We start from the raw sequence: 57,671 nt of genomic DNA, 5'->3' as shown, positions 1-57,671 counted from the left end.
CTAACATTGATTGATGACACTTTAGATTTATGAGACATAGGTATTCTTGCTAAAAGATCGCATTTTTTAAGTACTAAATCTCTTATACCTGGCCCTTCAGCTCCTAGAACAATTGCAATTTTGCCAGCTTGCAATCCTGTAGAAGAAAGTTCACACTTACCTCTTTCATCAAGCCCTATTATCCAATAACCATTTTCCTTTAATTTTTCCATAGATCTAGATAGATTAACAACCTTAACCATTGGAGATTCTTCTACTCCACCACAAGCTATCTTAGCAACTAACCCAGTTATATTTGGAGAATTTTTCTCTTGAACGATTACAGCATCTGCTCCAAAAGCAGAAACAGAACGAATTATAGCACCTATATTATGAGGGTCTGAAACTTGATCCAAAATTAAAACCACACTTTTTTCGCCTGCTCTATTTATAAAATCTTCTAATGTAACTTTATTTAAATGCTCGCAATCTAATACAACTCCTTGATGTACGGCTCCTTCTGGCAACATATCATCAATTTCATGTTTTTTCTTTATAACAACTCTATATTTATCTACTTTTGCAAACTTAGCCAAGTTTTCTATTCCTTTAAGAGTAGCAAAAATGCGATTTATTTTTCTTTTTTCATTTTTTAAAGCACAAGATACAGCATGTATCCCATATAATAAATTTTCTTTTTTCATTAAATTTTTCCTGTTATTAAATAATATATTTTAGAGCAAAAAAGCAAACTAGTATTAGTGCGAAAAATAAAAATGTCAAAAGACCTAATCTTCTTTCTATAAAATCTTTTATTTTTCCATCCCATTTCCAAAGCAATCCTGCAATTAAGAAGAATCTAGCTCCTCTAGATAGGATTGAGGCAATTATAAATACTAATAAGTTAAGATTAACTACTCCGCTTGTAATAGTAATTACTTTATAAGGGAATGGAGTGAATCCAAAAAATGCCACAACCCAAGACCCCCAAGAGTTATATAATTCTTTAAAACTATTAAATTTATCAGTATAGTGATACAGTTCCAACAAAGGTTCAGCAACACTATCGTATAAAAAAGCTCCGATTACATAACCAAATAAAGCTCCTAACACAGAAGACAATGTACAAACAAAAGCTATCTTAACCGCTTTTGACCTATTAGAAAGAACCATTGGTATTAACAGTGCATCCGGAGGTATCGGGAAAAACGAACTCTCTATAAAAGATATAGCTGCCAGAAACCACATGGCTGATTTTCTATCTGATAGAGACATAACTTTATTGTATAATTTTCTTAACATGATTTGTAAATTAGCACTTTAATAAAAAACTTGCAATTTATTTTTTTTATAATTATAAATATATTAAAAGCAAAGGAAAGAATTATGGCAAATACATATTTAGTAAAGGTTAGATCTAGAGGTCAAAATAAAACAATAACATTGACCGCAGCCAATGTAGAGCAAGCAAAAAGAAATGCTCGTAGATATGGTATGGTTCAAGCCATAACAAGAAAACAAACTCAAAGTATTTTCGAAAGAGGAATGTCTCCATCTGAAAGATATATTTTCATTATCAGACTTTCCACAATGCTTGCCGCTAGAGTTGGTACTACTGAGGCTCTTAGGCTGATACGAGACTCTTTTACAGGAAGAATAAGCAATGCAGCTGGAATTCTTTTAGAGAAGTCTGAAATGGGTGTTAATGTAACAGATGCTATTGCAGAAGATAAAAAGAACTTTCCTGGAGCGATTGGACTTATTATTAAAGTTGGTGCTCAATCTGGACAAACTTGGGTTTCACTAAAACAAGCAGCCGAGTTTGAAAAGAAAATTAATAGCATCAAAGGTGGATCAAAAAGAGGTGTAGTTGGTGCATTTATTTCATTTTTCTTAGCAGGTATAATTCTTATCGGAAGTAATATGTACTTAAGTCCTAAAATCATGGAAATGTCCTTGATGAAATCAAATAAAGATTTAATTAATACAGACTTCATCAACACTCTTGCATGGTGGAGTGGTCTAATGATGGCAATTTTCTTAACTATTTTAGTAGCCCTATTTTTACTTAGTACTGTTGTGAAAAGAGTAGTTCCTGTTGTTGCTGATAGAATTATATTAAAAATTCCATTTTATAGAGAAATGATTCTTGCTCAAGATAACTATATTAATATGCACAGATTATCTCTTCTTGCGAAGTCAGGTGTTAGAATGGAAGAAGCAATCAAATCAACTTTAGACAACTGTAAACCAGGAGCTCTAAAAGAAGATTTCAAAGGAGCTTTAAATGCTCTTAAAAAAGGTCAAAAATGGGCAAGTGGTATGAGAATGCTACATCCAACTGATAGAGCCGCTTTAATGCTTGCCTCTGATAGAGAACAAATTGCTGAAAACCTTGAAAACATTGCTGAACAATACCAAAATCTATACATTCAAAGAGTTGCTCTATTTACACCTGTTATGCAGATTTCCGCTGCTTTAGCAATTACAATGTCTGGTATAATCTTATTTGGTGTTTCAATCTTACCGATGCTACAAGTATCCGCAAGACTATCAACAAAAGTATAAAAAATATTTAAATTTATTTAATCGTTATTTTTGATGAGTTAATTCCCATCCCTGATAAAACATTTAACATTGAATCAGCTTCTTCAATAGAAGCCATAGGTCCTATTTGCACCCTGTGATAGGTGCTACCATTTATAACAATTTCCTCAAGCTTAACATTACCCAATTGCTCTAATGCTAATTTCATTTTCTCTGCATTTTCATAAATTGAAAAAGACCCCGCCTGCACATATATATTCTTGTTAACCAATACAGGTTCAGACTTATATATATACTTATCCATATCGTTCTCTACCACTTTTATTTTCCTAACATCTTTAGGATATTTTATATTAGATATGTCTTTCCCTCTTCTTGCTAACCTTGCAATTTTTTTACTTTCTTTTCCTAGAATTTGAACTCTAACTTTTGTTGTTCCCTTATCATCAAAGCCTAACAGCTCTGCTGCTTTTTGAGACACATCAATTATCCTATTTTTAACATAAGGACCTCTATCATTAATTCTTAAAATAACTCTTCTTCCATTTTTCAGATTCGTTACTCTAACAAAACAAGGCATTGGTAAAGTTTTATGAGCTGCTGTCATTGCTCTTGTATTATAAATCTCTCCATTAGCTGTTTTTTTGCCATGGAAATCATCATCTCCGCCCCCATACCAAGAGGCAACACCAATCTTATCATATTCCCAATCTTCTTTTGGGTAATACTTAACACCATTTATTACATAAGGGTTACCCACCTTATAAACTCCCTTTGCTTCTTCTGTATTATCAAAAGGCAAAATTAGTTTAAAAACATGACCAACTAAGCGAACACCTGTACACCCGCTTAATAAGAATAAACAAACTAAAATTAAGATACTTTTTTTCATAAATACTCCGTTTGAGTACTACTATATACATAAAAAATATATTTTCAACTTTTTTATTTAACTTCTCTAATTCTATCAGATAAAAGACCAACTGAAGTTGCGAAATGATAAGACCTATTCCATTTCATAAAAACTCTAAAATTATTATAGATTAAATAAGCTTGCTCCTCAAGTCCATCTGGAGCTATAATAGATCCTTGCATATTAGATGTTGGTAATTCTAAACCATTCTTATTTCTAACACCTAAAACTTCCCATTCTTGAACCGTTTTTTTTGTACCAAGACCTAACAATTCTTTATCAAAGTTTTCAGGCAAAGTAACAGCTCTTCCCCATTTTTGATTTTTATCGAAACCAGCTCTTTTTAAATAATTAGCGGTAGATGCGAAGACATCATCTTTACTCTTCCAAATATCTTTTTTACCATCTTTATTATAATCAACAGCATAATGTATAAAGCTGGATGGCATAAATTGATTTTGCCCCATAGCTCCAGCCCAAGAGCCCTTCATATTATCTATTGAGATATGTCCATCATCTAATATTTTCAAAGCATTAAATAATTCCTTTTTAAAGAATTCTGATCTTCTTTTATCATAAGCTAATGTTGCTAAAGCTCCAATTACATAATCATTACCAAATCTTTCTCCGTAATTAGTCTCTAACCCCAACAGTGCAACTATAAACTCTTCAGGTACAGAATACTCTTCAGACACCTGCTTTAATTTTTTTCTATTTTCTAAATAAAATTTTTGACCTTGTGTTATTCTAACTGGATTAACAACTTGTTCTAAATAAACTGCCATTGTCTTTTTAACTTCCGGTTGATTTCTATCTAATGAAATTAACCTCTCTTTGAAAGAAACTTTTTCAAAAGCTTTTTGAACTGTTGATTTTGATATACCTTGAGATATAGCCTCTACCTTAACTTGCTTTAACCACTGTTCGAAATCAGGATTATCAACAACTTTAACTGAAGAGCATGCTCCTAAGAATAGCCCAACAGCTACAACAAAAACCTTACTTATTTTATTCATAAACAATCACTTTCTATGAGAAGAAATCATTAAAATCTTCTTCTGTCTCGACTTCACTTAAACTAATATCATCATTTTCGAGGTCTTTTTCAGACTTTTCTAACATCTCTTCTTCTTTATTCTCTTCAACTACTTCTGGTTTAGTTTCTAATTCTTCTTCTGATATAGATTCAGCAAATTCTTTTAGGCTTTCAGCATGATCTCCAGCGACAGCAACATTATCAGATATTAAATCAGCTGTTGCTCTTAATATAGCATTAACAACTGCTTTTCTATCCATACCATCTGGAGATAAATACTTTTTCATAGCTTGAACAAAATCACCTGACATTTCTTTTTTAGACTCATTAGCTATTATCGGAGCATCTATCTGATCTCTACCCCATATTTCGTTCAGAGCATTATTAACAACTTCATCAGATATATCTTGGTTATTCTGCTCCCATGGAAGAGTATTTGTTAAATCAATTGTAGGTTTATAAACATCTTCTTTATTAGCATCTTCTTTTATCTGCTTTACCTCTTCTTCATCAGCGAATGGAGGAGTGTCTTTGAAGTCATCTGATTTATATGAATCTAACATTTTTTGGAAATCATCAAGGTCCATATCATCTAATATGTTTTCTTCTTTTTTATTATCTAATAAGCTCATAAAATCATCATCATCAGACTTATTACTATCTCCTTCATCATCAAAGAATTTAGAGAAATAATCTAGATTTTCATCTTCATCAAGATCTTCTTTTGAGAATAAATTAGAAATCGCTACAGTTCCTGTTTCAGTTCCCTGTTTGCTCTTATCATAAGCATTCTGGAACCCCTCTTTTACAGAGGCTAAGATTTCATTCTCAGATAAACCATCAACTGCAATATCTTTAGCTGCTGACCAATTTGGGTTTCTAAATTTACTCATCAATTGTTCAGAAAACTTAAAGTTTTCTTTAAAACTTTCTGATATACCTGGTTGAACTTTCAAGAAAGTTTGCATTCTAATAGCAGGAAGCTTAGAAGGTTGAATATATGTCATTTGAACTTCAGCAACCTTACCTCCAAATACCATATGCACATGCCCCGGCCCTTGTTTTCTCAATTCACCATAACTAACAATACTTGATGATTCAACAGACAACCCTTCTTTTCTAGAAACTTTAGATTTGAAGAACCCTGTCTTAAGCTCCAATCCTTTTTGTACAACAACATCAATTTTACCAACATTCTTTTCAAAGAAATCTTTTGTTGGACCAGGATCTTCTAATTTACCAAATATTTTTAAGTTACAGTTAGCAGTAATTGATTTTGCCTCTTCTTTAACCCTCTTCTCCATAGCTGCCAAATCTTGTCCTGCAAAAACAAGAGAGAAACCAAGAGAACGGGCTTGTGCTGCCATAGCCGCCATACCTTGAGATGTATAATAACCTACCTCATCAAAAATAGTAACGAAAGGAGAATTAGCTCTTGTTACTTTATTTTCAATAATATCTTGCCAGCTACCCTCAACATCGGAACCAAGAGAAGCACCCATCATACCTTTAATAGAAGATGCCACGATTTTACCTAAGTTAGCAGCCTCATCTCCAGATTTTTCTAAAATAGGAATCATAACAACCATCATACGACGATTTAAAACCACATCGTTAATGTCTATATCTGCTAAATTTTGTTTAAAAATATACCCATATTCATCTGCTAAAGATCCTAATGATCTTGTAAATTGCATTGATAGAAATCCATGTTGTTGATAACATGTAGACAAATCATGTGGAGGATCATCTGGACCTTGTGGTTTTTCTTTACCATCATCATCAAAAGCACTGTCAACATATCCTGGTAAAGTATCAAGATAACCAAACACACCTTTTGCAATTTTCTTTGGTAAATTTTTATTTCTATAAAGAGCTACAACTTTATCAAGTGTTAGAGTTTTTCTAATTGAATCAACATCAAGCAGGAGTCCTTCATGATCTCTTTGCCAAGTAAGAGCAGGCATAATGGCTGTCATAAGAGATATAGCCCTACCTTTCCACATAGCATTATCGCCACCAGCTTCATCCATTAGACCAACTAATAAATTAGTTAGATACGAAGCAGAACCATTTGCAAATGGGTTCATAGAGTTTGACTTTCCTCCATCATCAGAGTTACCAGTCATGTAGTTTAATAAAAGAAGGTCATCTTCTCTACCAAATCTTCTAGCCAACGAGTATAATGAAGCCCATAAATCCGTATCAGCTTTACCATCGACATAAACAAAACCAGACCCCCAAGTAAGAGCATTAGTTGATAATAATTTTAACCCCTCTGTTTTACCAGAACCTGTAGTACCTAAAAACAGTATATGAGTTCTTGCATCAGAGTTAGAAATCCATAATTCTCTATTATCTTCGGCATCTTTTTTCTTTTGGTTACCTAAGAACATCATACCATCAGCTTTACTACATTCTGGGTGATGTTTCATTCCTTTACTTTGTAATGGATATTTATATTCTAGACCTATATCTAGCTTTCTATACCAGAAATAGAATAGTAAATTTATAATAAATATTAAATTAACAAAATACAGAGATGATTTTAGGAAGAACATTAAAAAGACACTAAAAACGAATATAGAACAAGCAACCTCAGGCTTAGATAAGAATTCACTTATCCTTTGCTCTGGGGTTCTCATATCGAACTTTGCCCCTTCAAATTCCAGATTGGTATCTTTTGCCATTTATATAACTTCCCTTTTACCTACCTATATTTATTACTTGCTCATAGAAAAAATATCTTCTACAGGCATAGCCACACCTTTTGCTTTATCTATATCAGAGTATACACTCATATCAGATTGTTGCATAGCAGCAGCTCTCATAGCTTGTTCTCTCATAATTGCAGAATTTTGTTCTGAAACTCTAATAAAAGATGCTGTTAAATTTAATAAAAAATAAACTGCAAATATTGCTAATAATATTTTAGCAATAAATACAGGTGTTCTAAATGTTTTATTTTTTCTTAAAGTTTTTTTAGAAATAACCTCTTGAGCATCTTTAGCATCTGCCACATTATCAAAGTCTATTGTTGCATAAATTTCATCACCATCTAATACAATTATTTGTTTTGCTTTTTGCTCTAGTTTTAAAACAGCAAAAGTATTCATATCAATGCTGATAGTAGATTTGGAGGTCGCAACTTTTATTTTACCTCCAGAAACTTTAACTTTATAATTTTTCTTAACTATTTTCATTTTCTTCTCCTTGTTCTTTTACAGGTATATTTGGATAATGCTCATCAAAGTAATCTTTTATTGATTCTATTGCTTTATCTACATTTATAGTAACCAGAGGTTTTCCTAATGATTTCTCTGCATAATAATGAGCTATAGCACCAGAACCTTCTGAGAAATATGTTCTTCTCCCTAAAGAATTTAAAGCATACCATAAATCTCTATCTACACCTTTTAACCATAAGAATTGAGCCGGAGCCAAAACACCACCTCTTTTTCTTGCCCATTCTAAAACATTCAACATAGCTGAATTTACATAGGCATTATTATTTGCAATTTTAACTGCTTCGTGTCCAACCTTAGGATCTGATAGAATTTTAGAAACTCTAGCTTTAATGTCTTTTGTCATTTCGAAGCCTTTTTCTCTTGTCCAAAGAGAACATAAGTCTCCTAAAAATGCATCTGCAGCTTCTCTTTTTCTAGCACCTTTTAAAGCAAAAGCTGCTAACAAAGCTCTTTGATATTCTGGCAACTTAGCAGAACCTCTCCACCTCTCGCCCAGCTGTTTTTGAAATTCTTTTTTAGCCTTTAACTCATCAAACTCATAGCTATCTGAATCTACACTTATATCATTATAAACAATCCAATCTTCTGGAGATAAAGCTTCCGCAAATACTTTTAGTTTTCTAGGAACAGGATCCCCCTGAGCTCTTGAGCTTTCTTTTCCTGGATCATAATCTATAAAAGGCTTGATATAAGGCCAAGCTTCTGCCTGATACCTTATCATTCCATTTAAATCCATTTTCTTTCTTAAAAGCTTTTTTGAAGGAACCATTATAACTTTATAAGCCATATATAACATAAAAGGAGTAAATACATATCTCATATAATAACCAGCCAAAAACATTGTTGGCTTAATTAAATCATTAAGATCCAAAGAGCTCTTTTCAGCACTTAATAAAGCAGTTTTAGCTCTTACTATAACATCATTATTGACAAAAACATCAATCACATAAAGCTGAGCATATGTAATCCATCTAAGCACATTCATGATATCATATTTATAAACATACCACATACCCCAACCAAAGATTGCAATCACCATGGAAGTCAATAAGATAGTAAATAATGGTCCGTGCTCTTTCTGCCCTGACAAACTAGTAATCCTCCTTATTTTTACTTGTAAGAGATTAAAGTAATAAAACTCATTTTGCAAGCATTATTTTTATTTTTAAACCTGTTTTTAACTTGCATTTATAAAAGAATACTGATATAAAAATTATAAAGACTAATATTTAAAGAGGGAAATTTTATGAAAATAATAGTAGAACAAAGTTCAATACTTAGAGTATTATCTCATATTCAAAGCATAGTTGAAAGAAAGAACACTATTCCGATTTTATCTAATGTTATGATAAAAGCAGAAAACAATAAACTTTTATTAACAGCTACAGACATGGATATAGAAATCATTGAATCTATTGATGCAGAGGTTATTGAATCAGGAGCAACAACAGTTCCAGCTCACACTCTATATGATATCGTAAGAAAATTACAAGACGGCAGTCAAGTAACTATTGAACAAAGCGATGACATAAATGTTTCAATTTCATCTGGAAAATCAAACTTTAATCTAGGATCTTTACCAAGTGATGACTTCCCTGTAATGTCAAATGAAGAAAGTGAATTTAACTTTTCTATCTCAGTTAGCGATTTCACAAAAATAATTGACAAAACAAAATTTGCTATATCTACAGAAGAAACAAGATATTATCTAAACGGTGTTTTCTTCCACGAAAAAGAAGGTAATTTAGTTGCTGTATCAACAGATGGCCATAGACTGGCTAAAGTAGAAATAGAAGCACCACAAGGTTCTGCAGGAATGCCTGGAGTTATTATTCCTAGAAAAACTATTTTAGAAATCAGAAAATTAGTTGATTCTTTTGACGGAGCTCTAAACATAAACCTATCTGAGAATAAAATTATTTTCACAATTGACTCTATCAAATTCACATCAAAATTGATAGACGGAACATTCCCTGACTATGAAAGAGTTATACCTAAAGGGAACGATAAAGTATTAACTTTAAATCCAAAAGAGTTCTCTACAACAGTTGACAGAGTATCAACAGTTGCTACAGATAAAACAAGTGCTGTTTCTCTTAAAATAAGTGAAAATCAAGTTAACATTTCTGTTAATGCTCCTGATTGCGGCTTTGCTAAAGATGAAATCGCAGCTACTTACTCTGGTGAAGAGCTAGAAATAGGCTTTAACTCTAGATATTTAATTGAAGTTGCTGCTCAAGTATCAGGAAAACAATGTGAATTCAATTTATCAGACTCTGCATCTCCTGCTTTAATTAAAGATTTAGAAGATGAAAAAGCAGTTTATGTTCTAATGCCTATGAGAACATAAATAAAAAGATTTTAACTATTCTTAGTTATACAAAAAAAGACCCTTCAAGTATCGATATATACTAAACAGGGTCTTTTTTTACAGAACAAAATCATTTAAACTCTATTCATAAAATGAATATATATCATTATATCAGATTCACTAACTTTAACATTGAATAAATTTTCAAAATAATATATCATCCTCCTTAGGAGAATTAATTCATGGATAATAAAACTATAATTTCTAAAATATCTATTAATAATTTCAGAAATTATGACAATAAAACATTTTCTTTTCAACCCGAGAAACAGTTCGTTGTAATAAGCGGGCAGAACGGAGCTGGAAAGACCAATATTTTAGAAGCCATAAGTTTATTTTCCCCTGGTAAAGGACTGCGAAAAAGTAGTAACGAAAATTTTAAAAACATTAAAAACCCTAGCTTGCCTTGGGGAATCAACATAGAGCTAAATATAGATGATAATAAGCACAATTTAGGAACAGGTATTTTATCTCCAGAATCAGCAAGAAGAATTATAAGAATTAATCAAGAAAATATAAAATCAAGAACTATGCTATCTGAATATCTATCTATAATTTGGCTAACACCTCAAATTGATAAAATATTCATAGAAAGTAAATCAACAAGAAGAAAATTCTTCGACAAAATGATGATAAATTTAAAACCAAATTTATCACATTTATTCTTTGAATATGACAGAGCAATGAAAGACAGAACAAAGATATTAAAAGAGAATTTTAATGACTCTGTATGGCTTTTAAAGCTTGAGCAAGTTATGATAGAAAAAGGAATTGAAATCGCCAAAGAAAGAATATTATTTTGCAATAACTTAAATTCTCAAATTCAAAAAGATAATATAAGCATTTTCCCTAAAGGAGATATACAAATATCTGGTCATTTTGAAAATTTATTAAAAGAACACAGTGAAGAAGTTGTATCTCAAATGTCATTTGATGAATTTTTAGCAAACAGACACAGAGATGCCATGAGAGGCGGAGCAACTATTGGAGCTCACAAATCAGATTTTTTGGTAACATACATTGATAAAAACATGCCTGCAAGCCTATGCTCTACAGGAGAACAAAAATCATTACTAATATCAACATTTTTATCTTTTGCTCATGAGATGAAAGAAACTCATGAGAAAGCCCCTATAATATTGTTAGATGAGCTAGTAGCTCATTTAGATTTAGAACGAAAAAACAGTTTATTTGAAGAATTAAAAAATTTAAGCTCACAAGTATTTATGACAGGCACTGAAGACAACCTGTTTAATGAAATAAAAGACTGCTCTCAAACTATTAAATTATAATGCATTATCAAACAAAAACCCCAGCTAAAAGCTGGGGATTGAATAATTCTATAAAAAAGAATTAAAATTTATTTTTTGTATGTTATTATTTAGAGATTACTGAAACAAACTGTTTCCCTTTTTTCTCTCTAAATGAAACATTACCCTCTACAAGAGCAAATATAGTATGATCTTTACCCATACCTACATTTTCACCTGGGTGGTATTTTGTTCCTCTTTGACGAATAATGATATTTCCTGGAATTACCGCTTCACCGCCAAATTTTTTAACACCTAGTCTTCTACCAGCGGAATCTCTACCGTTATTAGAACTACCCCCTGCTTTCTTATGTGCCATTTCGTTTCTCCTTTTTGTTTTTCTCTAATACATTATCGATTCGAGAAAACAGTTAACTTATTTCGAAAAAATAATTATTTTTTCTTAATTTCTGTGACTTTTAATACAGTAACATTTTGACGATGACCGTTTTTCACTCTAGATTTTTGTCTTCTTCTTTTTTTGAAAACTAGAATCTTTTTGTTTCTCTTTTGAGCAACAACTTCAGCTTTAACAACCGCACCTTCAACTAGTGGAGCCCCAACAACTACATCATCTCCGTCAGTAATCATTAGAACTTGGTCCAAAGAAACAGTTTTACCTTCTTCTGCTTCCAACTTCTCAGTTTCGAAAATATCTCCAACTGCGACCTTATACTGTTTGCCACCTGTTTTTACAACTGCGAACATTATATATTCCTATTCTGTTTTAGTTTTAATCATTGTATATAAATACATACAAGCGAGCTACCTTTTTACACTATTATATAAAAAAAGTCAAGTTTTATTCACAAGAACATTTATGAGCCCCTGCTGTACAACCTTTACATCTAACAAAACTTATTTTTCTTTTAATTTCTGCTTTGTTTTTTCTCATGTTTTCACAAGCTTTTTTAAGAATTTCATCGAAATCTTCGCCAGATTCTTTATTAATAGCTCCAACACTTATATTAAGTTTTAATTTATTACCATCACCTGTCTCTACATAACCTTGAGAAACAGACTCTTCTACTCTTTTCTTTAAACTTGGCAAATACTTTTCCTGCACCTTAGGAGTAACCAAAACAAATTCATCTCCCCCATCTCTAAACAGTAAATCACCTTTTCTTGAATCATCCTTCAATCTTTTAGAGATTTGTTTCAGAACCTCATCGCCCACACTATGACCATAGGTATCATTAACATATTTAAAATCATTAACATCGATATAAAATATAGACAAAGCATCTTCAGTAGATACTTTTTTAAATGCTTCAAAACTTCTCTTATTATCAAAGCCAGTCAACGAATCAGTCAAAGCTAATTTTGACATATCTAATATACTCTTTTTATTAGACAAAGCTTTGCTAACCGTTGCTTTTAATATATCTTTATTACTCAAATTATGAATAAAATCAGCTCCATATGTAAGAGCCTTGATAATCTCATTACTACTTTTAATATCTGTAAAAAAAACAGACACACCAAGTAAATCAGAGTTAGCCTTAACTTTTTTACATAATTCTAAATTCTTATTGCATGTTTTATCAAACATAATTATATCAAAATTATGTTCACTTATAAAGTCTTCTGTTGACATACCTAGCGGTTCAGTTATTACATTATAACCAAGCTCTTTTATTTGAGCTCTAAATCTTTTGCTTTTGCCGATTAATACAATATCGTTTGTCATTAACTTTCCTTATAAATTCAATTATTTGAACTTATATTACCACAAAAACACAAAAAAGTCAAATATGTTACAATATCAGAACTTTAAAGCTTACAAAGATTCTCTCCCTCGCAAACACAAGTTTTATTTCTACCTGTTCTCTTAGCTTCGTAAAGAGCCTTATCAGCATCTTCTATAACATCTTCAGCTGTTCTATAAAAATCTTTTGTTAAAGTTAGCCCTACACTTATATTTATATCTAATTTATATGGATCTGATGTAAGAGCAAAAGGCTTATCAGATATAACTTTCCTAACCCTTTCAGCAATCTCTCTTGCTTTTTTCTCATCTATGTAAGGGATTACTGCTATAAACTCATCCCCTCCATATCTAGCAATTAAATCAAAATCTCTAAACTCTCCTTTTAATCTAGAAGCAAATTCAACCAGAACTTCATCACCTATCAAATGACCATAAGTGTCATTAACACCTTTAAAATCATCAATGTCAATCATTAAAACTGCAATGCTTTGTTCTTTAGTTTTCATCTCTTCAAACATATTCTCTAAATAAGAGTATAAATATCTTCTATTAGATAAACCTGTAAGCTCATCTACAGAAACTAAAGATAGACTTTTCTTATAGTTCTTTTCCAGTTGTTGTTGATATTTATTTTTCTTTAATTGAGTATAAGTTCTAGCAAGGTACTCATGATTATTAAATGGAGAAACAATGTAGTCATTACAACCAATTTCTAAAGCTTTAATGAAGACCTTTTTATCATCTTCTTCACCAACTATTAATATAGGAGTATTTTTATTTAGCTCTTTAGATTTTATTTTAGAGCTAAGCCTTAAAGCATTTTCTCCTCCAACAGATAAGCTTATAACAAACAAATCCATTTTTTTCTGCTCACTTAATACTTCAACTTCATCTATATTTTTAGTGTATATAACCTTATACCTCTTCTCTTTTAAAGGAGATTTAAGCTGCACTAGCTCTTTATCATCACTACCAACAACCATTATATGAGAGTATTTACATTTCTTACCAAAATACATATCAAGATGATCTGGCAAAACAGTTTTATCTTGTAAAGCAGTTTCTCTAATTATCCACTGTTCAGCCATCATTTTCAATCTTAAAAGAGAGTTAAGCCTAGCAAATAAAGCAACATCATCAACAGGTTTTGTTAATATATCATCCGCACCTACTTCTAAGCCTTTAACTTTAGAATCTTTATCTTCCATAGAGGTTACCATCATCACTGGCAAATAAAATGTCTCTGGATTATTCTTAATTGTTTGACAAACCTCATATCCATTCATACCTGGCATTACTACATCTAAAAGTATTAAATCAGGTCTATTATCCTCAATTAGTTGCAAAGCTTCTTCTCCACTTGAAGCAAGTAAGACATCATAATATTCATCCTTAAGCTTCTTTTCCATAAGCTTTAAATTAACTGGAGAATCATCTACTACTAAAATTTTACCAAACATATTTATCCTTACTCTTTAGTTCATGTATTTTAAAGATTTCTTAAAGTACTCTGTCCCTGTAATTACAGTTAAACCGGTTGCAACCCACAACAAAACATTACCTGTTAGATATATAGCAGGACTCACAAAGTTTATAATCAAGAAACATGTTGCTACCATTTGAAGAGTTGTCTTCCATTTAGCTAATTTTGTAACATGAATAACTACATTTTTAGGCCCCATAAACTCTCTTAAACCAGATACGAACATCTCTCTTATCAGAATAAGAGCAACTGCTATTACATGCACTCCTTCTATTTGCCCGCTTGCGATTAAGAATATAAACAGAGAAGCTACTAATAATTTATCTGCTATAGGATCTAAGAATCTTCCTAAATCAGAAACAACATTCCATTTTCTAGCCAAATAACCGTCTAAGAAATCTGTTAAACTTGCATATATATATAAGCCTAATATTGTCCATAATGCCCATAAGCTATCTACGAAAAACAATCCCATAACAACAGGTATTACCAATATTCTAGATATTGTCAGAATATTAGGGATTTTATTTTTAAATTCCATGATTTTTCTCCTTATTTTTAACTCAAATGTAAAGTAGTTTTATATTAAAGTCAAGAATATATAATTTATAAAAATTGCTGTAAGTACATAGAGTGAGGGAACCACACAATATGAACTGTTAACCAAGCTATAGATACGGCCTTTAAAGGCCATAATATTTTAGGCCACTTAAAATATAAAAAAGCACCTATCAGAACAGCTAAAGAATCCCCAAATAATCTATTTGACCAATGCTCTACTCCATGAAACCAAAACTGAACATTTTTACCTAACGATCCCGTCTCTAAATAATGTTCTACAGCTTCCCAAAAAAAGCTAAGAGCCAATATTGGCATAATAGTATTTACATCCGAAAATTTTCTTGCCGGTTTATTAAAAAACTTTAATATCAAACATACAGTTCCCGTAAATGCGATACCTGCTAATATATGCTCAAAAGACCATATATCGAACATTGAAACTGTTTTATCGCCCCATATTTGCAAAACTTAAACCCTTCCTTTTGTATTATTTGTCTGAAAATAACAGAACTACACTATAAAGTCAATTTATTTATAAAAAATGGCTCTAAATTAATAGAGCCATAAAAAGTTATAAAGCAACAGCTTCTTCCAAAGGAATCTCTGGCACCCCAATATCTGAGTTTATTAAATTATCAGGCACACCCAATTTTTTTCCTAACCATTTTGCGACCTCAGTCATATTTATAGAAGAAAGGCCTTCCTGACCTAAAGAACTAGCAGACTGCACCCAATATAAAACATTTTTTATATCTGCTTGTGCTTGAGATTGAGCTAAAGGAGATTTATATTCTAAAAAAACAAATCTTCCATCAACTCTTAAATCTGATATCTCTCCTCTTCTTTTAAGAATGCTCATTGCTCGAAGAACTAATGGAGTAAGTAGTTCTGCTCTCAACCTGCCAAATGTTGCTCCTAAAACTTTATTCATTTCTGCGCTTCTTTCAAGTACTTCAGTAGCAGTCATATTTCTTGCACCTATAGCCCCAAGCTTATCAGTCCAAAGAGCATGTTTAATCCTGTCTCTTAAGTCATTAAGCACCAGTTGAGATACATCAAACTTACCAGGCATACTTAAAGGAGTTAACCCAGATGACCCCACCGCTTTAGGAATAATAGTACCCGGAGTTAACTTAACAGTAGCAGGATTCAGAACCCCATCATCATCAGCTTGCCATATTCCTGTAGCAGAAATTGATGCATTTTTCAAAACAAGCTCCACAACTTTGTTTGCAGTTTTTATGTCTGGAAGAGCTTTCATAACAGGAGATCTTCCATAAGTCTCACCAGGAGATTTAACCCATCTAAAGTTAATAAATGGAGAATAGTCCATAATTGTTTCTTTTAGCTCTAAATCATATTCCTTTAATACAGCTTTGTATAAAAATGCATTACCCTTAGGCATCACACCCTCTACACATGAGAATTTAATAAAAGGGTCCTCTTCGGCTAACTTCACCATTCTCTTAGGCAAATCTGCCTTTGGGAATCTCTTTTTAAGTTGATTATATGTTAATTTATATTCTCTATATGTTGTATTAAGTTTTCCATCATTACCCTCTGATAAAACCACTTGAGAAAGAGGAACCGCTGTAAATTTAAAAGCAGAAAGATCTCCTATTGGAGCCTCTTCAAATAACAAGCAAGCTGTACCAGCTATAATTAAATCTAAATAGCATTGATGAACCTCTACCACAAAGTTTGACCTATCAAAGTTAGACTGTATTATATTACTATCTCTTTCCAAAACTTTACTAACAGAGTTTTTTTCGTCAGCATTCAAAGCAGGACCACAAACTAAAGAGAACCAAGGACTTGATGGAGGAGTTAAATTAGCTAGTAAATTTGCTCCTAAATTATCTACAGCATCTGGAGCCGTAGCATCATAAAGCTTTTCTCCTGTTTTAGCCCCCGCGGACACATTATTAAAGAAGCTACCTCTTTGAGGCATTACATAATCATAACAATCTTGCCAATTATCTTCCCATTTTTCTCTTTGAGACTTTGCTCTTTCATACTTTTTTAAAAATTCTAAAACTTCCATATTATTACTCCCCTAGTAGTGTCTTTCTCTTTAACTCGCCATCATTCTTTTCCTTAAGAACTCCTTGCCAAGATGTTGTTATAGTACCTATCTTTCCTCTTTTTTCTCCAAGGTAAGATTTAACCTCCTCCTCTTTTTTCTTAGCTCCCTCATCTTTATTAGAAACTTCAGAGCTATTATTATTGTTATTAAGTTTTTGATAGTTACTTGGTATATTTGGTATATTTGAACTACTTCCTCCCATTTAACAATCTCCTTTCTTTAAATTAATTTTTATTAAATATTTATATAATTGATATGGTGTTAAAATAAACACTTTATTGATTCCTAAAATCCTTTTCACACTCTCAACACATGTATAAAAGCTTAATGGCACAACATTATTATGCTTAACCTTAAAGGTTCTAATGACTTTATCCCCTCTTTTTGCGAACCAGCCTGGTAAATCAAAACTAATTGGAGTTTTATGAACCATAATATCTGTAAAAGATGACATAGGATCATAAGTTATCCAATTATCTCCATCATTAAGTATTACAAAACAGTGCTTAAATCCTGACTTAAGAAACTTTAATATTCTTAAATCTGTATTTTTACAAAAAACAACCCAAGCATTATTTGAAGAATTATTATTAATCATCTAAGCAAAAACTCCCTTTATAATACCCTTATTAACAAGAATAGGTTCTATTTTACTCATTGCTTCTTTCCACAAAGTACAAGCTTTTTGTTCTCTGTATCTATCTTTATTAGGAGCACACAACTTCTTTCCATAATGAGCTAGTATTCTAACATGATCAATCAACAAAGTTCTCTGTCTATAAAGCTTATTAATTATATTCATAATATCTTCTGGCTCACAAGGTCTAGAAACTGCACCCATTCCTGGAGAACATTTAGCACCTACGATTTTTGCCTCATTAGCTTGCATAAACCAAAACCAAGCTTCCTGACCATTTGCAAATAATTTTGTATCCCCACTCTCTGTTAGTTTATTGTTATCCATTTGTTTTTATTTTCCCTCCTTATTAAACCCACCTGCATAGGATTATTTTCCTACATAGAACAAAAGTCGTTTTAATTTATTTTTCAATCTTTGTCAAGAAAAAAATAAGATTTTTTTCCTACTTGATTTTTTAAACAAAGTATTGTATTATGCTTTTCAAGGTAAAAAAGAGAAAGATTAATTATTATGATATCACATAAAAAAATATGGTGTGCTATTGATAAAATAGCTAAAGATGCTAATCTATCACCTTCAGGACTAGCTAAAAAAGCAGGGTTAGACCCCACTTCATTTAATAAAAGCAAAAGAGTTGGAAATGGCGGTAAATTAAGATGGCCTTCAACAGAAAGCTTATATAAAATATTAAAAGTATTAAACAAAGATCTTTCATATTTTTCATCTTTAGCAGAACCAAACTCTTTCTCTGAGATTAATATTATTGCTAATATAAATGGTAACAACTCTGGTTTTTATGAAAACGATACGGATAATGAATGGGAAAAAATTGCTTTTCCAAGATCTTTTCCAAATGGAACAATAGCTATAAGAGTAAAAGGTTATGATTTAGAGCCAATATACAGAAAAAATGATATTTTAATAATATCAAAGAATGAAAAAGCTCTTACAGAAGATGAAAGAGTTGCTATAAAAACTAAAGATAACAAAATAATAATAAAAGCTTTCGTTGAACAAAACAAAAGCAAAATAACAGTAAAGTCTATTTGCGATAAAGAAAATTTAGAGCACCTAGATAAAAACAATATAGATTGGATTGGGAAGATAAAATGGGTAAGCCAATAAGATTTATTTTATCTTTTATACTTTTATGTATTACATTTAATCAAGCAATAGCAGGAAACGAGGTTTTCTCTGTTAAAAATATTGATGTAGATGTTACAGATATCAGCTCTGCCATAGCAAAAGAAAAAGCTATTGCCTCTGCAAGAGATAGTGCTTTTAAAAAATTATTAAGCAGACTTACACTACTAACACCTGAAGAGCAATCAAAACTTAACATTATAGACTCTGATATAAACTCTATAATTTCTGATTTTTATATATCTAATGAAAAAAGCTCAGATGTTAGATACAAAGGCTCTTTCCACTTTAATTTTAACCCAAAGAAAACTTCTAGTTTTTTAAACCAAAGAAACATAGCTTTCACATCTATAAAAAGCTCTCCTGTATTAGTAATACCTGTTTGGGTAAAAAACATTGCTGGTGAAGACCAAACTCTTTTATGGGAGGAAAACAACTTATGGAAGCAAGCTTGGCAGAAGTTCTACAGCGACTCATTTTTAGTCCCTCATAAGTTGCCTATTGGAGATCTAACTGACTTATATCAAATCTCAAAAGAAGAAGTTATGTCGGGATCAATTGAGAACATAAAAAACATACTTTCTCGTTATGAAGTAAAAGATATAGTTGTTACAGTAGCTAAAATTGAAGACAATAATTTGAGAGTATATATAAACAGATATGGACTTAATGGCATATCATCAAATAGCTCTATTTTAGTTGATGGAGAAAACAAAACTTATGGAGAAGTGCTAACAGAAGCTATTGAGAAGGTAAATAACGAATTAAGCTTATCATGGAAAGAACAAACCATAACTAAAGGCGATGAAAGAAACTTTATTGATGCAGAAATAAACATATCTTCAATAGAAGAATTAAATAGAATCAAAGATGCTCTTAAAGAAATAACCATAATAAATGAATTCAAAGAAAATATACTGAGAATAGATAGTGCTATTATAGATATATATTATCAAGGAAGGTTTTTTGATTTAAAACTAGCTTTATCGCAAAAAGGTTTAATAGCAGAGAAAACAGATGTTTACTCTTGCAAACTATTTTGGGAAGATAAAAATGAATAAACAAATAGTTATAGATTTTCAACATACTCAAAGCTATTCAAAACAAGATTTTCTTTCTTCCGAAGCAAATGAGCTAGCTTTTAACTGGATAAAAAAATTCCCAAACTGGGACTCTTCAAAAATAACAATAATTTATGGGAGCTCAGGTTGTGGCAAAACTCATTTAGGAAAAATTTGGCAAGAAATGTCAAATGCCTTGGAAATAAAAAAATCAGACGAATGCAATGGAGACACTATAAACAGATTACTATCTGGAGAAAACATTCTAATAGATGATTATGATAAACTATGCATAGATGATAAATTTCTATATAACTTATACAATGCCTCTAAAAACATGAACAGCGGTTTTGTATTAATAACCGCATCTAAAAGACCTCTTGATTGGGGAATAACTTTAGCTGATGCTAAATCTAGAATTTTAAGCATTAATACTATTGAAATAAAAGAGCCTGATGACTTTTTACTATCAGGATTGCTAATAAAGCTATTCTCCGATAGACAGCTAAAAATAAGCCCAGAAATCATAAATTATATTTTAATTCGCATGGAAAGATCTTTCAAAAAAGCTATATCCTTAGTTGAAAGAATAGATAAGCTTTCTTTAGAAAAAAAGAGAAACATAACTATACCTTTAATAAAAGATATAATATAAAAATAAAATTTTGTTGACAAAAAAGCAAAAGTGACATATATTGTCAACTCCAGATAATGGCGATTGTAGCTCAGTTGGTAGAGCCCCGGTTTGTGGTACCGGTTGTCGCGGGTTCAAGTCCCGTCAATCGCCCCATTATTACAACACCCAACAGGGTGTTTTTTAATGTCCAGATACCGAAAGGAAGATTTATGAGCATAAATAAATTGATAAAGGGATATCAAAATTTTTACAAAGACTATAACGAATCTGAAGAACATTTACTAAAGAGATTAGAAAATGCTCAAAATCCATCTACAGTTATAGTAGCTTGTAGTGATTCCAGAGTAGATCCTGCTCTAATTACTAATGCAAATTATGGAGATATATTTGTTATAAGGAATGTAGCTAATATCATACCTCCTTGTGAAAATGATTACTCAACTCACCATGGTACTAGCTCAGCTTTAGAATATGCTGTAAGAAATTTAAAAGTTGATAATCTTATAGTTATGGGACACTCTAATTGCGGTGGCATAAAAGCATTAATGGATACAGACTTAAGCAACGGAGCAGATAGTTTTATTGAGGATTGGATTGACTTAATGAAAGATGTGAAAGCTAGAGTCCCTAAAGACCTAAGCTATGAAGAACAGTTAAGCTACTGTGAAAAAGAGGGGATTAAACAATCATTACAAAATGCTCTAAGTTTTGACTTCGTACAAAAACGACATGACAAAGGAGAGTTGAAAGTTTTAGGTTGGTACTTTGATTTAACTTCTGGCAAAATGTTACAATATGATGCTCATAAAGACACATTCATAGACCTATCCTCAGAAGATCATCAAATATAAGAATATTTTTTCATTAAACCTTATACAAAGTTTAGTTCTCATACAACTAAACTAAAGAAATAAACTACTTGAAAAAACTATTATTTATTACAATTTCCATTTTTTCTTTTTGACGATAATATTATCAAAAACATCCCTATTCCAATCATTGGTATAGATAATAATTGCCCCATAGTCAGACAATTAAATATATAGCCCAATTGAGCATCTGGCTCTCTAAACATTTCCACTAATAGTCTTGACAAACCATAACCAACAAGAAAATCTCCACTTATAACCCCATGGAAAAGAGTCTTGTCTTTTTTATAAATAAAGTTAAGTACTAAGAACAAAACCACACCTTCTAAAAATGCTTCATATAGTTGGCTAGGATGTCTAGGCAAAGATGTTCCCTCTCGAAAAACAACTCCCCAATTGCCATTAGTAACCTTACCCCATAATTCATTATTGATAAAGTTAGCTATACGACCAAAAAACAACCCTATAGGAGCTGCCAAACAAACTAAATCTGTTATTCTTAAAAACTTTATATTATGTTTTCTAGAGAATAAATAAGACGATGCAACAACACCTAAAACACCACCATGAAAAGACATTCCTCCTTGCCAAACTTTAAATATGCTAGCAGGATTTTCTAAATAAAAAGCTAAATTGTAAAAAAGTACATACCCTAACCTACCACCAAGTATAACTCCTACTATAAGCCAAGTTAACAAATCATCAAAGTCTTTTGCATTAGGTCTTTCTTTACTATTTTTTATAATCTTTAAGCAATATTTCCAACCTAAAACAAAACCTAAGATATAAGCCATGGCATACCATCTTATATCAAACGGTCCGATTGAAAATAAAACTGGACTAATGTTAGAAACATTAAATATCATACCTACCTCCTTCTTTAAGAATGTAATCAAGCTTACCTTTACCATCAGCATCATGCAAAATTATACCAGCTCTCATTTTAGTAACTCCTTTTGTATTCTTTTTAGCAGTTATTATTACTCTTTTTGCATCACAGTTTATCTTTGGATAAAGAGGTATAATATTTATATCTCCAAATTTACCCTCCATATAAGACATTAATTCCGACAACCTATCTGCTACAAATATTATAGTAAAATCACCCTTATCTTTCAATGATAAAAAACAAAAATCCACCCATTTTTTTAAAGAAATTTCTCCTGTATTAGCTGTTTGCTTAATAGAATTAGGAGATTTAATTCCATGACCATGTTTAAAAAATGGAGGATTAGTAATAACAGAGTTAAAACTTTGATACTCTGGTTTATCTTTATTTACATCAACTTTCTTAACCTCTATGTTTTTAAAATTATTTAATTCAAAATTTTCTTTCGCTAATTCTATTAAGTTATCTTGAATATCAATTGCCATCACATTAGCTTTTGAGTTATGAAACTTAAAACAAAGAGAGGCTGTTCCAACTCCACACCCCACATCCAATACTCTACCTGAACACTTAGGAGCCACCGCCGCTAACAAGACAGCATCACTACCCGCTCTAAAACCTTTTTCTGGTTGAGTTATTTGTATTTTCCCGCCTAAAAAGGCATCTACTGTTCTATTCTTTTCCATAATAAATAAACTACTTGCTCTGCAGCACTTTGTCAAGGTTAAAAAAAACTTGCATAATTAAGTGCATAGTGCTAATATTCGCTCATAAATCGTCAAGATTAAATAAAAGAAAAGGAAAAAAATAAATGGCTAAAGAAGATTTAATGGAATTCTCAGGAGAAGTTATTGAGCTTCTACCAAATGCTATGTTTAGAGTTAAATTAGAAAACGATCATGAAATTCTAGCACATACATCTGGTAAAATGAGAAAAAACAGAATTAGAATTCTAGTTGGAGATAAGGTTACAGTTGAAATGACTCCTTATGATCTAACTAAAGGTAGAATTACATTTAGATTTAAATAAGAAAAATCAGGTTATTACATGTTAATATTAGCATCCGGATCAAAATTTAGAAAAAACTTGCTTGAGCAAGCTCATATAAAAGTAGATGCTACAATTGCTGCAGATATAGACGAAACAATGTTAAAAGGCGAAAGTCAACATATATATGTGCAAAGAGTAGCTACAGAAAAAGCACAAAAAGTTCACTCAGATAATCAAGACTCTTTTGTTATTGGTTGCGACACAATAACTTGTGTTGGCAAGAGAACTCTTTTCAAACCTAAAGATGAGGAAGATGCAAGAAGAATGTTAAAGCTAATGTCCGGAAGAAAAGTAAACCTACTTACAGGATATTGTGTAATAGCTCCTGACAATAAAAAGTCAATAAGATATGTTAAAACAGTTGTAAACTTCAAAAGATTATCTAAACAAGATATTGATGAATATATAAAGACAAAAGAATGGGTTGGTGTATGTGGAGGTTTATGCATAGAGGGCTATGGTTCTAGATTTGTAAAAGGCATCAATGGAAGTTATGCAAATATAATGGGGCTTTGCCCTTACAATGTAAACAATATGCTTATAGGCTTAGGTTATAATAAATAATAATAAAAAGGAATAATAACAATGAGCGAAAATAGAGTTATAAGACCATGGGGTTGGTATGAATCAATTACAAGCGATGAAGGATATCAAGTTAAAAGAATATCTGTTAATCCACAGTCTATATTATCTTTACAAAAACACTTCAAAAGATCAGAGCATTGGACAATGGTTCAAGGCATAGGACATGTAACAAAAAATGATGAAATCATCGAACTAAAGGCAGATGAATCTGTTTATCTGCCTGTAGAGTGCATTCACAGAATTGAAAACAGAAGTGAAACAGAACAGCTAACATTCATAGAAGTTCAGTGTGGTTCTTATTTAGGCGAAGATGATATCGTTAGAATAGAAGATGTTTACGGCAGAGCTTAACCCTCTATGAAATTTAAATAATAATAACAAAAAGCCTCTTTTTTAAGAGGCTTTTTTACAACACAAGTATTAAAAATATAATTTTATTCTTGACAGCTGGAAAGTTATAACTATAGAATAGCCTTATACAGCCAAGAGGAAAACAAATGAAAACAAATTATATAAAACCTATATATTTAATTATAGGATCTTTACTTTTACTAATAATATCATGCTTCTTTTTATTTTTTGCAACCACAAGAAACCAAAGAAAAATGCAATCATCTCCGAAAGTAAATAAAATAGAAAAAATAAAAGAACCTAAAAAAATATTTATAATAAAACCTATTGCTGAAGAATTGATTAAACAAGAAAAATCTGTAAAAATTGACTCCGTATTTGGATTTAAGTTAGGAGATGAATTGAATGAAGAGTCAATATTAAAAGAATTAAAACTTAATAATGGGCAAAAAATATATGAAGTTTCTTCTACTAACTCTTCTGAAAAATTTGATCACTATTATGTAACTCTTGAGGACAATAAAATAAAAGATGTTAGGTTTGTAAAAAACTTTAATAATAGAGAAGATGCTAAAAAAGAAGAGCAAAGATTATTAAATCTATTAAAAGAAACCTATAAAGATTTAAAAGAAGAGTCTTCATATAAATATTATAAAGACAACAATGGAACAATAATAATGCTTGTTTACAAAGAAATTCTCAATAAGCATCAATTAAAATTACATTATTTCTTTTAAATAAAAGCTTGACTTTTATAAAAAGCTCTTTATACTTATATTTAGTCTTAGGGATAACTATATAATATTTTTAATAATCCCATAATAAAATCAAGACAAATTATCAAACAAAATCAACAAACAATTAGGAATGAAAAATGGACCTATCTGAATTGAAGGCTAAAAGCCCTAGTGAATTACTATCTCTTGCTGAAAAACTAGAGATTGAAGATGCAAGCGGTATGAAAAAACAAAACATACTTGTTGCTATATTAAGAAAATTAACAGAAAAAGAAGATACCGAAATTAAAGCCAGTGGTGTAATTGAAGTTTTAAAGGACGGATTCGGATTTTTAAGATCTGTGGAAGAAAACTACCTAGCGGGACCAGATGACATATATGTATCTATACCAAAAGTTAGAAAAAATGGCTTAAGAACTGGTGATACTGTAGAAGGAGTTTTAAGAGCTCCAAGAGAAGGGGAAAGATACTTCTCTTTATCAGAAATAACAGCTGTAAACTTTGACAAGCCTGAAAACACAAAACATAGAATTAACTTTGATAACTTAACACCTCTTTATCCAGAGGATAAAATTAAGTTAGAAATTGAAGACCCAACAGTTAAGGACATGACTCAAAGAGTAATTGAGTTAGTTGCTCCAATCGGTAAAGGTCAAAGAGCACTTATTGTAGCACCTCCTAGAACAGGTAAAACTGTAATTATGCAGAATATAGCTCATGCTATTGAAAAGAATCATCCTGAAGCATATTTAATAGTTCTTTTAATAGACGAAAGACCTGAAGAAGTTACAGATATGCAAAGATCTGTAAAAGGTGAAGTTGTTAGCTCAACATTTGATGAGCCAGCAGAAAGACATGTTCAAGTTGCTGAAATGGTAATTGAAAAAGCTAAGAGACTTGTTGAATGTAAAAAAGATGTAATTATACTTCTAGACTCTATTACAAGATTGGGAAGAGCTTACAACACTGTAATCCCATCATCAGGTAAAGTTCTTACTGGTGGTGTTGATGCTAATGCTCTACAAAGACCTAAAAGATTCTTTGGTGCTGCTAGAAACATTGAACAAGGTGGTAGCTTAACAATTATATCAACTGCTCTTATTGACACAGGTTCAAGAATGGATGAAGTTATCTTTGAAGAATTTAAGGGAACAGGTAACAGTGAAATAGTTCTTGATAGAAAAATATCAGACAAAAGAGTTTACCCTGCGATTGATGTTCAAAAATCGGGAACAAGAAAAGAAGATTTATTAGTTGATAAAGCTACACTAACAAAAATGTGGGTATTGAGAAGAATCCTTAATCCTATGGGAACTGTAGATGCTATGGAATTCTTACTTGAGAAACTTAGAGCAACAAAGAATAACTCTGAGTTTTTCCAATCAATGAATAAATAAGCAATTTAAATAAAATTACAACAAATGACAGGGAGTTTACATAACTCTCTGTTTTTTATTGATTTTAAGCTAATTTTATGTTATCATTGGCTTTAAAACTTTAAAAGAAAGAGGATAGAAATGAACGAATACAAGGTTAGAGTAGAGCTTGATAGAGTAGAGGACGGAGTTCTTGATTTATCAATTTGCAATATAAATGATAAAGATATAAAACTAATCAAAGAGAAAATATACAATTCAAAAGCTAAAACTGTTAAGTTAGCTTATAATAACATTACAGATGACGGTCTTGATGAACTTTTAGACTACTTCCCAACAACAATGGAAAAGCTAGATATAAAAGGAAACTCTCTTAATGTAAATAGAGCACCAGCAAAATTAAAAAATTTAGCTAAATTAAATCCAAACTTTGTTGAATGCAAGCATACAATGATACCAATGAATAGAGAACAATCTGTTAAAAAACCTACAGGAAGAATAATTGCTATTATTGGTAAAGAAGAAACTCTAGAAGATGCTTTAGAAAAAAATAAAAAAGCTAAAGATGCAGAGTTAAAACAAAAAAGAGAAGTGTTTATCAAAACAACTAAAAGAGCTCAACATACAAACCCTGCTCTAAATCACTTAAATTAAAAAAACCGGCTAGTTAGCCGGCTTTTTTTTATTCATCAATCTTTTTAAGTTTTATATAACTAACAACACTTTCTACCGAACCAGTATTTCTAGCGATATCAATAACCTTGTCTAATTCATCTTGATTTTGAGCTATGCCAATCAAGTAAACATTACTATCATTCACATCAATTGAATAATTAATTGAAAGTATATCTCTAGAAGCCAATATCTTTGTTCTAATTTTTGTAGCTATATAAGCATCAGTTGAAGATTGCAAGAAAGACTTGCCCTCTTCTCTTATTATTATCTCATTAATGACTTCTTTTACTCCATCTATTTGCCAAGTCAACTTAACTGCAGTTTTCATTGCCTCATCATTTTCCACTACACCAGTCAAAAGAACTCTTCCTTCACTAACTGTCATAGAACAGTTTTTATAAATATCCCAGTCTTCTGACATCCAAGCATTATTTAGTCTTAGCTTGATATAAGTATCATCGACAGCATCATCAAAAGTTCTTTCTTGAATAGTTGAGAAAGCAACTGTTGAAGCCGATGTTACAAACAAAGAAGCACATGAGCTTAAACTCACCGCCATAAACAAAAGTAGTAAAACTTTTTTCATATTATTCACTCCATGCATTTTTTATAAAATTAATTCTCAAAGGAAAGTTAACACTTATAGCATCAAAAGACAAGTTATAGTTTAGATATTTTTGATTCTTTTGTAAATATATTTTAGCAGCATTTGTTACTCTAACTTGGTTTTTATAACTTATAGCTTCTTTTGCCAATGCCTGATTCTTTCTTAACTTAACCTCTACGAAATGAATATAATTACCCTTATGAGCCACAATATCTATTTCTCCAACTTTCGTTTTATACCTTTTATTCAGAATCTTATAACCTCTTAACACTAAAAAAATAGAGGCCAAAAACTCTGCCAACAACCCCTTATTGTAACTTGTTAAAATCATTTTATTTCTAGTGCTCTCTTATAAATCTCATTCTTATTCAATCCATACTCTTCAGCAAGTTTTTTAGATACATCTTTAACTTTATAATCTTTTAGATATTTTAATATTAAAGAGTCAACCTCTTCTGGGCTCATTTCTTCTTTTATATCATTCTTAACTATAAGTACAATCTCTCCTTTAGGAGCTCCATTATCTTCATAAAAACATATTAGATTAGAAACATTGTTTTTTTTAACTTCTTCAAACTTTTTAGTCAACTCTCTTGTTACAGAAACCTCTACATCTCCTATAACTTCTTTTATATCTATCAATGTATCTACAAGTCTCTTTGCACTTTCAAATATTATTAAAGTACTCTTGATAGCTTTTAATGTTTTAAGATTTTTTACTCTAGAGCTTTTTTTACTTGGCAAAAATCCATTAAAATAAAAACTATCACTAGGCATTCCAGATATAGCTAAAGCTGTAATAGAGGAGGATGCTCCTGGCAAACAAGTAACCTTTATATCATTCTCCAAACATTTTTTAACCAACACATATCCAGGATCACTAATTAAAGGCATACCAGCATCACTTATTAAGCCAATGCTATATCCAGACTTTAGCTTTTCTATTATTTTATCCGAAGCAAAATCCTTATTATGTTCATGATAAGAAAAAGTTTTAGCTTTTACATTATAATGTTGCAAAAGTTTAGCAGATACTCTAGTATCTTCACAAGCTATGTAACTTAAACTCTGTAAGGTTTCCACAGCTCTATAAGTTATGTCTTTTATATTGCCAATAGGTGTTGCTATTATATATAAAGTTGGTATAATAGCTTTATTATTTAACTCAGAGGAATTTGTAAATGTCATTTATTCTAAAACTTTCAAGATTATTTATTGTTACATTATTTGCATATATATTTGCAAATACTAGTATATATTTAGCTAATAATCAAGCTCTAAATACTCATGCTCAAGTCTTTATAGAAGAGACACTACCTGAATTAAACAATCACCATGAAAATGAAGCCTACGATGATAAAAAGAATCTTGAAGATACTAATTATAAAATAGGTCTGCTTTTGCCTCTATCTGGAGATGCAAAAGAAGTTGGAGAATCTATGCTAAAAGCAGCAGAATTATCTCTATTTAGAAGCAACAATAAGAACATATCTCTTATCATTGAGGACACAAAAGGAACTTCTATTGGCACGAAAATATCAACTCAACTAGCAATATCAAAAGGAGCGGATATAATCCTTGGCCCTCTATTTTCTGAAACAACAGAAGTTGCTAAAAAAATAGCAAAAAAAAATAATATCCGAATTATTAGCTTTTCAAACAACTGGGCTTTAGCTGATAACAATACATTTTTAATGGGCTTTATGCCTTATTACCAAATACATAAAATACTAGATTTTGCAATTAGTAAAAATAAAAGAGATATTGCTGTAATTCTTCCTAACAATACTTATGGAGATCTTGTAGATAACATATTAAGAGATAAAAAAGATTTAAATATTGTAAAGAAAGAAACCTTAGATGACATGACTAATGTTCAAGACTTCATTAAAGAGTTCTCAGGGTACAATGAACGAAAAGAAAGACTAGACTCAGAAATAGAGTTCTACCAATCATATTTAGATGAGTTAGAGATTCTTGAAGAAGAAATTCAAAACAAGGATACTATTAAGCAAATGACAAACGATGAGTTCTTTACTAAATACTCTAAATATAAAGAGATAAAAGCATCAAAAAATATATTACAAGATAAAATTGATGAACTAAAAGAACAGGGTACAGAAGAAGATTTAAACTTCAATGCTGTGCTAATTCCATTCGGCGGAGATAAATTAAGAGAGATAGCATCTCTATTATCTTATTACGAGATATCTCCTAAGAAAGCAAAATATTTAGGCACAGGTTTATTTGATGACAAAACCTTAAATGATGAACCATCTTTAATCAAAGCTTGGTATGCAACACCGTTTTCAAAAAGCCTATCAGTGTTTGAAAAAAACTACATAAAGAGCTTCAACAACAATCCTATAAGAATATCTAGCATTGCATATGATGCCGTATCTTTGATTGCAGAACTAAACAAAGTTGGATTAAAACCTACATATAGAAACTTAACTTCAAAATCAGGCTTTTTAGGAATAGATGGCTTATTTAAATTTAATAGTAATGGTTTAATAGAAAGAGAGCTATCAGTAATGGAAATTAGAGCTAAAAAAGCTCCAAAGCTATTAAAATAATTTTTTTGCAACAAAATATCAACATTTTTATAATTATAATTCGCATTTTCATTACACATATTGAGTATTAATTGAAATTTTGTTAAAAACCCTTATTATTCAACAACTTAGAAAAATGTCTAAAAAATAAGCATTTATCAAGCAACCTTAGAATACATAGGATTTTTACTCATAAGCACAACTTATTCACAAAGTTATCCACATTTTCTGTTGATTAATTATTTTTATATTAAAAGTTTAAAAAAGCATTTATTATGCTAATAATTGTTCTAGCTCTTGATCATTTTCTGCGAAATGAGCCAAAACATCATCATTTATATGAGGGAACCTATTTTTTAGTTCTGTAACTCTTTCAGGTGATTGTTTTATAAAATTTATAACTATTCTATGAGCTTCTGGATATGTAAGTCCATGTCCTTTTTTTACATGACTTCTTTTTCTGTGATGAATTGACATTATACTAAGAGCACAATGTAAAGCATCGTCCTTTCCTTCAGAATTAGACTTATTAATTAATTCTTGTTTAAAAGATTCTATATCAGTAATTCCAAAAACAGATTCTGAGTGATTACTTAAAAGCTCAATATAATCTTTATTAAACTTTTTATAACCTTTTAGCATATGATGAACAACATGTTCGTGATTATGATCTTCATCTATATTTAAATGATCTAAGTTGAAACCAAGTTCTTTAAGTTTTATAATATTAACCATATATTTGAATTTCCTTAATCATTTCTTATCTGTACAATAATTATATAGTACATATTTTTACCAATAAATCAACTTTTTTCTTTACTTTTATAGAAAAAGTTATATCATAAAGTTCTGAATAATATAAAAAACAAGGAGAATTCTATTATGCCAAGAGTAGTATTAATCGACAAATGTGTAAACTGTAGAAGCTGTGTAGGAGTATGTCCTGCTGCTGCTTTCCATGATTGTGAAGATCATGTTGTTATAAACCCAGCATCATGTATTGATTGCGGAGCTTGTGAAATGACATGCCCTCATCAAGCAATTGTTGAAGACGATGCTCCAGAAGCTGAAGCTTTTGTTGAAACAAATGAAAAAGAGAGTGCAGAATTTCCAGCTGCTTAGTATATAAGGAAATATTAATGAGTCCAATAGCAATATCAATAATAGCAGGATGCTTTACAACAGGAGCTTACTTACCTCAATTAGTAATGGCTATTAAAACAAAAAAAACTGAAGATTTATCTTTGGCTACTTTTCTAGTTTTATTAACTGGTGTTTCATCTTGGGCTATTTATGGTTTACTAATAGAAAACTTTGCTTTAATGTGCTTTAACTCAGTATCAGCAATTTTAATATTTGCCATAATAATATTGAAGTTAAAATATAAGTAACAACTCATTAAATTAAATAAAAAGAGCACTTTTATAAGTGCTCTTTTTTATTTTATTATAAATCAATTTACATAATTTATTAATAAAAAATCCACTCTTTTGAGTGGATTTTTATGGTGGGCCCGGATGGATTTTCTTTGTTGCGGTCGCAAAACTCCCTTACAAAGTTGCAACCACTAGCATTTACTGCAGCCATAAATGGCTTGGTAAATGAAGTTTATTGTGAACCAGTTGGTTCTGCATCGCACCGTACCCAATAAAAAATCCACTCAAAAGAGTGGATTTTTATGGTGGGCCCGGATGGATTTGAACCAACGACCGCCCCGTTATGAGCGGGGAGCTCTAACCAACTGAGCTACAGGCCCATAATCATTGTCATACAACGATTATTTTGCTAAAATACAGCAAAAAGAAAAAAAATGCAAGCACTTTTTATACTTTTTTCTGAAATAAATTAATATCTTCCTGAAATCTTATCACTCACACCCTTAGCAACCACAGATTGACAATAAGCTGCTATTTCTTTTCTGTTTTTAAATTGATCCATAGAAACAACTGGATGGAATTCCACAACTATTTTTTTATTACCTAAAGAAAAGAATTTTGGCAAATGAGGAAACATTTCTTCATCTCCAACCCAACTATAATATTTTCTTTCATTAAAGCCAACCACACCCTCTTCCAGCTCTACAAAACAAACAGATACAGGTTGCACCTTCATAAACTGTTCTTTTTCGTTATTATAAGAAACCTTCTCCATAGCTACAGAAAACAAAGAGCTCTTAAATGGCAAGGTTTCATTACCATACCAAGAAGTGCCTTCAGGAAAAACAATTATGCTGTTTCCTTCTCTTATTGAAGAGGATATCATATTAGCTTGTTTACCAGCTTCACTTCTTTTTTGTTTTCTTACAAAAATTGTATTTTGAAGAGTAGCCAAAAAACCTATAACAGGCCAAGATGCAACTTCGCCCTTAGAAACAAAAGAACCTTTTATTAAGCTTCCCAAAACAGGTATATCTAAGTATCCCAAATGGTTTGATACAAAAAGAGTTGGATTATCTTTATATTTTTCGCCTTTAATTTCAATTTTCACTCCCATTATCCAACACAGAACCTTATGATAATACATAGGAGGAATATATTTGAAGTTAGGCAAAAATCTCTTAGTAAAAAGACATGTAGGAATAATTATAATTGTAGCTATAGCCCACATAAGAAATCTAAAAAAAGTTCTCATTTTACACTACCTCATATCTGTAGGTTTTATTTTATCTAAATAATGTTTTCTATATTTATCAGTAAGGTTAGCAGTCTCAACCATAACGAAAACATCAGTGCTGTTAAATTCTTTATCTAAGAACAACCCGTCTCCAAATTTACCATTTACCATTAAGTAACCTTTTACCAATGGAGGAAGTTGTCTAATTGCTTTCTTAGGATTTATTTCATCTGCAGGGACATTATCCATAGCAATATAATCCATTGACTTTGGACAATATTTGTCTTCAACTTTATGATTATAATACAAATAAGCAAATGCCTCTTTGTATTTATCAAAGTCTAAACCTTCAGCACTTGCCACACCAAACATTAAGTCAATGTCATTTTCAAAAATATAGTAAGCTAAACCTTGCCATAGAAGACTGATTGTAGTTTTACTTCTATAATCTTCTCTAGTACAAGATCTTCCTAGCTCTAAAATATTACCTTCATAGTTTTCTAAAAGTTTTGTTAAGTCGAACTCTTTTGATGTGTAAAAGCCTCCATTTGCTTCTGCTACATCTCTTTTAATCAGCCTATAAGTTCCTACAACAGTTTCCAAAGGGTCTTCTCCTAAAGAATGATCAACAACCATTAAATGATCACAGAAAGAGTCAAATTTATCAATATCTCTTTTCTTTGCAACATTCTCAGGAGTTGTGTTTTGATCCATTTCTTCAAAAAACACTTGGTATCTCAATGCCTGTATAGCATCAATTTCTTTTTCATTCTCTGCCAACTTAATTTCTAAGTCACCAACTCTAAGGCTAAATTTTTCCATATTTTTATTTCCTTTTATAAATTCTCTAAAGCTTTAATAATTTGCTCTGTAACTTTCTTTGCATCACCAAATAACATTTGATTATTATCTGCATAAAATAGTTCGTTAGGTATCCCCGCATATCCAGGAGATAACGATCTTTTAACGAAAAAGATATTTTGAGCATTTTCAACATCAAGTATTGGCATTCCATAAATTGGAGAGTTCTCATCATTATGAGCAGCAGGGTTTGTTATATCATTTGCTCCAATAACAAATGCTACATCAGTAGAGGCAAAGTCTCTATTTATATCATCCATTTCTTTAACATCTTCATAAGGCACATTTGCTTCAGCTAATAAAACATTCATATGCCCTGGCATTCTTCCTGCAACAGGATGTATAGCATACTTCACATCGACTCCTGCTTTTTTAAGTTGTTCTGCCATATCATGCACAGCATGTTGTGCTTGAGCAACAGCCATACCATAACCTGGCACAATAATAACGGTTCTTGCATTTTTCATTAAAAATGCCGCATCTTCAGGAGCTCCATTTTTAGCAGTCTTACCTTCTGCATCAAATGCTGATCTAGCATTGCCATCACCAAAACCACCAGAAATAACACTTAAAAACTCTCTATTCATAGCTTTACACATAATGTAACTTAAAATTGCTCCTGAAGCCCCCACAAGAGCCCCAACAATAATAAGAGTTGTATTATGCAAAGTAAAACCAACTCCGCATGCTGCCAGACCTGAATAAGAATTTAGCATAGATATAACAACAGGCATATCAGCTCCACCAATTGGCAATACTATCAAAACTCCTAAAACTAGACCCAGAGCCAAAACAACTAAGAACAAAGGAGAAGCTGATGTAATTGTTAGCATTGCTATAGCAACAACTATAGCGACTCCCATCATAATATTAATTTGATTTTTAGCTGGTATAGCTACTGGTTTCGATGTCATAATAGCATGTAGCTTAGCAAAAGCTATAAGTGAGCCACTAAAAGTAATAGCTCCAATTATAGTTGAAATTGACATCTCAATCAAAGAATTAGTATGTATATTACCTGTTTCTCCCAATCCAAAAACCGCAGGAGAATAAAAAGCTGCACAAGAAACAAGAACTGAAGATAAACCTCCAAGACCATTAAACATTGCAACCATTTCTGGCAAGTCTGTCATAGCTATTTTTTTAGCTAATACATAACCAATAACACCACCTATTGCTATAGCCAAAATAGATTTTAAACTTAATCCAACCAGCATAGCTGTAACCAGTATAACTAGCCCCATACCAATCATACCTAATTTATTTCCTTTTGATGCAGTCTTAGGAGATGAAAACCCTCTAATTGCTAAAATAAATAAAACTGCTGCTAATAAATATAATAATGATGTGAAAGTTTGCATAACTATTTAGCCCCTTTCTTCTTTGCTAGAGCTTTTCTTATAGGACAAGACTCTGGCATTTTTCCATTTTTAATTGCAGAAATTAATCTTTTTAGCGGACACTTACATTTTTTTGAGTCTTCATCCGCAACCGACTTTTTATCTTTAAACATTTCTAACATCCTTTGAGTTACCATAAAACCACCAAATATATTTATAGATGCAAATATAATAGCATAGAACCCCCACCATGTTTCACTTTTTTGAGTAGCTATTAAAGCTCCAATAATAATGATTGAAGAAATTGCATTTGTAACACTCATAAGAGGCGAGTGTAAAGTTGGAGTAACATTCCACACCAAGTAATATCCTAAAAATGCAGCAAGAACGAAAATTGTTATTGCAGTTACCAAGAAACTATCTGTCGGCATAACTGTAGATGAGTTCATCATATTGCTAGCCATATCATTTAATTGAGCTGACATTTCAGCTATTTTTTGAGCAAAATTTTCCATTTATTTACTGTCTTTCTTCTTTTTAGTAGTCTTTGTTTTCTTAGCTGGAGTTTTTTTCTTAGCTGGAGTCTTCTTTACAACCAGCTTTTCATTTACAACTTTACCACCTCTAGTCACTAAAGTTCCTGCTACTGTTTCATCTTCATAATTGATATTTAATTCTTTTGTTTCCTTATCAAAATGAGGAGACAAGAAGTTCCAAATATTTTTTGCATATAAATTTGAACAGGTTTCAGCAAGAGAGCTATTTATATCTTTACAACCTATTACCTTAACTCCATTTATAACTGTAGTTTTTCCAGCGACCACTCCTTCAACATTACCACCGCTTTCAGCAGCTAAATCAACAACAATAGATCCCTCTGGCATATATTTAAGCATACTCTTTGTGATAATTAATGGAGCTTGTCTCCCCGGTATTAATGCTGTTGTAACAACAACATCTGTTTTCTTTAATGCATTCGCTAAAGATTCCGCTTGTTTTTTCTTATATTCTGCAGAAGCTTCTTTTGCATAACCTTCTTTTGTTTCCAGATCCTCTGCACCTTCAACTTCAATAAACTTAGCACCTAAGGACTCAACTTGTTCTTTTGCTGCTAATCTAACATCAAAAGCACTTACTTGACCACCAAGCCTTTTAGCCGTAGCAATAGCTTGCAAACCAGCAACACCTGCACCAATTATACAAAAATTAGCAGGGCTAACAGTTCCAGCAGCTGTCATAAATAATGGCACCGCTTTAGTGTAAACATTAACACCATCTAAAACTGCTTTATATCCAGCAATATTAGACTGAGAAGATAAAACATCCATTGATTGAGCTCTAGATATTCTCGGCATAAGCTCCATTGCATATGACTCAATTTTTGCCATTTTTATTTTTTTAATTATTTCTTCATTGTTGAAAGGGTTCAGCAAACATACAAGCTTACTACCTTTTTGCATTAAAGCTATCTCTTTTTCATTAGGTGCCTTAACTTTTAAAACTAAGTTTGCTGCAAAAACATCTTTTTTTGCTTTTATTTCAGCTCCAGCATTTTTAAAAGCTGAATCAGAAATATTAGAAGCTTTACCCGCTCCCTTTTCTACAAATATTGATAAACCTAATTCTTTAAATTTTTTAACAGTCTCTAAAGACACAGAGACTCTATTTTCGCCTCTTGAGCTTTCTTTTGGGATCCCTATAATCATATGTATAACATCTCTCCAAATAATTTAATCTTTATATAAAATTATATAAAGCTTTTTAAATACAATGTAAAGTTTTTTATTAATTTAGTTATTTAAAATTTGAGACTTATATTTTTGCTCCCAAATTTCATCATCCAGTATATAATCTATCATAAACAATACTTTGTATAAATACTCTTTCCCTCTAGGAACAAAATCATCATATTTTATTTTATATACTTCTTTTTTACCGCCAGAAGTATAACCATCAACAGAAATTTCTTTTTGCTCACCAGAAAACAAATCTAATCCATCTTTTATAGACATTTCAAATAGCTTTATATCCTTTAATGAACTCAAGTTTTTCTTACTTAAATTAAAGTCTTTTTTAATAAAATATGAATGAGAAAAAACCCTATGAAAAACATCTTTTTCTTTAAAATAAGTTATCTCTTTAGTTAGACCAATCTTTGTTAAGCTATCCTCTTTTATTCTAAATTTTAAATGCTTCTCGATTTCTTTTCGCCCCTCAAGAACGGGTTCACCTGCTGACATTTGCCCTGAAAGAGCAACATCTAATTTGTTAGGTACGATTATATGATCTTTAGGCATTTTAACTACAAGCAATTTTCTATTCTTAGGATTTATAATCCAGCAATGAAAGTTTTGATGCCATAAACCTTTTTTATGAACATTGTCTGAAGACTCGACACCTATATGATTGTAGTCCTCATCAAACACATCTAACATCATGATTTCTTTCATAATAACTCCTTCACTACCCCTATAAAAATTATACAAGAAAATCACTTGAACTTCAAGGATTTTTATATATAATAAAAACCATGTTTAAATATATAATGAAAAGACTTATGCTTATTATCCCAACTATGTTTGGGATTATGTGCCTTAACTTCTTTATTATACAAATGACTCCTGGAGGACCTGTTGAACAAATTATTGCAAAAGCAAAAGGACAAGGAGTATCTGCAACAGCCAGCATAACATCATCAGGCGACAACATAGCATCCAATGATATAAAATCAGCACAAGGGTTAGATAAAGATTTTATTAAACAAATAGAAAAAGAATTCGGATTTGATAAGCCTTTGCATATAAGGTTCATAACTATGATGAAAAACTATGCTACTTTTAATTTTGGTAAAAGCTATTTTAAAGACAAAAAAGTTATTACTTTAATTTCTGAAAAACTTCCTGTATCAATATCTTTGGGACTATGGTCAACTCTTATAATATATTTAATATCTATCCCTCTAGGCATTAAGAAAGCAGTTAAAGACGGTAGTAAATTTGATATATATTCTAGTGGGTTCATATTTACAGGATATGCTATACCAAGTTTCTTATTTGCAATAATGCTAATTATATTATTTGCCGGTGGAGAATTCTTACAAATATTCCCTTTAAGAGGTCTAGTAAGCGACAATTGGGAAAACATGCTTTGGCATGAAAAAATATTAGATTACATATGGCACATGATACTACCAATAACATCTCTAGTTATAGGAGGATTTGCGGGATTAACAATGCTAGTAAAGAATTCTTTTTTAGAAGAGATACACAAGAACTATGTAACTACTGCTAAAGCTAAGGGACTATCAGAAAAAGCAATTCTTTATAAACATGTTTTTAGAAATGCAATGTTAATAGTGATAGCAGGATTTCCTGCAGCATTTATATCAATATTATTTACAGGCTCTCTTTTGACTGAGGTAATATTCTCACTAGATGGCTTAGGTTTGTTAGGATATGAATCCGCTATAAACAGAGATTATTCTGTAATGTTTGCAACATTATATATATTTACATTAATAGGATTATTATTAAACTTGATAAGTGATGTTATGTATATAGTTATCGACCCAAGAATAAACTTCGAATCAAATAAAAAATAAAAGCCTCAATAAATGAGGCTTTTTCTTTATGGTTGTGTTTCTTGTTTTTTCTTTTTTCTATCTATCTGATTACTTGCTCTTTTAGCCTGTTCTCCAAAAGAAGTTGCTCCTTTATTTGAACCTTTTGCATCAGCTTGTTGAAGCTTCTCTGCTAGCTTATGAATCTTACCAGCCTCTTCTTGAGCCTCTTCTATAGAGTATGAATCTCTAATTTTGTTAATGTTTTCTATTTCTTTTTTTCTTAAAGCATCCACTTTTCTATCTAAGTAATCACTGGCTCTTTTAGCCTGACCTCCAAAAGAAGTTACTCCTTTATTTGAACCTTTAACTTCTGCTTTATGAAGCTTTTCTGCTAGCTTATGAATTTTACTAGCTTCAACTAGAGCACTTTTCTTACTATACTGTCCTCTAATCTTATTAATTCTTTTTTGCTCTTCTGTAAACTCAATATTTTTAGGCTTAGGTGTATTATTTTGATTATCCAACTCATTTGGATTCTGTCTTTTAGGTTTTAATCCTAACTTAGGAGTTACAGATTTATCTGGTGATGGAGCCCCACTATTAGGATTAGCACCCTCATTTCCAGCATTACCTGCAGGAGAACTTGCTTGAAAGCCCCCTTTAGCCAAAGAAGAGAATTTATAAACTGCTCCAATTGCAGCACCATACCCTAACCCTGCTAAAGCCGTTGATACAAAAGGAAATCCAAGTCCAGGTATAGCCCCTAAAATTGCCCCACCAATTAATCCAGCAGCACCTATTTTCATTGCATGTTTAGCAACTTCAATTATTGATGCAAATATTCCAGCTAAAAATTCCATAATATTTCTCCCATTGTTTTATACATAACATATTATAACATATTCCCATTAAAAATTCAATTAAATAATAAACCATAATATTTAAATTAAACTTAACCTCACAGTTATCTTCTTTAGATAAAAATTTTGCTCACTTCCTATACATTTAAGCACGGGTCTGTCTGTGAGCAAAATATTTTAAAATAAATTTAAATTAGAATTTAGTTTTTAGTGTTGGAAATGCAATAACCTCTCTAATTGATTGAGAATCTGTAAACAGCATAACCAGTCTATCAATACCAATCCCCATACCACCTGTTGGAGGGAATCCATTTTCTAGAGCTGTAATAAAATCTGCATCCATCATTTGAGCTTCATCATCACCAGCATCTCTTTGTTTTACTTGTTCCATAAATCTCTCAAACTGATCTTGAGGGTCTGAAAGTTCTGAATATATAGGTCCAACTTCCCATGTATTTACAAAGAACTCTGCACCTTGTGTTAATCTATCATCTTCAGGGTGCTCTTTAATTAATGGAGAAACATCTTTAGGGAAATCAGTTATAAAACAAGGCTGAATTAAAGTATGCTCTACTTTTTCCTCAAAAATTTCTTGAACAACTTGTCCCCATTTTTCTGTTCCATCCATTTCCATGCCAATTCCTTCAGCAGCTTTTCTGATTTCTTCTGCATCCATAGAAAGAACATCTAAACCTGTTTCTTTTTTAATAGCTTCAGCAACTGGTATTCTTGGATAAGGTCCTTTAAACTCTAACTCTGCTTCAGCAAATTTAACCTTTGTTCCACCATATAAATCTACAGCAATTTTTTCACAAAGTTCTTCTGCTAACTTCATCATATAATCAGCATCTTTATAAGCTCTATAAACCTCAAAAGCTGTAAACTCTGGATTATGAGTTATATCAATCCCTTCATTTCTGAAATTTCTATTAATTTCAAAAACTCCATCTGAAAGCCCACCAACTATTAATCTTTTCAAAAATAGCTCTGGAGCAATCCTCAAATATAAGTCTTTATTTAAAGAGTTATGATGTGTAATAAAAGGACTAGCAGAAGCACCTCCCAATATAGAGTGCAACATTGGAGTTTCAACCTCTAGAAATTCTTTTTTCTCTAGAACATTTCTAATGATAGAAATGATTCTACTTCTTTTTCTTAATTTATCTTTTGTTTCATCGTTAACAATCAAATCAACATATCTTTGACGATATCTTTGCTCTACATCTGTAAGTCCATGGAATTTTTCAGGAAGTGTTGCAAGAGATTTTGATAAAACTGTGATTTCTTTTGTTTTAATTGAAAGCTCTCCTTTTTGAGAACGACGAACGATCCCTTCAACACCAATTATATCTCCAAGTTCTACATTTTTCATTTTTAGAACTTCAATTTCTGGCAATGCTTTTTTATATGAGAAGATTTGAATTTTTCCACTTTCATCATATAAATCAATAAACATACCTGAGTTTCTATAAGCTTTAATTCTTCCAGCAACTTTCACAACATCTTCTGTTTCTGTTTCTGCAGGTAAATCCTTATACTTTTCTTGTAGATCTGCTGCTTTAGCTGTAACCTCATACTTATAAGGATAAGGATTTATTCCTGCTTCCTTTAAGTTGTTAAGCTTTACTAGTCTAGCTTGTTTCAGTCTATCACCTTCTGCATCATGAGGTGCTACAAAAATTTCTTCCATAATAAATTTACCTTTCTTATTAATTTAAGGAGTTCATTTCTAGCATATTTTTTTAAAAAAATCAATATATAGTTATTTTAAAGAATAAAAGGCTAAAGTTCCAAAATAAGCGGGGTATGATCACTTGGTTTTTCCATAGATCTAAATTCTTTGTCAATCCAGCAATCTTTAACTTCATCAAAAGAGTCTGGTGTTACTAAAAAGAAATCTATTCTCCAACCTTTATTATAATTAAACATTGCTTGTCTATAACCCCAAAATGTGTACTGCTCGCCCTCTTCATGAAATGCTCTATAAGCATCTACAAAACCCATGTTTATAAGTCTATTATAATGAGCTATGGACTCTGGTTGACACAAAGCATTATCCTTATTTCTGTCAAAATCATACACATCTTTTCTAGTTGGACAAATATTGAAATCTCCACCCAGGACAATTTCTTTACCTTCAGCCATTAAGCTTTTTAAATGTTTATTTAAAGCTTCATGCCATTGTAATTTATATTCAAATTTTTCAGTTCCAATTGGATTACCATTTGGAGCATAAATACATATAAACACTTTCCCATCCATTTCTATTTGGCAAAATCTAGCATTTTCATCTTCAATACCTGGTAGCTCTAATAATATATTGTCAGGTTTTACTTTAGTTAAAACAGCTATACCATTATAACTTTTTTGACCTTTAAAAGCCACTTCATAACCCAATGATTTTAAATCCAGTATTGGGAAATTAACATCTTGAGATTTAGTCTCTTGTAACATTAACACATCAGGAGAATGCTTCTTTAAAACCTCTTCTAAAACATGCATTCTAGCATTTATTGAATTTATATTCCATGTAAGAACTTTCATTTTATAACTCTTTCTAACTTTAGTTTTTATATAAGTAAAAATATAAATAAATTTACTCGATATGTCAAATTAAATAAAACAAACCCTGCTATTACTAACAGGGCTTGTTTTTTTAATTAAGCTGAATAAAATTATTCTTGAATATCAGACTCAATTTCGCTTTGCATTTTTTCAGATAATTCTTTATCTTTTTGCTGAGCTAATTGTTTGTATCCTTGAACAACTCTACCAGTACCAGCAGGTATTAACCTACCAACAATGATGCTTTCTTTCAAGCCAAGTAGATTATCAACTTTACCTTGAACTGCAGCTTCTGTAAGAACTCTTGTTGTTTCTTGGAATGATGCAGCAGAGATAAATGATTTAGTTTGTAGAGAAGCTCTTGTAATACCTTGAATAACAGGTCTTGAGATTGCTTCTTTACCACCTTCAGCTTTAACTTTATCATTTTCCTCTTTGAAAGTAGTTCTATCAACTATTTCACCTTTTAACATAGTCGAAGTTCCACCTTCTAAGATTTCAACTTTTTGTAACATTTGTCTTGTGATAACCTCGATATGTTTATCGTTAATTTTCACACCTTGAAGTCTATAAACAGCTTGAACTTCTTCAACAATGTATTCAGCAAGTTTTTCAATACCCATAACATTTAGGATATCGCTTGGAGATGGAGAACCTTCCATTAGAAGATCACCTTTCTCAACGATTTCACCTTCATGAACAAGTAAATGAGTAGCTTTTGGTACTAAACATTCAACTGCATCTGAACCATCTTCAGGAACAACGATAAGTCTCTTCTTAGTTTTATAATCTTTACCAAACTCAATTCTACCAGAAACTGGAGCGATTAAAGCATGATCTTTTGGAGTTCTTGCTTCAAATAATTCAGCAACTCTTGGAAGACCACCAGTAATATCTTTGTTTTTACCAGCTTCTCTTGGGATTCTAGCAATAACATCACCAGTTTTCACTTCATCACCATTATTTACTGAAAGAACGGCATTAACTGACATGAAGTACTGAGCTTCTTGACCATTATCTAACTCTAAAGAGTTCCCTTTATCATCTGTTAAAACGATTCTTGGTTTGATGTTTGATACTTTAGGGTTTTGGTGCCAGTCAGAAACAATTTTAGAACCAATACCTGTTGTATCATCAATAACATTTTCGAAAGAGATATCTTCGATAAGATCTTCATACTTAACAATACCATCTTTAGCAACGATAATTGGACTTGTATAAGGATCCCATTCAGCAAGAATTTGATCTTTCTTAATTACTTCATCATCTTTAACTAAAAGTTTAGAACCATAAGGCACTCTGTATTTAGCTTTTTCTAGACCTTCTTCATCAAACACCATGATGTCTGTATTTCTATTCATAACAATTGTATTGTTTGAGCTATCAACAACAGAAACCAAGTTCACAATAGAAACTTTACCATTAATTGGAGCTTCAACATTAGATTGTTCTGCACCTTTTTGAGCAGCACCACCAATATGGAATGTTCTCATAGTAAGCTGTGTTCCTGGCTCACCAATAGATTGAGCAGCAATAATACCAACAGCTTCACCTACAGAAACTTTATGTCCTCTTGCAAGATCTCTACCATAACAGTTAGCACAAACACCAACTTCACAATCACATAATAAAGGTGATCTGATTTGAACAGAATCAACACCAGATTTTTCAATCATAACTGCATCAATATCTTCAATCATATCTCCAGCTTTGAAAATTACTTCTTCTGTTTTTGGATTTACAACATCAGCTGCACAAACTCTACCTTGAATTACTTCAGATAGAGGAACAATAATATCTCCACTATCAACAACAGCTCTAGCTGTGATTGATTTAGTTGTTCCACAATCTTCAGCTCTAACTACACAATCTTGAGCTGCATCAACAAGTCTTCTTGTTAGATAACCTGAACTCGCAGTTTTAAGGGCTGTATCGGCAAGACCTTTACGAGCACCATGAGTAGAGTTAAAGTATTCAGAAACAGATAGTCCTTCTTTAAAGTTCGCGATAATTGGTGTTTCGATAATAGAACCATCAGGTTTTGCCATCAATCCACGCATACCAGCCAGCTGTCTAATCTGAGTTGCAGAACCCCTCGCACCAGAATGGGCCATCATATATATAGCATTCATATCTTTACCTTGACCAGAAGTAGAAACTGTATTCATCATTTCTTTAGCAACTTCTTCTGAACATTCTGACCAAACATCAACAACTTTATTGTATTTCTCACCTTTAGTGATTAAACCGTTTTGATATTGTTGTTCAAGCTCTTTCATTTGATCTTTAGCTTTACCAACGATATCCCATTTTGTATCAGGAATAATCATATCATCTTTACCAATTGAGATACCTGCTTTACAAGCATATTTGAAACCAATAGATTTCAGATCATCACAGAACTCAATTGTAACTTTTTCGTGACATTTTCTGTAAACAACATCAATAACTTTCTTAACTTCTTTCTTAGTCATAACACAGTTAATCAAAGAGAAAGGAACCTCATGATGTTTTGGGAATATTTCTGATAGAATCATTCTACCAGCAGTAGTATCAACAACTTTAACCACTTTATTACCATCTGCATCTACAGTTTTATATCTACATTTAATTTTAGCATGCATTTCTAAAACACCATTATCCATAGCATTTTTAATTTCTTGCACAGAAGCGAATGTCATACCTTCACCTAATGCACCATCTTTTTCATTTGTTATGTAATAAACACCCAAAATCATATCTTGAGAAGGTACAATAATTGGCTCACCATTAGCAGGAGATAAGATGTTGTTTGTTGACATCATCAGAGCTCTTGCTTCTAATTGAGCTTCTAGAGATAAAGGAACATGAACAGCCATTTGGTCTCCATCGAAATCGGCATTGAAAGCCGCACAAACTAGAGGATGTAGCTGAATCGCTTTACCTTCAATAAGAATTGGTTCGAAAGCTTGCACACCAAGTCTATGAAGAGTAGGAGCACGGTTCAATAACACTGGATGCTCTTTAATAACCTCTTCTAGAATATCCCAAACTTCAGGTCTTTCTGACTCAACCATTTTCTTAGCAATTTTAATAGTAGGAGCTAAATCATAAGCTTCTAACTTATGATAAATAAATGGTTTGAACAGCTCTAAAGCCATTTTCTTTGGTAATCCACATTGGTGAATTTTTAATTCAGGACCCACAACGATAACAGAACGACCTGAATAGTCAACCCTTTTACCTAATAAGTTTTGTCTAAATCTACCTTGCTTACCTTTAAGCATATCTGAGATAGATTTTAGAGGTCTTTTATTTGTTCCTGTAATTACTCTTCCTCTTCTTCCGTTATCAAATAAAGCATCTACAGATTCTTGTAGCATTCTCTTTTCATTACGGATGATTATTTCAGGAGCTTTTAATTCTAATAGTCTTTTTAAACGATTATTTCTGTTAATAACTCTTCTATATAGATCATTTAAGTCTGAAGATGCGAATCTACCTCCATCCAATGGAACTAAAGGTCTTAGTTCTGGTGGAATAATTGGCAACACATCTAAGATCATATATTCTGGTCTTGTGTTTGAAGAAATCAAGTTTTCAAGAAGTTTTTGTTTCTTAACTAATTTTTTCTTTTTAGTTTCTGATCTAGAGTTTGCTAAAGCCTCTTTAGTTTCAGCTAGCATTTCTTCTAGATCCATTTGAACCATAATTTCTTTAAGAGCTTCAGCACCTATACCTGCTTTGAAGTTTTCTTCACCATACTCTTCTTGAGCAAGTAAGTATTCTTCTTGGCTTAATAGCTGTCTTTCTTGAAGATCTGTCATGCCAGGCTCAATAACAACTAATTTTTCAAAATATAGAACTTTCTCTACATCTTTTAGAGTCATATCTAAAATAGTTGATATTCTTGAAGGTAATGATTTCAAGAACCAAATGTGAGCAACTGGAGCAGCTAGTTCAATATGCCCCATTCTTTCTCTTCTAACTTTTTGGAAAGTAACTTCAACACCACATTTTTCACAAATTACACCTTTGTATTTCATTCTTTTATATTTACCACAAAGGCATTCGTAATCTTTTACTGGTCCGAAAATTCTAGCACAGAAAAGACCGTCCTTTTCTGGCTTGAAAGTTCTGTAGTTAATTGTCTCTGGTTTTTTAACTTCACCATAAGACCAAGCTCTAATTTGATCAGGGCTTGCTAAACTAATTCTGATTTGATCAAAGTTTTCAGGAGTATTATTTCTTCCAAAAATTTGCATTAATTCATTCATCTTTATCTATCCTCCTAAAGTTCTTTGTTATTAAGCTCAAGGTTAATACCTAGACCTTGTAATTCTTTTACAAGCACATTAAATGATTCTGGAACACCAACTTCAAATGAGTTATCACCTCTAATAATAGCATCATAAGCTTTTGTTCTACCAGCAATATCATCTGATTTGATTGTCAACATTTCTTGTAAGATATAAGAAGCACCATAAGCTTCAAGAGCCCAAACTTCCATCTCACCAAATCTTTGACCACCAAACTGAGCTTTACCTCCAAGAGGTTGCTGAGTAACAAGTGAGTATGGTCCAATTGATCTAGCATGCATTTTATCATCAATCAAGTGATGAAGTTTTAACATGTACACATAACCAACTGTAACTTTTCTATCAAAAGCCTCACCAGTTCTACCATCGAATAAAGTTACTTGAGCAGATGTATCTAAGCCTACTTTTTCAAGCATTTCTTCAATATCTGATTCTTTAGCACCATCGAAAACAGGAGTCGCAATTGGAACACCTTTTTTCAAGTTTTTAGCAACTTCAACAATAGCATCATCATTTAAGTCTTTAAACTCTGCATTGTAAACATCTGTACCATAAGCTTCTTCGATTTTATTTCTAACATCTTCCATTTTAGCTTTATTTTCTTGCACAGCTTGTAGAGTTTCATTTATTTGTTTACCGAAGTGACCCATTGCCCAACCTAGATGAGTTTCTAGAATCTGACCAATGTTCATACGAGATGGCACACCAAGAGGATTCAACACGATATCAACAGGAGTTCCGTCTTCTAGGTAAGGCATATCTTCTTCTGCAAGAACTCTTGATACCACACCTTTGTTACCATGTCTACCAGCCATTTTATCACCTGGAGATAATTTTCTCTTCTGAGCGATGAACACTTTAACTTGTTTCATAACACCTGGAAGTAAATCTGCACCAGCTTGAGCTTTTTCAATCTTAGCATCGAAACGCTTATCGATATCTTTGATACCTTGCTCATATGTTTTTGTCATTTCGCTAACAGCTTTATTTACATCTTCGTCAGCAACTACAATTTTTTGTAATTTACCTTTTGTAACAGTATCTAAATCTTTTTGTGTAAGCTTAGCAGCTTTTGCAATTTCTTTAGCACCTGATACATATTCTTGACCAATCAATACTTGAGAGATTTGATCAAAGAAGTTTCTTTGTAGAATTCTTTTTTCATCATCTCTATCTTTTGCAAGCTTTTCGATTTCTTGCTTCTCGATTTTGATTGTTCTTTCGTCTTTTTTGATACCTCTTCTTGAGAATACTCTAACATCAACAACAGTACCTTCAACCCCAGGAGGAACTCTTAGAGAAGAGTCTTTAACATCAGCAGCTTTTTCACCAAAGATTGCTCTTAGAAGTTTTTCTTCTGGAGAAATTACTGATTCACCTTTTGGAGTAACTTTACCAACTAGAATATCACCAGCTTTTACAGAAGCACCAATATGAATAATACCAGCTTCATCAAGATTCTTAAGAGCTTCTTCACCTGTGTTTGGAATATCTCTTGTAATTTCTTCTTCACCTAGTTTTGTATCCCTTGCTGAAACTTCAAACTTCTCAATATTGATAGAAGTCATCACATCATCTTTAACAACTCTTTCTGAAATTAGAATAGAATCCTCAAAGTTATAACCGTTCCAAGGCATATATGCAACAAGCATGTTCTTACCTAAAGCAAGCTCACCTAGCTCTGTAGAAGCACCGTCACAAATAATATCACCAGCTCTTACAAAATCTCCAACTTTTACAAGTGGTTTTTGGTTAATTGCTGTTGAAGCATTTGATCTTGTGAATTTAATTAATCTATATATATCAACAATTGGAGCTGTAGGATCTTTTTCTTCTGTTGCACGAACAACAATTCTTTCACCATCAACTTGGTCAACAATACCTGTTCTTTTAGCAATAATAGAAGAACCTGAATCTTGTGCTACAACTTTCTCAATACCTGTTCCAACAATTGGAGAATCCGCCTGTAATAGAGGAACAGCCTGTCTCATCATGTTTGATCCCATAAGAGCACGGTTAGCATCATCGTTTTCTAAGAAAGGAATCAATGATGAAGCCACTGAAACAACCTGTTTAGGAGAAACATCCATTAGGTCAATATCTAAAGGGTTCGCCATGATATAATCACCACAGAAACGACAAGAAATTAAATCTCCAGCTAATGATTTATCTTCATTTAGAGAAGCATTTGCCTGTGCGATTGTATGTCTTCCTTCTTCATCTGCAGATAAGTAAACAATTTCTTCTGTAACCTTACCGTCAATAACTTTTCTATATGGAGTTTCGATAAATCCATATTTGTTGATTTTTGAGTATGTTGAAAGAGAGTTAATCAAACCAATATTTGGTCCCTCAGGAGTCTCAATAGGACAAATTCTTCCATAATGAGTTGGATGAACATCACGAACTTCGAAACCAGCTCTTTCTCTGTTTAGACCACCAGGCCCAAGAGCAGAAATTCTTCTTTTGTGAGTAACCTCAGCAAGAGGGTTATTTTGGTCCATTAATTGAGATAATTGAGACATACCAAAGAATTCTCTAACTGTTGATGTTAATGATTTTGTAGTAACAATATCATGAGGCATTACACCTTCATCATCAACTGAACTCATTTTTTCTTTAATAGCTCTTTCCATTCTAACAAGACCAATACGGATTTGGTTTTCTAATAGCTCACCAACAGATCTAATTCTTCTGTTACCTAAACTATCGATATCATCAACTTCATCTTTACCATCTTTAATATTCATTAATGTTTTAATGATTTCTAAGATATCTTTCTTTGTAATTGTTCTTTGTGTATCCGCAAAATCTAAGCCTAATCTAGCATTAATTTTAACCCTACCAACAGCTGAAAGATCATATCTTTCTTCTGTGAACATCATAGCATTAAACAAAGTACTTGCACTATCAACTGTAGGTGGTTCACCTGGTCTTAAAACTCTATATATATCTAGTAAAGCTTCTTCTCTACATGAGTTTTTATCTATAGACATTGTTTCTAATAAGTATGAACCTGGATTTGTTCCACCTGTAGAAATTAATTTGAATTCTTTTAGCTTACTGATTATTTCAATATCATCAGCTGTAACAACAGAACCTGCTTCGAATAAAATTTCTCCTGTATCTTCATTAATCATGTCTTCTGAGAAATAATTACCGATTAAGTGCTCTTCTGGAACAATGTTTGATTTTAAATCAGCTAGCTTCTTAAGAGCTCTGATTGTCATTCTTGTTCCTTTTTTAGCTACAACTTCGCCACTTTTAGCATCAACTAAATCATATTTTAATACTGTACCTTTGTGGTTTTCAGGATCAAATGTTATTTCATAACCACCTTTAACTTTTTTATATGATTTTGCTTTATAGAAATAGTTAACTATTTCTTCTTTGCTCATACCTGAGATTTCTTCTTCATTAATCACAGTATTGTTAGCAGCACATTCTGCTTTATATTGTTCAGTATCCTCTGAATCTAAAACATAAAGTAAACTTGTTAGAGGAAGTTTTCTTCTTCTATCAATTCTTACATTCATTTTATCTTTTGGATCGAATTCAATATCTAACCAAGAACCTCTGTAAGGTATAATTCTTGCAGTATGTAAAACTTTACCTGAAGTAGATGTTTTACCATCATCACTACCAAAGAAGATACCTGGAGATCTATGCATTTGAGAAACAACAACTCTTTGTGTTCCGTTAATGATAAATGTTCCATCATCTGTCATACGAGGCATATCTAATAGATACACTTCTTGTTCTTTAATATCTTTAATTGATTTTGATCCAGTTTTTTCATCAATATCGAAAACTGATAATCTTAATGTTGCCTTCATTGGTGAAGCGAAAGTCATATCTCTGTAAACACATTCAATATGATCGTATTTTGGAGCATCAAACTCATACTTCACAAAGTCTATTTCCATTTTTTCTGAATAATCAGATATTGGGAAAATAGATTTAAAAACTTCTTGCAGACCTGTGTTCTCTCTCTTGTTTGAAGGAACATCTGCTTGCAAAAAATCAGCAAAAGATTTCTTTTGCACTTCAATTAAGTTTGGCATTGAAGCAATTTCTTCAATCTTTCCAAAGCTTTTTCTAAGTCTTTTTCTAGAAACTAGCGATTTATCCATAATTTTTTTGATCCCTTATTGTTTTAAATTGGAAAATAATAAGTAGTAAATATTTTTCTCTAATACAAATTTATCATTTTGAAAAACTGTAAAGAGTAAAGAAATCTATTGTTTAAATCTTTTAACTTTTTGCATTTAGCTAAAGATAACAATAATACCTACAACTTTTACCCCTCATTTCTTTCCTATTTCTTTCATCATATCCGTTATCCGCAAGCTCTAGCGGTTGCCCGATGAAAGAAGTTTTACGAGCTTATTCTAAAATTAGAATTAAGGCTTAAGATTTAAGAATTAATTTTCTATACTTTCAATATAGTTTTGTCATTTCGACCGACTATAAGGAGTGGAGAAATCTGCTATAAGAGATCTTTAGACTTCGCACTATGTGCTTAACTCAAGATGACAATAACATTTTTAATTCTTAATTCTTCCTTCTTAATTTTTTATCCATTTAAAAAACGAATAACTAAGGACTCTTATAAAAAATCCTTAGTTATTAATTTTTATTTATTTAAATTTTGTTTTCAAATCAATGAACCCTTTTTTAAAATTTTATCAGCATAGAATTTATTTTTTTAATTCTCGAATCCTATTAATGAGAATCGCTCATCATTATAAATAAGCTTTATAGAAGTTTTAGATTTCGGAATGAAGCTCTTAGAATACACACTAGTATTTAATTGAGTCCATTCCGAAAAAATAAAACTTTTTAGAAAAAAACTATTTTAGTTCTACTGTAGCACCAGCAGCTTCTAGTTTAGCTTTTAATTCTTCTGCATCAGCAGCTGAAGCACCTTCTTTAACAGGTTTTGGAGCACCTTCAACTAAGTCTTTAGCTTCTTTTAAGCCTAGACCTGTGATAGCTCTAACTTCTTTAATAACTGCGATTTTGTTTCCACCTGCAGAAGCTAAGATAACATCAAATTCATCTTTAGCAGCGGCAGCATCACCACCAGCAGCAGCGGCAGCAACAGGAGCAGCAGCAGAAACGCCCCACTCTTCTTCTAACATTTTAGAAAGCTCTGCAGCTTCCATTACTGTTAATTTTGATAGTTCTTCTACGATTTTAGCTAAATCAGCCATTTTAAATCTCCTTGTATTTTATTTATTAAGCAGCTTCTTGCTCTGAACGAGCACTAAGACATCTTGCAATTCTAGATGCTGGTGTTGAAATCATTCCAACAATCATAGCTCTAGCTTCATCCAGTGAAGGAAGAAGTGAAATAGCTGTAACAGCATCTAAATCTAATCCACCTTCTAGGTTTGCACCACCAACAACAACTAATTTTTCGTTATCTTTTGCAAAGTTAACAACAACTTTAGCTGCAGCCACAGGATCGTTAGAGTAAGCAATTGTAGTTGGACCTGATAAAATGTCAGAAATACTTTCGAATTTTGTGCCTTTAGCAGCAATTTTCGCAAGAGTATTCTTAGTCACTTTCATACCAGCGCCAGCTTCTCTTAGCTTCGCACGAAGTTCAGTAATCTCAGCAACAGTAAGTCCCTCGTTATGAGCAACAACCATTAATTCATTACCTTCGAACAATTGTTTCAGATCTTGAACTACTTGTTCTTTTTGTTCTTTTCTCACAGAACTTCTCCGTTCTTTTAGAGTTAAACACTATGAGTGATAAACACTCGACGAATTTAAGACTTTAACAACTAAAAATATATATTATTAATAGTCGTAACGGCATTCAATAAAAGAACCTTTATTCTTTTGCTTTATACCGTCTGTGCAGGAAATTAAAAGATAAAAAACATTTTTATACTTACCTGCAGTCTTGGACTTGAAAATTAAAAAATCAGTAGTCTATATTATAGAGCTACTGAAATTCCAACTCCCATTGTAGAAGATAAAGTTACTTTTTTAATATAAGTACCTTTAGCTCCACTTGGTTTTGCAGCTGTAATAGCAGCCACAAAAGCATTCACATTTTCGATTAAGTCAGCTTCTGAGAAACTTAACTTACCAATACCAGCATGCACAATACCATTTGCTTCCGCACGGAATTCAACAGAACCAGCTTTAGCATCTTTAACAGCTTTAGCAACATCTGGAGTAACAGTTCCTAACTTAGGATTTGGCATTAAACCCTTGGGTCCTAAAACTTTACCTAGTTTACCAACAACACCCATCATATCTGGTGAAGCGATAACTCTATCAAAGTCCATCATACCTTTTTGGATTTCCGCAGCAAGGTCATCAGCACCAACAAAGTCTGCACCAGCTTTTGTAGCTTCTTCAGCTTTATCACCTTTAGCGAAAACAGCAACTTTAACTGTTTTACCTGTACCTTTTGGCATATTTACCATACCACGAACCATTTGATCAGCATGCTTAGGATCAACATTTAAGTTCATGTTGATTTCTAATGTTTCATCAAATTTAACTTTTGAGTTTTCTTTCAATAGTTTAACAGCTTCTTCTACTGAATAATCTCTAGTAGCTTCAACTTTAGCTTTAAATTCTTTATAATTTTTACCAGCCATATCTATCCTTTAACCTCAATACCCATTGATCTTGCAGATCCTTTAATCATTTCCATAGCAGCTTCAACATCGTTAGCATTTAAATCTTCCATTTTAGCTTCTGCTATTTCTCTTACTTGAGCTTCTGTAACAGACCCAACAATTTCTCTACCGATATCGCTAGCACCTTTTTTAAGACCAGCAGCTTTTTTCAAGTAGAAACTTGCAGGTGGAGTTTTTGTTGTAAAACTAAATGATCTGTCTTCATACACTTCAATGATAACTGGAACAGGCATGCCTTTTTCCATTTCTTTTGTTTTGTCATTGAATGCATTACAGAATTCCATGATATTCACACCGTGTTGACCTAAAGCAGGACCAACTGGTGGTGAAGGATTTGCTGCACCAGCTGCGATTTGCAGTTTGATATAGCCTTTTACTTTTTTAGCCATTTTAAAAGTCTCCTTTTATATTTTTTATTAGACTCAGGTGGTTCGATTATGGCAAATCTCCCACCAACATTTTATGCAAATAAAACAACAAGTTAGAAGAGCAACCTTAAGAACTTTAACTTAATAAATTCTTTGTCGCCTTCTTTTTGTTGTTTAATCAGAGCTTTAATATATACGATTCGTTAATTTTTGTCAAGGTTTTATTTAGCTTAATAAATCTTCTTTTGTTATATTAACACCAGCTTTTACCATTTCTTGAACAGCTAAATCAATCATCTCTTCCAGATGACTCTCTGAAACCAAACTTTCACATCGAATTGACAAAACATTTTGAGTATTTGATGCTCTAATCAATATAAAGCCGTTATCGTTTTCAGCTCTAACACCATCCATTTCATTAACAAAAAAGCCATCTTTTTTTTCAAATTCTTTTGTTATTTTATCGATTATAGAGAACTTTTCATCCTCAAGAACCTCAAATCTAACTTCATCCGTAGCAAAGCTTTTAGGAAACTCCGATAACAACTCTGATGAAGTTTTATCACTTGCATTAAGTATATTTAGCAACTTAACAGCACAATACAGAGCATCATCATATCCATAAAAACCTCTATTAAAGAATATATGCCCAGATATTTCTCCTCCAACTAAAGCATCTTCCTCTTGGATTCTAGATTTAATATTAACATTACCTGTTGCATTCATAATTGGAGCCCCACCCCATTCAGATATTTTGTTAAACAATACTTTAGAGCACTTAACATCAGCAATAACAATACCACCAGACTCCTTTTTCAGCTCTTCTTTGGCGAATATACCAACAAGAAGATCATTATTTATAATTTCTCCTTTATTAGTAACCACACCCAATCTATCACCATCACCATCAAAAGCAAAACCTATGTCCGCTCCAACCTCTAAAACTTTATCCTGCAAATCTTTTAAATTAGCATGAACACTAGGATCAGGATGATGGTTTGGGAAACTACCATCAATTTCGCCATATATCACAGTATGTTCTCCTGGCAATTTTTCTACAAGACGATTAATCAACTCACCGCTTGCTCCATTACCATTATCCCACACAACTTTAAGAGACCTATCGCCTTCAAAATCAGACAATAACCTTTTTATGTAAGATTCTTTAACATCTATGGAAGTCAATTTTCCTTTTCCAGAAATAATCTTTTCAGACTTAACAACTTCTAAAAGCTCTTGCAAATCGTTTCCATGAAAAGGCTTATTATTAGCAAGATTAATTTTCAAACCATTATATTTCTTAGGATTATGAGATGCTGTAACCATGACACCAGCATCTGAGTCATTAAGTATCATTGAATAATAATGCATTGGAGAACTACCCAAACCACAATCAACAACATCAATACCACTATCTATTAAGCCTTGATTAAGATTATTTTGAAAATTCTCTGAACTTTCTCTACCATCTCTATTTGTGCTCATTTTTTTAACACCTTTAGAGGATAACATTACTCCCAAAGCTCTTGCTATTTTATAAACATCATCAGAAACAAACTCTTCTCCAACGATGCCTCTAATATCATATTCTTTAAATATGTGATCTTCCATTTTCTTTCTCCAAATTAAATTTGCTTTCATTTTAATTAAAATTTAACAAAAAGCAATTGATTTTTTATAAAAAACTCATATAATTAAACTCACAAGGAGATAAACATGTCACAAGAACATTTAAACATCATTAAAGATATAGCGAAACAAGCTGGAGATAAAGCTTTAGACTATCAAGCAAAAATATCAAGCCTGAATGTAAAAACTAAAGGCATTGGAGACTTTGTTAGTAAAGCAGACACAGAGTGCGAAGACTTTATAAAAGAAGAGTTAAACAAGAATTTTAAAGGCTTCTCTTTTCTAGCAGAGGAGAGTGGGGAAGAAGATCATAACTCTGATTATCTATGGATAATAGATCCAATAGACGGAACAACAAACTTTTTAAAAGGGTTAAAAGAGTTTTCTTGCTCTATTTGTTTACAAGAAAAAGGCAAGACTATTGTAAGTGTTGTTTACTTTCCTGCAATGGGAGAGCTTTATTATGCTAGCAGAGATAAAAAAGGTGCTTTTATGGAATATACTAACTCTGAAAAGCCAACTGCTAAAAGCATAGAATGCAATCAAAAAGCCACTTTGTCTGAAAGCTTAATAAGTTACGGAATAGGCAAAAGCTGTTTTGAAAAAACAAACTCTATAATGAAACATCTAAGCGAAGTAAGCGGAGGAATTAGAAGCATAGGAGTTAGCTCTTTAGACCTAATAAGGGTTGCTCGTGGAGAATTTGGAGCTTATATAAAAAGCTCAATTAAAAAATGGGATTTATATCCAGCATCATACATTGCTGAAAAAGCTGGTGCTGTAATATACACCATACATGGCGAAGAAACAGCAAAAGTTGAAGACTACAATTCAGAAAGAGAAGGATGCATAGTGGCTAACAAAAACATTATTACAGAAATTATTGAAAATACAAAACCTAAGTTTGATAAGAATCTGGAAACAGCAAAAGAAATATATAGTGATAAAATCTGTCCTTTAGCTAACAAAGCTGTAGAGACAAGCACTCCTTATGTAAAAGAGGCTTGTAAGAAATCAAATTCTTTACTTAGAAAAGCTTTTCGCAAATTTATAGAGCTATGTAAAAAATACTCACCTTATGCAAAAGAATATTTAATAAAAGCTTGGGAGCTTATAAAAGAAAATACTATAAAATCCAAACCTTATATTATTAAAGGAGCTTTATGGACAAAAAATAAATCTGTAGAACTAGCAATCACACTAAAAAACAAATTAGTTAAGAAGGATAAGTAATGATATTTTTCGGCAAAGACAATAGCGATTTAATAAAGGCATCTAAATTAATTAAAAAAGGAGAGTTAATCTCCTTTCCGACAGAGACAATATATGGATTAGGAGCTGATGCAACAAACGAGACAGCTGTAAGAAGAGTTTTTCATGCAAAAGGAAGACCAAACTTCAATCCTTTAATCGCTCATGTTTCTAGCATTGAGATGGCTCAAAGCATCGCAGAAATAGATGATAGAGCGATGAGATTAATAATGCTCTTCTGGCCAGGACCTTTAACTTTAATTTTAAAGAAAAAACCAAACACTGTTTGCGATGCTCTAACAGCTGGACTAGATACCGTTGCTGTAAGAATGCCTGCAAATGATATAGCTCTAAAATTAATTGAAAACACTGGAGTTCCAATCGCTGCTCCAAGTGCCAATAAATCAGGATGCCCTAGCCCAACAGAAGCTAAACATGTAATTAAAAGTTTTGACAATGATATGGTGTCAGGAGTTGTAAACGGAGGCAGAACAAAAATTGGATTAGAATCTACTATCTTAGATTTAACATCTGAAAACCCTACTATATTAAGACATGGATTTATAACTGCTGAAGATATTCAAAATAAGCTTTTAATGAAAGTAGAAGAATCTACAACTCCAGATAAAAAGGGTAAAGTTAAAAGCCCAGGACAGTTATTAAGACACTATGCTCCATCTTTACCTGTTAGGTTAAATGTAAGATATCATGTAAAATCTAATGAAGCTTTAATAGCTTTTGGAAAAACAAGGCTAAAAGCAAAAAAAGTCATAAATCTTAGCCCTACAAAAAACTTAAAAGAAGCTGCTCATAATTTATTTGCCGCACTTATTGAGTTAGATGAAGATGATTTATATTCAGGAATTGCAGTTATGCCTATTCCGAATAAAGGCATAGGAGTTGCTATTAATGACAAACTAAAAAGAGCTTCCATAAAATAGTAACCTCCGTGAAAGCCGTAATCTTCTTGTGTTACTGACAACCTTTCTACTCCGTCATTCTGAACAGACACACTTGTGTGGTAGTAAAGAATATCATTGTGCTACTGGATATAAATCAAAATTCCTCAGGCATGAAAAGATTCTTCGTTACACTCAGAATTGTAGATGTCAAGTAATTCGTGGACAGTTTTCATTAAATTCTATAGGAGTTTTCCCATTTAATCCTTGATGAGGTCTTTCCTCATTGTAATAACATAGATACTCTGCTAGGTTTTGTTTAAAATCCTCAATGCT

The 57,671-nt window shown here is 31.8% G+C and carries 57 protein-coding genes, 2 tRNA genes and 1 pseudogene (1 of these 60 running past the window's edge); 20 read left to right on the top strand and 40 right to left on the bottom strand.

The window, feature by feature from the left end; translation table 11 throughout:
* Together rlmB and OIF36_04560 are read right to left on the bottom strand one after the other, a co-directional pair.
* Positions 1-683: the 5' portion of a 23S rRNA (guanosine(2251)-2'-O)-methyltransferase RlmB gene (gene rlmB, locus OIF36_04565; protein ID MCV6599729.1), read on the bottom strand. Its footprint begins 43 nt before the window's first position; 683 of the gene's 726 nt are visible here — the first part of the coding sequence; the start codon lies at positions 681-683; the stop codon falls past the left edge of the window.
* 16 nt (positions 684-699) lie between these two features.
* A complete protein-coding gene (locus tag OIF36_04560) occupies positions 700-1,281 on the bottom strand; it encodes a DedA family protein (GenBank protein MCV6599728.1) in 582 nt (193 codons plus the stop codon).
* A gap of 84 nt (positions 1,282-1,365) precedes the next feature.
* On the opposite strand from OIF36_04560, the gene OIF36_04555 reads away from it, so the two are divergent.
* Complete coding sequence (locus OIF36_04555; GenBank protein ID MCV6599727.1) at positions 1,366-2,547, top strand: type II secretion system F family protein; 1,182 nt, start codon at positions 1,366-1,368, stop codon at positions 2,545-2,547.
* Positions 2,548-2,560: 13 nt separating this feature from the next.
* On the opposite strand, the gene OIF36_04550 is transcribed toward OIF36_04555, so the two are convergent.
* From OIF36_04550 to OIF36_04530, 5 genes are read right to left on the bottom strand one after another with little or no spacing between them, the layout of a single operon-like run.
* Positions 2,561-3,418, bottom strand: coding sequence for a septal ring lytic transglycosylase RlpA family protein (locus OIF36_04550; protein ID MCV6599726.1), 858 nt, complete (start codon positions 3,416-3,418; stop codon positions 2,561-2,563).
* A gap of 53 nt (positions 3,419-3,471) precedes the next feature.
* Entirely contained in the window at positions 3,472-4,455 is a 984-nt protein-coding gene (locus OIF36_04545) for a lytic murein transglycosylase (protein ID MCV6599725.1), read from the bottom strand.
* A 13-nt stretch (positions 4,456-4,468) separates the two neighbouring features.
* Complete coding sequence (locus OIF36_04540; protein ID MCV6599724.1) at positions 4,469-7,165, bottom strand: TraM recognition domain-containing protein; 2,697 nt, start codon at positions 7,163-7,165, stop codon at positions 4,469-4,471.
* Positions 7,166-7,198: 33 nt separating this feature from the next.
* Positions 7,199-7,678 carry a hypothetical protein gene (locus OIF36_04535; protein ID MCV6599723.1) on the bottom strand — a complete coding sequence of 160 codons (480 nt, stop codon included), beginning with the start codon at positions 7,676-7,678 and terminating at the stop codon, positions 7,199-7,201.
* Positions 7,665-8,813: a hypothetical protein gene (locus OIF36_04530; GenBank protein MCV6599722.1), complete on the bottom strand. Its 1,149-nt coding sequence runs from the start codon at positions 8,811-8,813 to the stop codon at positions 7,665-7,667. The genes OIF36_04535 and OIF36_04530 overlap by 14 nt, the downstream gene beginning before the upstream one ends.
* A 156-nt stretch (positions 8,814-8,969) precedes the next feature.
* Between OIF36_04530 and dnaN the strand changes: the two genes are divergently transcribed.
* Together dnaN and recF are read left to right on the top strand one after the other, a co-directional pair.
* Positions 8,970-10,073, top strand: a complete 1,104-nt coding sequence (dnaN, locus tag OIF36_04525) for a DNA polymerase III subunit beta (GenBank protein MCV6599721.1) — start codon at positions 8,970-8,972, stop codon at positions 10,071-10,073.
* Between the two features lie 203 nt (positions 10,074-10,276).
* Positions 10,277-11,386 (top strand): DNA replication/repair protein RecF, encoded by a 1,110-nt coding sequence (recF, locus tag OIF36_04520; protein MCV6599720.1) that lies wholly within the window; start codon positions 10,277-10,279, stop codon positions 11,384-11,386.
* 85 nt (positions 11,387-11,471) lie between these two features.
* Here the strand turns inward: recF and rpmA are convergent, their stop codons facing one another.
* From rpmA to OIF36_04470, 10 genes are all read right to left on the bottom strand, one after another.
* The gene (gene rpmA / locus OIF36_04515) at positions 11,472-11,723 is read right to left on the bottom strand and encodes a 50S ribosomal protein L27 (protein MCV6599719.1); all 252 of its coding nucleotides are present in this window, start codon (positions 11,721-11,723) and stop codon (positions 11,472-11,474) included.
* 74 nt (positions 11,724-11,797) lie between these two features.
* The gene (gene rplU / locus OIF36_04510; protein ID MCV6599718.1) at positions 11,798-12,112 is read right to left on the bottom strand and encodes a 50S ribosomal protein L21; all 315 of its coding nucleotides are present in this window, start codon (positions 12,110-12,112) and stop codon (positions 11,798-11,800) included.
* Positions 12,113-12,206: 94 nt separating this feature from the next.
* Positions 12,207-13,094 (bottom strand): GGDEF domain-containing protein, encoded by an 888-nt coding sequence (locus OIF36_04505; GenBank protein ID MCV6599717.1) that lies wholly within the window; start codon positions 13,092-13,094, stop codon positions 12,207-12,209.
* 83 nt (positions 13,095-13,177) lie between these two features.
* On the bottom strand, positions 13,178-14,575 hold the full coding sequence (locus OIF36_04500) for a PleD family two-component system response regulator (protein MCV6599716.1): 1,398 nt from the start codon (positions 14,573-14,575) through the stop codon (positions 13,178-13,180).
* A gap of 15 nt (positions 14,576-14,590) precedes the next feature.
* On the bottom strand, positions 14,591-15,139 hold the full coding sequence (gene pgsA, locus OIF36_04495) for a CDP-diacylglycerol--glycerol-3-phosphate 3-phosphatidyltransferase (protein ID MCV6599715.1): 549 nt from the start codon (positions 15,137-15,139) through the stop codon (positions 14,591-14,593).
* A 65-nt stretch (positions 15,140-15,204) separates the two neighbouring features.
* A complete protein-coding gene (locus tag OIF36_04490; GenBank protein MCV6599714.1) occupies positions 15,205-15,594 on the bottom strand; it encodes a hypothetical protein in 390 nt (129 codons plus the stop codon).
* 136 nt (positions 15,595-15,730) lie between these two features.
* Complete coding sequence (locus OIF36_04485) at positions 15,731-17,203, bottom strand: portal protein (GenBank protein MCV6599713.1); 1,473 nt, start codon at positions 17,201-17,203, stop codon at positions 15,731-15,733.
* Positions 17,204-17,207: 4 nt separating this feature from the next.
* The gene (locus tag OIF36_04480; protein MCV6599712.1) at positions 17,208-17,447 is read right to left on the bottom strand and encodes a hypothetical protein; all 240 of its coding nucleotides are present in this window, start codon (positions 17,445-17,447) and stop codon (positions 17,208-17,210) included.
* Positions 17,448-17,843: a hypothetical protein gene (locus OIF36_04475; GenBank protein ID MCV6599711.1), complete on the bottom strand. Its 396-nt coding sequence runs from the start codon at positions 17,841-17,843 to the stop codon at positions 17,448-17,450. It lies immediately after the preceding gene.
* Positions 17,844-18,209, bottom strand: a complete 366-nt coding sequence (locus OIF36_04470) for a hypothetical protein (GenBank protein MCV6599710.1) — start codon at positions 18,207-18,209, stop codon at positions 17,844-17,846.
* Positions 18,210-18,395: 186 nt separating this feature from the next.
* On the opposite strand from OIF36_04470, the gene OIF36_04465 reads away from it, so the two are divergent.
* The 5 genes from OIF36_04465 (at position 18,396) to OIF36_04445 (ending at position 21,577) form a co-directional block, all read left to right on the top strand.
* Positions 18,396-19,010: a helix-turn-helix transcriptional regulator gene (locus tag OIF36_04465; GenBank protein ID MCV6599709.1), complete on the top strand. Its 615-nt coding sequence runs from the start codon at positions 18,396-18,398 to the stop codon at positions 19,008-19,010.
* On the top strand, positions 18,995-20,089 hold the full coding sequence (locus OIF36_04460; protein ID MCV6599708.1) for a DUF2066 domain-containing protein: 1,095 nt from the start codon (positions 18,995-18,997) through the stop codon (positions 20,087-20,089). Before OIF36_04465 ends, OIF36_04460 begins: the two co-directional genes overlap by 16 nt.
* The gene (locus OIF36_04455) at positions 20,082-20,744 is read left to right on the top strand and encodes a hypothetical protein (GenBank protein ID MCV6599707.1); all 663 of its coding nucleotides are present in this window, start codon (positions 20,082-20,084) and stop codon (positions 20,742-20,744) included. The genes OIF36_04460 and OIF36_04455 overlap by 8 nt, the downstream gene beginning before the upstream one ends.
* A gap of 59 nt (positions 20,745-20,803) precedes the next feature.
* Positions 20,804-20,879: transfer RNA gene (locus tag OIF36_04450), tRNA-His, on the top strand.
* Between the two features lie 56 nt (positions 20,880-20,935).
* On the top strand, positions 20,936-21,577 hold the full coding sequence (locus tag OIF36_04445; protein ID MCV6599706.1) for a carbonic anhydrase: 642 nt from the start codon (positions 20,936-20,938) through the stop codon (positions 21,575-21,577).
* An 80-nt stretch (positions 21,578-21,657) separates the two neighbouring features.
* Here OIF36_04445 and lgt read toward each other — a convergent pair whose 3' ends face one another.
* Together lgt and OIF36_04435 are read right to left on the bottom strand one after the other, a co-directional pair.
* Complete coding sequence (gene lgt, locus OIF36_04440) at positions 21,658-22,461, bottom strand: prolipoprotein diacylglyceryl transferase (protein MCV6599705.1); 804 nt, start codon at positions 22,459-22,461, stop codon at positions 21,658-21,660.
* Complete coding sequence (locus tag OIF36_04435; protein MCV6599704.1) at positions 22,451-23,170, bottom strand: methyltransferase; 720 nt, start codon at positions 23,168-23,170, stop codon at positions 22,451-22,453. Before OIF36_04435 ends, lgt begins: the two co-directional genes overlap by 11 nt.
* Positions 23,171-23,295: 125 nt before the next feature.
* On the opposite strand from OIF36_04435, the gene infA reads away from it, so the two are divergent.
* From infA to OIF36_04405, 6 genes are all read left to right on the top strand, one after another.
* Complete coding sequence (infA, locus tag OIF36_04430; protein ID MCV6599703.1) at positions 23,296-23,514, top strand: translation initiation factor IF-1; 219 nt, start codon at positions 23,296-23,298, stop codon at positions 23,512-23,514.
* 18 nt (positions 23,515-23,532) lie between these two features.
* Complete coding sequence (locus OIF36_04425; GenBank protein MCV6599702.1) at positions 23,533-24,099, top strand: Maf family protein; 567 nt, start codon at positions 23,533-23,535, stop codon at positions 24,097-24,099.
* A 21-nt stretch (positions 24,100-24,120) separates the two neighbouring features.
* Entirely contained in the window at positions 24,121-24,471 is a 351-nt protein-coding gene (locus tag OIF36_04420) for a phosphomannose isomerase type II C-terminal cupin domain (GenBank protein MCV6599701.1), read from the top strand.
* A 146-nt stretch (positions 24,472-24,617) separates the two neighbouring features.
* Positions 24,618-25,208, top strand: a complete 591-nt coding sequence (locus OIF36_04415) for a hypothetical protein (protein MCV6599700.1) — start codon at positions 24,618-24,620, stop codon at positions 25,206-25,208.
* 137 nt (positions 25,209-25,345) lie between these two features.
* Positions 25,346-26,605, top strand: coding sequence for a transcription termination factor Rho (gene rho, locus OIF36_04410; protein MCV6599699.1), 1,260 nt, complete (start codon positions 25,346-25,348; stop codon positions 26,603-26,605).
* A 120-nt stretch (positions 26,606-26,725) separates the two neighbouring features.
* Positions 26,726-27,238 carry a hypothetical protein gene (locus tag OIF36_04405; GenBank protein ID MCV6599698.1) on the top strand — a complete coding sequence of 171 codons (513 nt, stop codon included), beginning with the start codon at positions 26,726-26,728 and terminating at the stop codon, positions 27,236-27,238.
* 28 nt (positions 27,239-27,266) lie between these two features.
* Here the strand turns inward: OIF36_04405 and OIF36_04400 are convergent, their stop codons facing one another.
* From OIF36_04400 to rsmI, 3 genes are read right to left on the bottom strand one after another with little or no spacing between them, the layout of a single operon-like run.
* A complete protein-coding gene (locus OIF36_04400) occupies positions 27,267-27,845 on the bottom strand; it encodes a BON domain-containing protein (protein ID MCV6599697.1) in 579 nt (192 codons plus the stop codon).
* 1 nt (position 27,846) lies between these two features.
* Complete coding sequence (locus OIF36_04395; GenBank protein ID MCV6599696.1) at positions 27,847-28,197, bottom strand: YraN family protein; 351 nt, start codon at positions 28,195-28,197, stop codon at positions 27,847-27,849.
* The gene (rsmI, locus tag OIF36_04390) at positions 28,194-29,054 is read right to left on the bottom strand and encodes a 16S rRNA (cytidine(1402)-2'-O)-methyltransferase (GenBank protein MCV6599695.1); all 861 of its coding nucleotides are present in this window, start codon (positions 29,052-29,054) and stop codon (positions 28,194-28,196) included. Before rsmI ends, OIF36_04395 begins: the two co-directional genes overlap by 4 nt.
* Between rsmI and OIF36_04385 the strand changes: the two genes are divergently transcribed.
* A complete protein-coding gene (locus OIF36_04385) occupies positions 29,048-30,442 on the top strand; it encodes a penicillin-binding protein activator (GenBank protein ID MCV6599694.1) in 1,395 nt (464 codons plus the stop codon). The genes rsmI and OIF36_04385 overlap by 7 nt on opposite strands.
* A gap of 252 nt (positions 30,443-30,694) precedes the next feature.
* On the opposite strand, the gene OIF36_04380 is transcribed toward OIF36_04385, so the two are convergent.
* Positions 30,695-31,156: a hypothetical protein gene (locus OIF36_04380; protein MCV6599693.1), complete on the bottom strand. Its 462-nt coding sequence runs from the start codon at positions 31,154-31,156 to the stop codon at positions 30,695-30,697.
* A 147-nt stretch (positions 31,157-31,303) separates the two neighbouring features.
* On the opposite strand from OIF36_04380, the gene OIF36_04375 reads away from it, so the two are divergent.
* Both OIF36_04375 and OIF36_04370 read left to right on the top strand, forming a co-directional pair.
* On the top strand, positions 31,304-31,543 hold the full coding sequence (locus tag OIF36_04375; GenBank protein ID MCV6599692.1) for a ferredoxin family protein: 240 nt from the start codon (positions 31,304-31,306) through the stop codon (positions 31,541-31,543).
* Between the two features lie 17 nt (positions 31,544-31,560).
* Positions 31,561-31,812 carry a SemiSWEET family transporter gene (locus tag OIF36_04370; GenBank protein ID MCV6599691.1) on the top strand — a complete coding sequence of 84 codons (252 nt, stop codon included), beginning with the start codon at positions 31,561-31,563 and terminating at the stop codon, positions 31,810-31,812.
* Positions 31,813-32,100: 288 nt separating this feature from the next.
* Here OIF36_04370 and OIF36_04365 read toward each other — a convergent pair.
* The 7 genes and pseudogenes from OIF36_04365 to OIF36_04335 form a co-directional block, all read right to left on the bottom strand.
* Positions 32,101-32,177, bottom strand: a tRNA-Ile gene (locus tag OIF36_04365).
* Between the two features lie 89 nt (positions 32,178-32,266).
* Entirely contained in the window at positions 32,267-33,052 is a 786-nt protein-coding gene (locus OIF36_04360; GenBank protein ID MCV6599690.1) for a 1-acyl-sn-glycerol-3-phosphate acyltransferase, read from the bottom strand.
* 6 nt (positions 33,053-33,058) lie between these two features.
* A complete protein-coding gene (locus OIF36_04355) occupies positions 33,059-33,856 on the bottom strand; it encodes a GNAT family N-acetyltransferase (protein ID MCV6599689.1) in 798 nt (265 codons plus the stop codon).
* Between the two features lie 14 nt (positions 33,857-33,870).
* Complete coding sequence (locus OIF36_04350; GenBank protein ID MCV6599688.1) at positions 33,871-35,256, bottom strand: NAD(P)(+) transhydrogenase (Re/Si-specific) subunit beta; 1,386 nt, start codon at positions 35,254-35,256, stop codon at positions 33,871-33,873.
* A gap of 137 nt (positions 35,257-35,393) precedes the next feature.
* Positions 35,394-35,720: pseudogene (locus OIF36_04345) on the bottom strand (NAD(P) transhydrogenase subunit alpha).
* Between the two features lie 30 nt (positions 35,721-35,750).
* Positions 35,751-36,947: a Re/Si-specific NAD(P)(+) transhydrogenase subunit alpha gene (locus OIF36_04340; GenBank protein ID MCV6599687.1), complete on the bottom strand. Its 1,197-nt coding sequence runs from the start codon at positions 36,945-36,947 to the stop codon at positions 35,751-35,753.
* 78 nt (positions 36,948-37,025) lie between these two features.
* Complete coding sequence (locus tag OIF36_04335; protein MCV6599686.1) at positions 37,026-37,685, bottom strand: hypothetical protein; 660 nt, start codon at positions 37,683-37,685, stop codon at positions 37,026-37,028.
* Between the two features lie 80 nt (positions 37,686-37,765).
* Between OIF36_04335 and yejB the strand changes: the two genes are divergently transcribed.
* Entirely contained in the window at positions 37,766-38,836 is a 1,071-nt protein-coding gene (yejB, locus tag OIF36_04330; GenBank protein MCV6599685.1) for a microcin C ABC transporter permease YejB, read from the top strand.
* Positions 38,837-38,862: 26 nt separating this feature from the next.
* Here yejB and OIF36_04325 read toward each other — a convergent pair whose 3' ends face one another.
* The 10 genes from OIF36_04325 to OIF36_04280 form a co-directional block, all read right to left on the bottom strand.
* Positions 38,863-39,657, bottom strand: a complete 795-nt coding sequence (locus OIF36_04325; protein MCV6599684.1) for a hypothetical protein — start codon at positions 39,655-39,657, stop codon at positions 38,863-38,865.
* Positions 39,658-39,850: 193 nt separating this feature from the next.
* Positions 39,851-41,347, bottom strand: coding sequence for a lysine--tRNA ligase (gene lysS / locus OIF36_04320; protein MCV6599683.1), 1,497 nt, complete (start codon positions 41,345-41,347; stop codon positions 39,851-39,853).
* Between the two features lie 92 nt (positions 41,348-41,439).
* A complete protein-coding gene (gene xth / locus OIF36_04315) occupies positions 41,440-42,201 on the bottom strand; it encodes an exodeoxyribonuclease III (GenBank protein ID MCV6599682.1) in 762 nt (253 codons plus the stop codon).
* Between the two features lie 131 nt (positions 42,202-42,332).
* Entirely contained in the window at positions 42,333-46,478 is a 4,146-nt protein-coding gene (gene rpoC / locus OIF36_04310; protein ID MCV6599681.1) for a DNA-directed RNA polymerase subunit beta', read from the bottom strand.
* A 14-nt stretch (positions 46,479-46,492) separates the two neighbouring features.
* Complete coding sequence (gene rpoB, locus OIF36_04305; protein ID MCV6599680.1) at positions 46,493-50,653, bottom strand: DNA-directed RNA polymerase subunit beta; 4,161 nt, start codon at positions 50,651-50,653, stop codon at positions 46,493-46,495.
* A 720-nt stretch (positions 50,654-51,373) separates the two neighbouring features.
* Positions 51,374-51,736 (bottom strand): 50S ribosomal protein L7/L12, encoded by a 363-nt coding sequence (gene rplL / locus OIF36_04300; GenBank protein MCV6599679.1) that lies wholly within the window; start codon positions 51,734-51,736, stop codon positions 51,374-51,376.
* 25 nt (positions 51,737-51,761) lie between these two features.
* Positions 51,762-52,244: a 50S ribosomal protein L10 gene (gene rplJ, locus OIF36_04295; protein ID MCV6599678.1), complete on the bottom strand. Its 483-nt coding sequence runs from the start codon at positions 52,242-52,244 to the stop codon at positions 51,762-51,764.
* 227 nt (positions 52,245-52,471) lie between these two features.
* A complete protein-coding gene (gene rplA, locus OIF36_04290) occupies positions 52,472-53,146 on the bottom strand; it encodes a 50S ribosomal protein L1 (GenBank protein MCV6599677.1) in 675 nt (224 codons plus the stop codon).
* A gap of 2 nt (positions 53,147-53,148) precedes the next feature.
* Positions 53,149-53,577 carry a 50S ribosomal protein L11 gene (rplK, locus tag OIF36_04285; protein ID MCV6599676.1) on the bottom strand — a complete coding sequence of 143 codons (429 nt, stop codon included), beginning with the start codon at positions 53,575-53,577 and terminating at the stop codon, positions 53,149-53,151.
* Between the two features lie 204 nt (positions 53,578-53,781).
* Positions 53,782-55,167 carry a phosphomannomutase/phosphoglucomutase gene (locus OIF36_04280; protein ID MCV6599675.1) on the bottom strand — a complete coding sequence of 462 codons (1,386 nt, stop codon included), beginning with the start codon at positions 55,165-55,167 and terminating at the stop codon, positions 53,782-53,784.
* 105 nt (positions 55,168-55,272) lie between these two features.
* Between OIF36_04280 and OIF36_04275 the strand changes: the two genes are divergently transcribed.
* Both OIF36_04275 and OIF36_04270 read left to right on the top strand, forming a co-directional pair.
* A complete protein-coding gene (locus tag OIF36_04275; GenBank protein ID MCV6599674.1) occupies positions 55,273-56,418 on the top strand; it encodes an inositol monophosphatase in 1,146 nt (381 codons plus the stop codon).
* Positions 56,418-57,377 carry an L-threonylcarbamoyladenylate synthase gene (locus OIF36_04270; protein ID MCV6599673.1) on the top strand — a complete coding sequence of 320 codons (960 nt, stop codon included), beginning with the start codon at positions 56,418-56,420 and terminating at the stop codon, positions 57,375-57,377. Before OIF36_04275 ends, OIF36_04270 begins: the two co-directional genes overlap by 1 nt.
* The last annotated feature ends 294 nt before the right edge of the window (positions 57,378-57,671 follow it).

The sequence above is a fragment of the Alphaproteobacteria bacterium genome, from assembly GCA_025800285.1.
GTDB lineage: Bacteria > Pseudomonadota > Alphaproteobacteria > JAOXRX01 > JAOXRX01 > JAOXRX01.
The sequence above is the reverse complement of the archived record's forward strand: the minus strand, read 5'-3'. Positions and strand labels throughout refer to the sequence as shown.

Coding starts and splice junctions, on each gene's coding strand:
- OIF36_04560 (MCV6599728.1), bottom strand. CDS start 1,281: ATGTTAAGAAAATTATACAATAAAGTTATGTCTCTATCAGATAGAAAA.
- OIF36_04555 (MCV6599727.1), top strand. CDS start 1,366: ATGGCAAATACATATTTAGTAAAGGTTAGATCTAGAGGTCAAAATAAA.
- OIF36_04550 (MCV6599726.1), bottom strand. CDS start 3,418: ATGAAAAAAAGTATCTTAATTTTAGTTTGTTTATTCTTATTAAGCGGG.
- OIF36_04545 (MCV6599725.1), bottom strand. CDS start 4,455: ATGAATAAAATAAGTAAGGTTTTTGTTGTAGCTGTTGGGCTATTCTTA.
- OIF36_04540 (MCV6599724.1), bottom strand. CDS start 7,165: ATGGCAAAAGATACCAATCTGGAATTTGAAGGGGCAAAGTTCGATATG.
- OIF36_04535 (MCV6599723.1), bottom strand. CDS start 7,678: ATGAAAATAGTTAAGAAAAATTATAAAGTTAAAGTTTCTGGAGGTAAA.
- dnaN (MCV6599721.1), top strand. CDS start 8,970: ATGAAAATAATAGTAGAACAAAGTTCAATACTTAGAGTATTATCTCAT.
- recF (MCV6599720.1), top strand. CDS start 10,277: ATGGATAATAAAACTATAATTTCTAAAATATCTATTAATAATTTCAGA.
- rpmA (MCV6599719.1), bottom strand. CDS start 11,723: ATGGCACATAAGAAAGCAGGGGGTAGTTCTAATAACGGTAGAGATTCC.
- rplU (MCV6599718.1), bottom strand. CDS start 12,112: ATGTTCGCAGTTGTAAAAACAGGTGGCAAACAGTATAAGGTCGCAGTT.
- OIF36_04505 (MCV6599717.1), bottom strand. CDS start 13,094: ATGACAAACGATATTGTATTAATCGGCAAAAGCAAAAGATTTAGAGCT.
- OIF36_04500 (MCV6599716.1), bottom strand. CDS start 14,575: ATGTTTGGTAAAATTTTAGTAGTAGATGATTCTCCAGTTAATTTAAAG.
- pgsA (MCV6599715.1), bottom strand. CDS start 15,139: ATGGAATTTAAAAATAAAATCCCTAATATTCTGACAATATCTAGAATA.
- OIF36_04490 (MCV6599714.1), bottom strand. CDS start 15,594: ATGTTCGATATATGGTCTTTTGAGCATATATTAGCAGGTATCGCATTT.
- OIF36_04485 (MCV6599713.1), bottom strand. CDS start 17,203: ATGGAAGTTTTAGAATTTTTAAAAAAGTATGAAAGAGCAAAGTCTCAA.
- OIF36_04480 (MCV6599712.1), bottom strand. CDS start 17,447: ATGGGAGGAAGTAGTTCAAATATACCAAATATACCAAGTAACTATCAA.
- OIF36_04475 (MCV6599711.1), bottom strand. CDS start 17,843: ATGATTAATAATAATTCTTCAAATAATGCTTGGGTTGTTTTTTGTAAA.
- OIF36_04470 (MCV6599710.1), bottom strand. CDS start 18,209: ATGGATAACAATAAACTAACAGAGAGTGGGGATACAAAATTATTTGCA.
- OIF36_04465 (MCV6599709.1), top strand. CDS start 18,396: ATGATATCACATAAAAAAATATGGTGTGCTATTGATAAAATAGCTAAA.
- OIF36_04460 (MCV6599708.1), top strand. CDS start 18,995: ATGGGTAAGCCAATAAGATTTATTTTATCTTTTATACTTTTATGTATT.
- OIF36_04455 (MCV6599707.1), top strand. CDS start 20,082: ATGAATAAACAAATAGTTATAGATTTTCAACATACTCAAAGCTATTCA.
- OIF36_04445 (MCV6599706.1), top strand. CDS start 20,936: ATGAGCATAAATAAATTGATAAAGGGATATCAAAATTTTTACAAAGAC.
- lgt (MCV6599705.1), bottom strand. CDS start 22,461: ATGATATTTAATGTTTCTAACATTAGTCCAGTTTTATTTTCAATCGGA.
- OIF36_04435 (MCV6599704.1), bottom strand. CDS start 23,170: ATGGAAAAGAATAGAACAGTAGATGCCTTTTTAGGCGGGAAAATACAA.
- infA (MCV6599703.1), top strand. CDS start 23,296: ATGGCTAAAGAAGATTTAATGGAATTCTCAGGAGAAGTTATTGAGCTT.
- OIF36_04425 (MCV6599702.1), top strand. CDS start 23,533: ATGTTAATATTAGCATCCGGATCAAAATTTAGAAAAAACTTGCTTGAG.
- OIF36_04420 (MCV6599701.1), top strand. CDS start 24,121: ATGAGCGAAAATAGAGTTATAAGACCATGGGGTTGGTATGAATCAATT.
- OIF36_04415 (MCV6599700.1), top strand. CDS start 24,618: ATGAAAACAAATTATATAAAACCTATATATTTAATTATAGGATCTTTA.
- rho (MCV6599699.1), top strand. CDS start 25,346: ATGGACCTATCTGAATTGAAGGCTAAAAGCCCTAGTGAATTACTATCT.
- OIF36_04405 (MCV6599698.1), top strand. CDS start 26,726: ATGAACGAATACAAGGTTAGAGTAGAGCTTGATAGAGTAGAGGACGGA.
- OIF36_04400 (MCV6599697.1), bottom strand. CDS start 27,845: ATGAAAAAAGTTTTACTACTTTTGTTTATGGCGGTGAGTTTAAGCTCA.
- OIF36_04395 (MCV6599696.1), bottom strand. CDS start 28,197: ATGATTTTAACAAGTTACAATAAGGGGTTGTTGGCAGAGTTTTTGGCC.
- OIF36_04385 (MCV6599694.1), top strand. CDS start 29,048: ATGTCATTTATTCTAAAACTTTCAAGATTATTTATTGTTACATTATTT.
- rsmI (MCV6599695.1), bottom strand. CDS start 29,054: ATGACATTTACAAATTCCTCTGAGTTAAATAATAAAGCTATTATACCA.
- OIF36_04380 (MCV6599693.1), bottom strand. CDS start 31,156: ATGGTTAATATTATAAAACTTAAAGAACTTGGTTTCAACTTAGATCAT.
- OIF36_04375 (MCV6599692.1), top strand. CDS start 31,304: ATGCCAAGAGTAGTATTAATCGACAAATGTGTAAACTGTAGAAGCTGT.
- OIF36_04370 (MCV6599691.1), top strand. CDS start 31,561: ATGAGTCCAATAGCAATATCAATAATAGCAGGATGCTTTACAACAGGA.
- OIF36_04360 (MCV6599690.1), bottom strand. CDS start 33,052: ATGAGAACTTTTTTTAGATTTCTTATGTGGGCTATAGCTACAATTATA.
- OIF36_04355 (MCV6599689.1), bottom strand. CDS start 33,856: ATGGAAAAATTTAGCCTTAGAGTTGGTGACTTAGAAATTAAGTTGGCA.
- OIF36_04350 (MCV6599688.1), bottom strand. CDS start 35,256: ATGCAAACTTTCACATCATTATTATATTTATTAGCAGCAGTTTTATTT.
- OIF36_04335 (MCV6599686.1), bottom strand. CDS start 37,685: ATGAAAGAAATCATGATGTTAGATGTGTTTGATGAGGACTACAATCAT.
- yejB (MCV6599685.1), top strand. CDS start 37,766: ATGTTTAAATATATAATGAAAAGACTTATGCTTATTATCCCAACTATG.
- OIF36_04325 (MCV6599684.1), bottom strand. CDS start 39,657: ATGGAATTTTTAGCTGGAATATTTGCATCAATAATTGAAGTTGCTAAA.
- lysS (MCV6599683.1), bottom strand. CDS start 41,347: ATGGAAGAAATTTTTGTAGCACCTCATGATGCAGAAGGTGATAGACTG.
- xth (MCV6599682.1), bottom strand. CDS start 42,201: ATGAAAGTTCTTACATGGAATATAAATTCAATAAATGCTAGAATGCAT.
- rpoC (MCV6599681.1), bottom strand. CDS start 46,478: ATGAATGAATTAATGCAAATTTTTGGAAGAAATAATACTCCTGAAAAC.
- rpoB (MCV6599680.1), bottom strand. CDS start 50,653: ATGGATAAATCGCTAGTTTCTAGAAAAAGACTTAGAAAAAGCTTTGGA.
- rplL (MCV6599679.1), bottom strand. CDS start 51,736: ATGGCTGATTTAGCTAAAATCGTAGAAGAACTATCAAAATTAACAGTA.
- rplA (MCV6599677.1), bottom strand. CDS start 53,146: ATGGCTGGTAAAAATTATAAAGAATTTAAAGCTAAAGTTGAAGCTACT.
- rplK (MCV6599676.1), bottom strand. CDS start 53,577: ATGGCTAAAAAAGTAAAAGGCTATATCAAACTGCAAATCGCAGCTGGT.
- OIF36_04280 (MCV6599675.1), bottom strand. CDS start 55,167: ATGGAAGATCACATATTTAAAGAATATGATATTAGAGGCATCGTTGGA.
- OIF36_04275 (MCV6599674.1), top strand. CDS start 55,273: ATGTCACAAGAACATTTAAACATCATTAAAGATATAGCGAAACAAGCT.
- OIF36_04270 (MCV6599673.1), top strand. CDS start 56,418: ATGATATTTTTCGGCAAAGACAATAGCGATTTAATAAAGGCATCTAAA.